This window comes from Planococcus sp. TJ-307 (assembly GCF_058268435.1).
The window spans coordinates 861,936-919,606 of the sequence record NZ_JBZDOJ010000002.1 but is presented as its reverse complement, the minus strand read 5'-3'; the positions used below and the strand labels follow the sequence as shown (position 1 = coordinate 919,606).

Below are 57,671 nucleotides of genomic sequence, written 5' to 3'. Positions count from 1 at the left end.
CGCCGATTTTTGCGGTATCCCGCACATCGGGCTGGCTGGCGCACATCTTGGAGCAATACTCGGACAACCGTTTGATCCGCCCACGTGCTGATTACATCGGACCGGGCATGCAGACATACGTGCCGGTTGAAGAAAGATAAACAGCCTTTCTCAACTTACCATTATAAAAAAATATAACTTATAGGGCTTGCACTCTGTGCAGCCCTATGACTTTGACCACAGGAGGAAATTATACATGACTAACGGCGAAAAAATTTCAGTAGAAAACGGTGTCTTAAACGTTCCTAACAATGCAGTAATTCCATACATTATCGGTGACGGAACAGGACCGGATATCTGGTATGCAGCTTCACGCGTATTAGAAGAAGCGGTAACAAAAGCTTACAATGGCGAAAAATCAATTGTTTGGAAAGAAGTTCTTGCAGGCCAAAAAGCGTTCGACGAAACTGGCGAATGGCTTCCTGAGGAAACTCTTGATGTAATCCGTGAATACTTGATCGCAATCAAAGGTCCTTTGACAACGCCAATCGGCGGCGGTATCCGTTCATTGAACGTAGCACTGCGCCAGGAACTTGATTTGTACACTTGCTTGCGTCCAGTTCGTTATTTTGAAGGCGTGCCTTCACCGGTTAAACGCCCAGAAGATACAGATATGGTTATTTTCCGTGAAAATACTGAAGATATCTATGCTGGTATCGAGTACGCTAAAGGGTCTGACGAAGTGAAAAAATTGATTTCATTCCTTCAGGATGAAATGGGCGTTAAAAACATCCGTTTCCCTGAGTCTTCAGGTATTGGCATCAAACCGATCTCAGAAGAAGGAACAAAACGTTTAGTTCGTGCTGCAATCAACTATGCAATCACTGAAGGCCGCGAATCGTTGACACTAGTTCACAAAGGGAACATCATGAAGTTCACTGAAGGAGCTTTCAAAAATTGGGGCTACGAAGTTGCTGAGCAAGAGTTTGGCGATAAAGTGTTCACATGGAACCAGTACGATGCAATTAAAGACGAGCAAGGAACAGATGCTGCAAACAAAGCACAAGAAGAAGCACTTGCTGCTGGCAAAATCCTTGTTAAAGATTCAATCGCTGATATCTTCCTACAGCAAATTCTTACACGTCCAAGCGAGTTCGATGTTGTTGCAACAATGAACTTGAACGGAGATTACATCTCTGATGCTTTAGCTGCTCAAGTTGGCGGAATTGGTATCGCTCCTGGAGCAAACATTAACTACGATACGGGGCATGCTATCTTTGAAGCAACTCACGGTACTGCACCTAAATATGCTGGTCTTGATAAAGTAAACCCATCATCTCTACTTCTTTCAGGTGTGTTAATGCTTGAGCACTTAGGATGGGTAGAAGCTGCTACAATGATCACAAATTCTATGGAGAAAACAATTGCTTCTAAAGTTGTAACTTATGACTTTGCACGTCTAATGGACGGCGCAACTGAAGTGAAATGCTCTGAGTTTGCTGATGAATTGATCAAAAACCTATAAGAGTAAAAAAGAGGGAGGGAATATTTCCCTCCTTTTTTGTACCCATTATTATTCCCTGCCTGTCTTCGAATGGGAGCTATGCCCAAAGCGATTATAAAATACGAATTCTGCGTTTTAACTCAAATACTGTTAAAGGAGAGAGATTTCATGACATTCAAACGTAAAAAAATTTCAGTGATCGGTTCTGGCTTTACAGGTGCGACGACAGCTTTCTTATTGGCGCAAAAAGAATTGGGTGATGTGGTTTTGGTAGACATTCCACCCATGGAAAATCCGGTAAAAGGCAAAGCGTTGGATATGGCAGAAGCTGGACCGGTGCAAGGATTTGATGCCCGGGTTATAGGCACTTCAAATTATGAAGACACGAAAGACTCGGACTTGGTCATTATCACTGCAGGAATTGCACGCAAGCCGGGCATGAGCCGGGATGACTTGGTTCAAACCAATCAAAAAGTAATGAAGGCTGTTACAGCGGATATTGTCAAATACTCTCCTGATACAACCATAATTGTTTTGACAAATCCAGTTGATGCCATGACCTATACAGTATTTCAGGCATCTGGTTTCCCTAAAGAACGTGTCATTGGACAATCCGGCGTCTTGGACTCTGCCCGTTTCCGTACGTTTGTAGCAGAAGAATTGAATGTATCGGTGAAAGATGTTACTGGATTTGTGTTGGGTGGTCATGGCGATGACATGGTACCACTTGTTCGCTATTCTTATGCAGGTGGCATTCCGTTGGAGACTTTGATTGACAAAGAGCGTTTGGATTCAATTGTGGAACGCACACGCAAAGGTGGAGCTGAGATCGTCAATCTTCTCGGAAATGGTTCTGCTTATTACGCGCCTGCAGCGTCGATTGTGGAAATGGCTGAAGCGATTATTAAAGATCAGCGCCGAATCCTACCATCTATTGCTTATTTAGAAGGCGAGTATGGGTTGGATGGCATTTACCTCGGTGTGCCAACCATTTTGGGAGCAGGCGGTATTGAAAAGATTCTCGAAATTGACTTAAATGAAGAAGAAAAAGCATTATTAAACCAATCAGCAGATTCTGTGAAAGCTGTAATGAAAATATTGGTTTAATCTACACAAAACGGGCAGGGAGAGATCCTTGTCCGTTTTTTAGTGCCAAAAATATGAGCTCTTTTCCTGCTACCTTAGTCGCTTGCACTTTCATGAGCTAAATTGATACTATAGGAGTATCAAGAAAATGGAGGGATGTTATTTGTTGCTTGGGAAAAAGCGAAAATTAGGCCGAAAAGTAGAAGAAATCAAAATCGGCGAAAAACTGAAGCTGACGGAAAAGATTGAAGACAAAGATCTTCTTCTTTATCTGGGGTTGACCAATGATAGCAACCCACTGTATATTCAACACGACTTTGCTGCACAGACTGTATATGAAAAACCTGTCGTGCCAAATATTATGTTGACGGGAATCCTAACCTCGGCTGTATCCAAATATATACCGGGTCCGGGCTCTTATATTAGCGGTCAGCAGTTGAAGTTTTTAAAACCTGTCCATCATTACGCTACGATCGATTTTTTGTTGGAGGTTGTGGAAGTGGATATCAAACGCAACGAAGTAATCGTCCAAGTTGAGGGAATCGATGAACAGGGTGAAATTGCGCTGCAAGGACAAATAACCGCTAACCCACCGCAGATTATAGAATAGCAAGTAGCTCTCGAAATAAATGAGTTTAACATGGTTTGAGATGGGGGTTTCAAACTGAGTGTGGAGGATGTAAAATGCTGAAGAAAATATTGATTATCGAAGATGAACATTCAATTGCAACTTTATTGTCCTACAATCTTGTTCAAGCGGGTTTTGAAACCGTTATCGCCAATGATGGCAAGCAAGGCTACGAACTGGCTTTGAGCGAAAATCCATCACTGATTGTGCTGGATCTTATGCTGCCATCAATGGATGGGGTGGAAGTCTGCAAGTCGCTGCGTCAGCAAAAAGTTAATACACCGATCATTATGCTGACTGCAAAAGGCGACGAATTCGATAAGGTATTGGGGCTGGAACTGGGTGCGGATGATTATATGACCAAACCTTTCAGTCCGCGCGAAGTCGTGGCGCGCATTAAAGCTGTGTTAAGAAGAGCAAATAATGTTCCAACTCCACAACAGGATTCATCAGCACCTATTTCTCTTGGGAAACTGGATGTTTATCCAGATCGATTTGAAGTGTTTCTTAACAAAGAGCAGCTGGAGTTTACACCGAAAGAATTCGAATTATTGGTTTATTTAATGGAAAATAAAAATCGGGTATTGACGAGAGACCAGTTACTAAGTGCTGTATGGAAATATGATTTTGCAGGGGATACCCGGATTGTTGATGTCCATATCAGCCATTTGCGCGATAAAATTGAGGAAAATAGCCGGAAACCAACGTTTATCAAAACCATTCGAGGATTAGGCTATAAATTTGAGGAGCCGAAAAGCTCATGACATCTTTTCGGCATCGTCTGCTGTTCACTTTGTTGGTGTGGATCGGAATGATGCTGACTGGGCTATTCATAATTGTAGTTCAGCTTTTTCCGATTTATGAAAATGCGACAAATAAGGCGGAGGTTTGGCTGGTTTTATTTCTAGCATTTGCTGTTGCTTTAGTTTTTTCAGCCATAGTTGGCAGCCGAATTATCGAAGTGAACATCAAACCGATTGAAAATGCGACGGAGACGGCCATGGAATTGGTTAAAGGAAACTACCGGGCCCGTGCGTCGGAGTCAAATGCCCAGGGCAGCGTCGAATTAAGCCGGACCATTAATGTTTTGGCCAGAAACCTGCAGGAAATCACAGCAGTGCGAATCATGGAACAAGAGCGGCTAAAAACGCTGATTGAAAACATGGGCAGTGCACTGATTATGATTGATAGGCAGGGAGCGGTCTCGCTTGTCAACAAGCCCTTTTTAGATGAATTTGAGTTATCAACTGAAAATACATTGGGCAAATTCTATAAAGAAATCCATGTTCCGTATGAATTGGAGGACTTTATTGAAGATGTGTTTATGACCGAAACCCATTCTCGCGCACAGATAGAATTTATTTCAGGATTGAATTTGAAGAACTTGAATGTTTACGGCGCACCGGTAATCGGGGAACATCAACGCTGGCTGGGAATCGTTATTGTGTTTCACGACATTACAGAATTAAAGAGGCTGGAACAAATTCGAAAAGATTTTGTTGCCAATGTATCTCATGAACTTCGTACACCGGTTACATCGATCAAAGGGTTTTCAGAAACGCTGCTTGATGGTGCATACAAGGATACGGATACATTGTTATCATTTTTAGAAATCGTTCATACAGAGAGCAACCGGCTTGAAATGCTGATAAATGATTTGCTGGATTTGTCAAATGTTGAACAAAGCGGCTTTGAAGTAAAGGCGCAGCCCACCGATATGAAAGCTGTTATTAAGCGGGCGGTAGAAATGATACAACCGAAAATCAACGAAAAATCCATTAGATTAAAGCTTGAAATTAAACCAGTGACGGTTTACGGTGATGCTAATCGCTTAATCCAGGTCATGATGAATCTTTTGATTAATGCAGTTACATATTCAGGGAACAATACGGAAATTAGCATACGGCTCAACGTTAAAAATGATCAAGCCGTTATTCAAGTGGAAGACCAAGGGATTGGAATTGAAAGCACGGAAATCGGCCGGCTTTTTGAACGCTTTTACCGCGTCGATCGAGCCCGCAGCCGGAATTCTGGCGGAACTGGCCTTGGTCTTTCCATTGTCAAACACTTAATCGAGGCACATCATGGCAAAGTGGAAGTTGCCAGCACAGTTGGCGTCGGTACCACATTTACCATTTACTTGCCTTTGGCTAGTTAATTTAGGAGGAAAGCATGGAAACTAAACACCCATTTTTGCCAATTATAATCGGTACAGATATGAATGCCTACAACATGGCCATTTCTTTTCACGAAGCATATGGCATCAAACCCATTTTAATCGGTAAAGAGCATTTATCATTTACTTCACTCAGCACAATCACTGAAACCATTGAGCTGCGCTCTGGTCTTACTGACGATGCGCAATTTGCAGATATTTTAATCGATATCGCACATAAATACAGAGCACCTGGCAAAACCCTGCTGCTAATTGGGACCAATGATCTTTATGTTCGCCTGATTATTGAAAATGCTAAAATTCTGCGCGAGCATTATGTTTTTAATTATATTAATGAAGATTTGATGAATCAGCTGCAGGTTAAATCGAATTTTTATGAGCTTTGCAAAGTGCATGGCATCGAAACGCCAACGACATTTTTCTACGACTGCAATTCATCGGCGCCATTCGAAGAAGAAATGATGTTCCCGGTGATCATTAAGCCAAGCAACGGCATCGAGTACAGCCGAAACAAGTTCGAAGGGCAGCAAAAAGTCTATAAAGTCGAAAGCCCGAAAGAAATGCACAACGTGATTCAGCAAATCAAAGGCGGCGGATACCGCGACGAATTGATCATCCAGGATTATATTCCAGGAGACGATACCTTTATGTGGGATTCCGTCATTTATGCCAATTCAAAAGGCAAAACGCAGCTGGTGACATTTGCACAAGTGGTCCTGCAGGAACATACTGTTACAGCAATCGGCAATTATACTGCATTGATTACCCGTTTTGACAAAGAGATGATGGTCAAACTGCAGAACTTTCTTGAAGCAGTGGGCTATAAAGGATTTGCGAATTTCGATTTAAAATACGATGCGCGCGATAACAAGTTCAAAGTTTTTGAAGTGAATATTCGCCAAGGCCGCTCAAGTTATTATGTTACAGCTCTTGGGCACAACATGGCGGAGTATTTTGTTGACGATCTTATTTATCAAACAGATAAACCGGTAACCTATTTGAATGAAGACTTTTTGTTTACCGTCGTACCAAAGGCAGTGTTGCGCAATTTTGTCAGTAACAAAGCAGTGCTGAAAGACATCAAGCGCTTGATCAAAAAAGGCCAATACGGCAATCCGCTGTTCTACAAGCAAGATAAGCACTTAAAACGCAAAGTTTATCTGCTGGCACGCCAAGTAAACTATTATAAAAAATACAAAAATAATCAATGGTAAATTTACAGAACCTTAACACTGTCTTCATACTCGGGTGTTAAAGTTAAATAGAACCCCCTTCAACCGCATGATTTGAAAAAGAGCCCCTTCCCCGGGCTCTTTTTCTTTTTTTATGAAACTATTTCACTATTATTCCGTATTATGGGTAATAGAAAAAAAGGGGGACGTACCATGACGACAAAAAAATTATTGATGGTGATTGGTTTGTCTATTGCCGGAATTTTACTGCTCATCGCAGTGTTTACTTCTTGGTATACAGTAGATGAATCCGAACAAGCAGTTATTGTCACCTTTGGTGTAGCCAATGAAACCGTCACAGAAGCCGGCTTGCATTTTAAGATGCCGTGGCCGATACAGCAAGCAGAGGTTCTGTCAAAAGAAACCTATAGCCTGCAATTCGGTTATAACCAGAACGAAGAAGGCGAAATTGTTGCCTTTGATAAGGAAACCAAAATGATTACCGGTGATGAAAATATTGTTCTCACTGACTTGGTGGTCCAATGGAAAATTACCGACCCTAAAAAATACCTCTTCAACGCAGAAGTACCACAAGATATTTTACACGATGCCACATCGGCATCTATCCGCTCAATTATCGGCAGTTCGTTAATTGATGATGCACTGACTTCCGGTAAAGCGGAAATTGAGGCTGAAACGCGTGATTTGCTTGCTTCGCTGATCGATAAATACGACATTGGCATTACGGTTCTGGCAGTCAAACTGCAGGATGTTGAACTGCCAAATGAGGAAGTAAGGGCGGCATTCACCAATGTGACCGATGCGCGGGAAACGATGAATACGAAAATTAATGAAGCGAATAAATACGAAAACCAAAAGCGCAATGAAGCATTGGGTGAAAAAGCTGCCATTAATTCGCGTGCTGAAGGAGAGAAAGTATCACGTGTCCAACAGGCGACAGGAGATGTTGCACTTTTTGATAAGCTTTATGTAGAGTATGAAACCAATCCAGAAGTCACCAAACAGCGAATCATCATGGAAACCTTAGAATCGGTCTTGCCGAATGCTAAATTGTACATCATGAATGATGAAGGCGGCACGATGAAATACCTTCCACTTGATGGTTTGCAAACAGCCGTTCCACCAGCGGCAGAAGCTGAAACAGATGAAGGGGGTGGCAACTGATGGAACCGAATAAACCCTCAGAAGAAGTAAAGAAATACAATCCATACGAAAGACCGAAAAAGAAAAAAGAGCCGAAAGATCCCATCAATTATAAAAAATACTGGAAATTGATTGTTGGACTGGTTGTGATTTTTGCAGCGCTGCTGATTGTTTTGACAAGTGTGTATGTAGTAAAGGAAAATGAGTACCGCGTCGTGCGGCAGTTTGGTGAAGTGGTAAAAATCCAGGAAGAGCCAGGCATCAAAATGAAAATTCCATTTATCCAGAGTGTTACAACCTTGCCGAATTACCAAATGACGTATGATGTGTCAGAAGCAGAAATCAACACGAAAGATAAAAAGCGCATCATTATCGACAATTATGCTGTCTGGCATGTTGTGAATCCGCTTGAACTCATTTCCAATGCTGGAACAATCGTTAATGCCGAGTCCCGGATGGAAGAGTTTATTTATTCTGTTGTACGAACAGAGCTTGGACAGCTAAATTATGAAGAAATCATCAACGATGAAAACTCTTCCCGAGGCAGTTTAAACGATAGCGTCACGGCAAAAGTCAATGAGCTGTTGGAAAAAGACCAATATGGCATTCGGGTGCTTGATGTCCGCATCAAGCGAACAGATTTGCCAGAAGAAAACGAGCAATCTGTTTACACCCGAATGATTTCCGAGCGTGATTCCACAGCTCAGGACTATTTGTCTCAAGGAGATGCGAAAAAACGAGAAATTGAAGCGCAGGCTGACCGGGAAGCACAAGAAGTTATTGCGACTGCCCGTAAAGAAGCGGCGTTGATTCAAGCGGAAGGCGAATCAGAAGCGGCAAAAATCTACAACGATTCATTCTCAAAAGATCCGGAGTTCTACGAGCTTTACCGTTCGTTGGAATCCTACAAAAAAACAATTGGGGATGACACGGTTATTATTTTGCCGTCTGATTCTCCATATGCGGATATCCTATCTGGTAATTTCGAATAAGGCTGTGCCGTCATTTCTCTTCTATTTGCCCGCGTGGTAAAATAAAGGGAATGACGGCTTTTTTATGGAGAGGGGTAATTTTGTGGCAAAGAAAATACTTTTATTAGATGGAAACAGTTTGGCGTACCGGGCGTTTTTTGCCTTGCCGCTGCTGACCAATGAAAACGGCATTCACACGAATGCGGTATACGGATTTACCATGATGCTTCAACGAATATTGGAAGAAGAAAAGCCTACACATATGATCGTGGCTTTCGATGCGGGTAAAACCACGTTCCGGCATAAAACATTCAGCGAATATAAAGGCGGACGACAGAAAACGCCGCCTGAACTGTCGGAGCAATTTCCTTATTTGAAAAAACTGATTGATGCGTACCGGATCAAACGCTACGAATTGGAAAATTACGAAGCAGATGACATTATCGGTACCTTGAGTTTGGAAGCAGAGCGGGAAGGCGACGAAGTCGTGGTCATTTCAGGAGATAAAGATTTGACGCAATTGGCTTCGCCTTCAACGACGGTATACATTACGCGAAAAGGCATTACCGATATTGAAAAATACACAGTCGAGCACATCAAAGAAAAATATGGCCTGACACCCGACCAGATTATTGACATGAAAGGGTTGATGGGAGACGCCTCTGATAATATCCCAGGAGTTCCTGGAGTAGGTGAAAAAACGGCACTGAAGCTATTGGCAGCCCATGGTTCTGTTGAAGGAGTCTACGAGGCTATTGATCAGCAAAAAGGCAAGATGAAAGAAAAGCTGGTGGCCAATGAAGACCTTGCTTACATCTCCAAACAGCTGGCGACAATTGAACGCAATGCGCCAATCGAAATCAACATCGAAGAATTGAGCTATGACGGACCGGATCAGGACGAATTGGTCAAAGTTTGGAACGAACTGGCGTTTAAATCGTTATTGGAAAAAATGGAGTACACGGCTGAAGAAACTGTCAAAGAAGAATTGACGTTCGAAGTTGTGACAAACATTGATTCAGCCATATTAAAAGACGAGATGGCTGTCCACTTGGAACTGTACGATGAACATTATCACAGCTGTGATTTGCTTGGGGTGTCATTGGCAACCGAAACGGAAACGTATGTAATACCGATGGACGTTGTTGAGCATTCAGTAGAATTCCGCAATTGGTTCAAGGATCCTTCCAAGAAAAAATTCATGGCAGATTCCAAAGCAGCAACTGCAGCCTTTTTGCGTGTTGGAATTGAATTGAAGGGCGTCGACTTTGACTTGATGCTGGGCGCGTATATCGTTAATCCATCGCTTACATACACAGATATGGCGAGCATTGTGCAGGAGTATGGCTATGCAGATGTGTCCACAAACGAGCAAGTATACGGCAAAGGCGCGAAAAAGAAAGTGCCGGAGGATGCCATTCTCCACGAGCATATTGCCAGAAAAGCACGCACCATTTGGAAAGTGCGCCCACTGGTCATGGAAAAACTCGAAGACAATGAGCAATTCGATTTATACGATAAATTAGAACTTCCTTTAGCGACTGTACTCGGCCAAATGGAATCGCTCGGTGTCATGGTCGACCGCAACCAATTATCTGAAATGGGCAAAGAGCTGTCCCATAAGCTGGAGAAAATCGAGTCGGATATTCACAGTTTGGCTGGGCAGGAATTCAATATCAATTCACCTAAGCAATTGGGTGTCGTGTTATTTGAAAACTTGGGATTGCCAGCTTTAAAGAAAACCAAAACCGGCTACTCAACAGCAGCCGACGTTTTAGAAAAGTTGGAAGGGCAGCACGAAATCATTTCGCATATCTTGCTGTACCGCCAACTGGGCAAACTATTGTCTACTTATATAGAAGGTTTATTGAAAGAAATCCACAAGGATGGCAAAGTTCATACCCGTTTCCAACAGGCTCTAACAACGACTGGCCGGCTTAGTTCGACGAACCCGAACTTGCAGAACATTCCGGTGCGCCTCGAAGAAGGACGCAAAATCCGTAAAGCTTTTGTTCCCTCAGAACCTGGCTGGGTGATGGTCGCAGCCGATTATTCCCAGATCGAGTTGCGCGTTTTGGCAGATATGTCGGAAGATGAGCGCCTTGTGCAAGCTTTTAAAGACGATCGTGATATCCATACGACAACAGCGAGCGATGTGTTCCACGTGCCTGCAGAACAAGTGACAGGAGATATGCGCAGAGCGGCAAAAGCAGTTAACTTTGGAATTGTCTACGGCATCAGCGATTACGGACTGTCTCAAAATTTGAACATTACGCGAAAAGAAGCCGCGGCATTTATCGACCGTTATTTTGCCAGCTTCCCAGGCGTCAAAACCTATATGACGACCATCGTGGCCGATGCCAAACGCGACGGCTTTGTCACGACCTTAATGAACCGCCGGCGCTATTTGCCGGACATTACCAGCTCCAATTTTAATTTACGCAGCTTTGCTGAACGAACAGCAATGAATACGCCGATTCAGGGCAGCGCCGCAGACATCATCAAAAAAGCGATGATTGACATGGACGCAGCGTTGGAACGCGAAGACATGCAAACGCGCATGCTGCTGCAAGTGCACGATGAATTGATTTTTGAAGCGCCGCCAGAAGAATTGGATAAACTGATGAAATTGGTGCCAGAAGTGATGGAGAATGCAGTGAAATTGAGCGTTCCATTAAAAGTGGACATCGCACATGGTGACACTTGGTACGATACTAAATGACAGGAGGGCTTAGATATGCCTGAACTTCCAGAAGTGGAAGGCGTTGTTCGGCAAATCCGCCCTGTGTCCATTGGGAAAAAAATTGAGGCAGTAGCGGTTTCAGATACGATTCGCCTGTCGAAAACAAATGGCAAGGAAGCGATCATCAAACGGATGGAAGCTGACGGGTTTATCGAAAGCCTGGTCGGTGCACAAATCATCCGTGTCGAGCGGCGCAGCAAATATATTTATTTTACATTGAGAAACGACAATGAGTTTTTATTAGTGAACCATTTAGGAATGTCCGGAGCCTGGTTTTATGTTGACCAGCTCCAGTCGATTCCAGAGGATAAATTCCGGCGCCACGTTCATGTTGTCCTCACCTTAAGTGACGGGAACCTGCTGGCATTTTCTGATATTCGCCGTTTTGGGGAGATGCGGGTATTGCGCGAGGAAGCGGACTTTCCACCTTTACTGCTAATGGCGCCTGAACCTTTTGAAACGGTTGCGCTTGATCATTTTCTGGTGATGGCAGAAAGCTCGAAGTACAAAAACAAAGCGATTAAAGAAGTGATCATGGACGGACAAGTCATTTCTGGCTGCGGCAACATTTACGCAACAGAAGCCCTGTTTAAAATGAAAATTCATCCGAAGCGGTCAGCTGGACGTATCAGCAAAAAACGCAAAGTAGAATTGTTTGATACAGTTGTCGCCATTTTGCTGGAAAGCATCGAAGCAGGAGGCAGCACCATATCGGATTACCGTAACATTAACGGCGAATCGGGCAGCATGCAAAATCGCTTTGGCATGTACGGAAAAAAACAATGTGCGGTTTGCGGCACCGCAACAAAAACAGTGAAAATCGGCGGTCGGGCTTCTGTTTATTGCCCAACCTGCCAGAAATGAGGAAGGCTGATGATCATTGGTTTAACAGGAAGTATTGCCAGCGGAAAAAGTACGGTATCCGAAATGCTGAAAACACTAGGCTACCCAATTGTTGATGCGGATCTAGTAGCTCGTTTAGTTGTAGAACCCGGATCCGAAACCCTGTCGCAAATTGCGCAGGCGTTCGGGCCTGAGGTAATCAAAGAAGACGGAACAATGGACCGGGCGAAGGTAGGACAAATTATCTTTAACGATCCGGCAAGCCGGAAAATCCTAAATGATATTATACATCCGGCCATTCGCCAGGAAATGCTGCGGCAGCGAGAAGAGTTTATAATGCAAGGGTTTAAGACCATTATTATGGACATTCCGCTATTATTCGAAAGCCGGCTCCAGCATTTTGTCGATAAAATTCTAGTCGTTAGCGTCACAGAAGAAAATCAGTTTGACCGCTTAGTGAAACGGAATGGCTTTACTGAGCAGGAAGCACGGGCGCGCATCAGTTCACAGTTGCCTATGTCGGTAAAAGAGGACGGCGCAGATGCCGTTATCTACAACAATGGCACGCTTGAAGAAACCAAAGCACAACTGACTCGGATTTTGGAAAATTGGCAGGCAAGTTCTGAAAAAGAATAAAAGATATCCTGGCTTTAAGGTTCTCTAAATAGTTAATTGTGTTATACTATATAAGAAATTAAAAATATGAGTATAACTTAATTATAAACGGAGGACTCCTACATGACAGTTTCGATTGCAATTAACGGATTTGGCCGTATTGGCCGTATGGTTTTCAGACAGGCGATAATGATGGATGACGTTACAATTGCGGCAGTCAATGCCACTTATCCGACTGAAACCCTTGCGCATTTGATTAAGTATGACACAAATCACGGAACCTTTGCGGGTGACGTATCTTCAGAAGAAGATGCATTAATTGTGAACGGGAAACGAGTTCAGTTAGTAAGCGAACGAGATCCATTAAATTTGCCATGGAGAGAAATGGGCATTGATATTGTCATCGAAGCAACAGGGAAGTTCAATTCTCGCGACAAAGCGGCTTTGCATTTAGAAGCAGGTGCAAAAAAAGTCATATTGACAGCACCTGGAAAAAAAGAAGACATCACTATTGTGATGGGTGTAAATGAAGACCAGTTGGATATTGACAAGCATGACATCATTTCCAATGCCAGCTGCACAACAAATTGCTTGGCGCCAGTCGTGAAAGTGCTGCATGACAAATTTGGCATTGAAAACGGCTTGATGACGACTATACATTCGTATACAAATGATCAGCAAAATTTGGACAATCCGCACAAAGACCTTCGTCGTGCACGCTCATGTGCCCAATCCATCATTCCGACATCGACGGGTGCTGCGAAAGCGCTATCATTAGTAATTCCTGAATTGCAGGGCAAACTGCACGGCATGGCTTTGCGTGTGCCAACGCCGAATGTCTCGCTAGTTGACTTGGTTGTTGATTTGGAATCAGATGTAACAATTGCAGAAGTCAATCAGGCATTCGAGGAAGCTTCAAGAGATGGGCTGGAAGGAATCTTAAGCTTGACGATGGAGCCGCTTGTGTCTGTGGATTTTAACAGCAATCCGCAATCTGCTATAGTTGATGGATTATCGACCATGGTAATTGGCAAACGCAAAGTAAAAGTTCTGGCTTGGTACGATAACGAATGGGGATATTCGGCCCGCGTAATTGATTTAACGAAAAAGGTTGCAAATGCTTTAATACTGGTGTCCAAATAAGGCTACACACCCCGTTTCTCTACTTTTTATTGGAGAAACGGGTTTTTTTATGGAAAATTTATTGAAAAAATTTCAAGATTAATAAGATATTATTATTGCATTTACAATAAATACGTTTTATACTATGAATCGTAGTTGAAAAACAGCTACCACTTCTGAATTTCCATCATGTATTTCGGAATTAGGAGCGTAAGATTTTTTATTCACATGACTGCTTAAAGGGTTAGGACCTCTTTGGACTAACTTTCCCCCGTGGTAGTCAACTTTGAATATTTTGCGCAAAAAACAAAATGATATCAAAGGGGGAAAACGAACCATGGAAACAATGGGACGTCACGTAATTGCAGAACTTTGGCAGTGTGATTTTGACAAATTAAACGATATGGATTTTATCGAACAAACTTTTGTTGATGCAGCACTCAAATCTGGAGCTGAAGTAAGAGAGGTCGCTTTTCATAAATTCGCACCACAAGGTGTCAGCGGAGTTGTGATTATTTCAGAATCTCACTTAACGATTCACAGTTTCCCAGAACACGGCTACGCCAGTGTAGATGTTTACACTTGCGGCGACTTAGATCCAACAGTAGCAGCGAAGTATATCGCAGAAGCGCTCGGGTCAACCTCAAGCGAACTTGTCGAAATTCCGCGCGGTATGGGTCCAGTCAGTGTTGGAAAATCCAAAGTTTCAGTAACAGCATAATCCATTTAACAAAAAACACGAAAGCAGGGGATAAAATCCTCTGCTTTTTCTATTTTCCCAATGAATTTTTGTTATACTAGATACACTAGATAGAGAAGTTAGGGAGATGTCGAAATGAAATGTCCAGCTTGCCAACATAACGGCACACGTGTTGTCGATTCGCGGCCTATAGATGAAATGAAATCAATCAGAAGGCGCAGAGAATGTGAATCGTGTGGATATCGCTTTACCACTTTTGAGAAAGTGGAAGAGATGCCGCTGATTGTCGTCAAAAAAGACGGCTCACGTGAAGAGTTCAGCCGTGAAAAAGTTTTGCGTGGCTTGATTCGTGCATGCGAAAAGCGGCCGGTTTCTCTTGAAGCATTGGAAGAAGTGGTTTTTACCATCGAGAAAGACCTTCGCCGGGCAGGCAATCCAGAAGTGAAATCTGAAGAAGTCGGAGAGCTGGTGATGAACCGGTTGGCAGCAATTGATGAAGTGGCTTATGTCCGTTTTGCTTCTGTTTATCGCCAGTTTAAAGACATCACGGTGTTTATCGACGAGCTGAAGGATTTGCTGAACAAAAGTCCGGAAGACAAGAAAATCGACTAAGGCGGTGACTTATGACTGCATATTACAAAGAATTGCAGCCTGCCGATTCCTATCGAATCCGTCTGCCTTATCCATTTTCGAATTATGACCGTCAGCTGCTGACGCTGCTCTATCAGCCGATGATTGGAGCGGAAGCCACCGCGCTTTATTTAACGCTATGGGCTGAAGGAGAAGCATCTGGTGATGAGTCGACCCATTACACATTAATGAACACGTTGGGAAATCCCATTTCGAAAATTTTTGAAGCGAGAATTCAATTGGAAGCGATTGGGCTGCTAAAGACTTACCGAAAAAACAAGGACAACCGCTGTTTTATCTATGAACTTTGTCCGCCTTTGGATCCGAAAACTTTTTTTATGGATCCATTGCTGTCAATGTTCCTGTTCAGCAAAATTGGAGAACCGTCGTATCGCCGAGTTCGAGATCGCTTTCTGATCCAGTCAGAAATTCCGTCTGATTTTGAAGAAGTATCACGCACGTTCACCGATATTTTTCAGCCGGTTCATGCGAAAGCCGGATATCCATCCGGCAAGCAGGATTTACAGGAACGGAAAAGGGGAGCTTATGAAGCAGATGCGGAATTCGATTTTGCTTTGCTTCGCCAGGGGCTTTCAGAACAGCTGGTGCCGAAGCGCGTACTGACAGCTACCATTAAAGATTTTATTTCCAAACTGGCTTACCTTTACAGTTGGGGACCTTTGGAAATGCAAAAAGTAATCTTGTTGGCCATTGAAGACGATTATAATTTGACAGTAGAAGGCTTGAAAAAATCAGCTTCTGAATACTATAAGCTAACAGTTTCTACTACAGCGCCTCAGCTTGTCCAAGTGCACAAGGAAGCTCCCAAGCTAACCGAAGAAGCACCGAAAACCAAGCAAGATGAACTATTGGTCTATTTGGAGACGGCACCACCGATTCAAGTACTGCGTGACATTGCGGATGGCAATGAACCGCTGCCTGCCGATGTCCAGCTCGCCAACCAATTGGTCGTTACCCATGGCATGAAGCCAGCTGTTGTGAATGTTTTGTTGCAATATGTCCTGTTGCGCACTGACATGAAGCTGACAAAAGCGTATGTCGAAAAAATTGCGTCTCACTGGCTACGTAAAAATGTCACGACTGCCAAAGAAGCAATGGAGCTGGCGCGTGTCGAACATACCCAATACATGAAGTGGAAGTCAGAAGGTTCGCCTACAACTGTGGCCAAACCATTTACCGGCAACGGAAACCGCAAACCGGTGCGTGAAGAAAAACTGCCGGAATGGTTCCATAAAAAAGATGAAGTACCAGCTGCTAAAGCAGAACCGAGAAACGAAAGCCTGGAAGTGGAAAAGCAAAAACTTCTCGCAAAACTTGCGCTGAAGAAAGGAAAAGGTGGTTAAATGGAACCGATTCGCGAAACACTGAAACGTGTGGTCAATGCGCCTGCTTTTTCTGAGCGGTACAGCGAGATGCGCAAAGAAGTGATGGAACACCCTGGGGTTCAAAAATTTCTGGAAAACCATGCCGATGAAATCAATGCGCCGACAATAGATAGAGGACTCCACAAGTTGTATGAGTATATCGATCAATCCCACGACTGCAATAAATGCCCAAACTTGGGCGCTTGCATCAACCACTTGAAAGGCTTTGAACCCAATTTGGTCTTAGAGCGGGGAACTATCGGTATTTCCTATACGAAATGCCGCCTAAAAGAAACAAGTGACAACAAACGCCACGCCTCTTCATTGATCCACAGCATGTACATGCCAAAAGAAGTCATGCAAGCAACACTTGACGGGTTTGATTTGGATGACAGCCGTATGGAAGCATTCCGCGCTGTCGGTAACTTTTTAGATCAGGCAACCGGTCCCGACAACTTGCCTGAAAAAGGCTTATACCTTTACGGGCAATTTGGTATTGGCAAATCATATTTGCTGAGCGCTGTCGCTAATGAGCTTGCTGAGATCAATGTTAAATCGGTGCTGGTATTCGTTCCGGAATTTATGCGAGAAATGAAGCAGGCAATCGGTGACCAGACACTGCAGGAAAAAGTTGACTATGTCAAGAAGGCTGATGTCCTGATGCTTGATGATATTGGAGCTGAAGCGATGTCGAGTTGGACTCGTGACGAGGTGCTGGGCACGATTCTCCATTACCGGATGTCTGAAAAGTTACCGACCTTCATGTCGTCGAATTTCAGCTATTCCGAGCTGGAATATCACCTAACCTATTCACAGCGCGGCGAGAAAGAAGATTTGAAAGCTGCACGCATCATGGAACGGATCCGGGCGTTGACCAATCCGGTTAAGCTTGACGGCCGCAACCGACGAAATTAACCGCAAGGCTATTGCATTATCCAGTATTTCGGTTTATAGTAAAAACAATCGAACCAAGATTTTACATGCCTTGACAAGGACATGAGCGGATTTGTACGACTTTTAGAGAGAGAAGCCTTGGCTGCAAGCTTCTTAAGTACCGGCAATCCCGCTTACCCCCTTCGAGCAGCAGCTGTGAACAGTCTCCTCAGTAACAGCTGACGGAACCGGCCCGTTAGCCGATGCAGAGCTTCGTTTAAAACGGAATGTCCGTTTTGAATAGAAGAAGGGTGGAACCGCGAGCTAAAGCTTCGTCCCTTTGGGATGGGGCTTTTTTGTGTGGGAAAAAAGAAAAGCGGAAGCGGCCATATAGAGGAACGTAAGCTAAAGGCGCGACTTCCTGTCGCAACGCTTACATGATCCGCATCCTGCGGACCTCCGACAGGCGTAAGACAGACCGGCAATGTGGCGTTCTTTGCCACATAGTCGGGTTGGCTTATGACCCGAGAACCTGGCCGCTTCAGCTGGACAATGAAAAGCGGAAGCGGCCGCAAAAAAAAGGAAATGCCAAGCCAGACCCTGTGGCATAAGTATTTTCACCAGATTTAACTAAAAGGAGAGATTGGCATGGCAGACATGATTCAACTAAAATTCCCTGATGGAGCGGTAAAAGAGTTCGAACAGGGTACAACTACTGAAGAGATCGCACAATCCATCAGCCCGGGGCTACGCAAAAAAGCGTTGGCCGGCAAAGTGAGCGGCCAGTTGGTCGATTTGCGCGCACCGTTAAAAGAAGATGGGGAAATTGCCATCATCACGCCAGATTCCGATGAAGCATTGGAAGTATTGCGTCACAGTACTGCGCACTTATTGGCGCAGGCAATCAAACGGATGTATCCAGACGCCAAATTGGGTGTTGGTCCGGTTATCGAAAACGGCTTTTACTACGATATCGACACAGAGTCTTCGATTACTTCAGAAGATTTGCCGCTGATTGAAAAAGAAATGAAGAAAATCATCAATGAAAACGTCGAGATCATTCGCTTAGACGTAACACGTGCAGAAGCACAAGAGCGTTTTGCGGCAATCGAAGATCCGTATAAATTAGAGTTGCTTGAAGCGATTCCGGAAGATGACCAGGTGTCGATTTATGAGCAGGGCGACTTTTTTGACCTATGCCGAGGCATCCATGTCCCATCGACTGGAAAATTAAAAGAATTTAAATTACTAAGTGTGGCCGGTGCCTATTGGAGAGGAAACAGCGACAACAAAATGCTTCAGCGCATTTATGGAACTGCCTTTTTCAATAAAGAAGATTTGAAAGCTCATCTGGCTATGCTGGAAGAAGCGAAAGAACGCGACCACCGCAAAATCGGCAAAGAACTGGATTTATTCATGAATTCCCAGAAAGTTGGACAAGGCTTGCCGATGTGGCTGCCTAAAGGCGCAACAATTCGCCGCATCATTGAACGCTACATCGTCGACAAAGAAGAACGTTTGGGCTACGACCACGTCTACACTCCAGTAATGGGCAGTGTTGAATTGTATAAAACAAGCGGACATTGGGATCATTACCAAGAAGACATGTTCCCGGTTATGAAAATGGACAACGAAGAATTGGTTTTGCGTCCGATGAACTGCCCGCACCATATGATGATTTTCAAACAAGGTATTCATTCGTATCGCCAGCTGCCGATTCGCATTGCGGAGCTTGGATTGATGCACCGCTACGAAATGTCAGGTGCTTTATCCGGACTGCAGCGTGTCCGCGGGATGACGTTGAATGACGCCCACATTTTTGTCCGTCCCGACCAGATCAAAGAAGAGTTCAAACGTGTTGTGAATTTGGTAGTTGAAGTATACAAGGATTTCGACATCAAAGATTATTCATTCCGTTTGTCTTACCGCGACCCAGCGGATAAAGAAAAATACTTTGACGATGACGCCATGTGGAACCGTGCACAGGCGATGTTGAAAGAAGCGATGGATGAATTGGAAATCGATTACGTGGAAGTAGAAGGCGAAGCTGCATTTTACGGACCGAAAGTCGATGTTCAAGTGAAAACAGCTCTAGGCAAAGAAGAAACTTTGTCGACTGTCCAACTTGATTTCCTTTTGCCGGAGCGTTTTGACCTGTCGTATATCGGCGAAGACGGCAAACAGCACCGCCCGGTTGTTATTCACCGCGGAGTGGTTTCGACAATGGAACGTTTTGTGGCCTTCCTGATCGAAGAATACAAAGGAGCGTTCCCGACTTGGCTTGCGCCAGTTCAAGTGGAACTGATTCCGGTCTCGCTTGATGCGCACAGCGATTACACTAAAGAGCTGCAAGAAAAACTGCAATCACATAAGATCCGTGTGGATATTGACGAACGCGATGAAAAGCTCGGTTACAAGATTCGTGAAGCACAGATGCAAAAAGTGCCATACATGCTCGTCATCGGCGATAAGGAATTGGAAGATGGTTCTGTCAACGTCCGGAAGTACGGCGAACAAAAATCGGAAAGCATGCCTTTTGATGACTTCGTGAAACTGGTTCACAGCGAACTTCGCTAGAACGGTTGACAGCCTTTAGGGCACGTGATACTATGAATAAGGTTATAGAATACTTATATGTGCAAGCAGGAGCACCCGCTTCTCACCTGATCGACCGATTGTTGGCAGGTATACACGATTGACTTTTACACGCAGAAAGAAGCGTGTTGTCATATTTGCGGGTGGACCTCTGTGGTCCATCCGCTTTTGTTTTGATCGGAACCCTGTAAACCGGTTCGGCCGGTTCACACATCTAAGCTATTCGCGACACTATCCGGAGGTGGATTACTATTAGCAAAGACATTAATGTAAATGAAGGTATTCGTGCACGTGAGTTGCGAGTTATTGATCAAAACGGTGAACAACTTGGCATCAAAACACGGAACGAAGCACTTGAAATTGCAGCGCGTGTCAACCTGGATCTTGTTCTTGTGGCTCCTCAAGCTAAGCCGCCGGTCGCTCGTATCATGGACCACGGTAAATTCAAGTTTGAGCAACAGAAGAAAGATCGTGAAATCCGTAAAAATCAGAAAGTGATTATCGTCAAAGAAGTACGCTTAAGCCCTTCCATTGACGATCACGATTTCAACACGAAACTTCGCAATGCAATCAAGTTCCTTGAAAAAGGCGACAAAGTGAAAGCTTCTATTCGTTTTAAAGGCCGTGCGATTACGCACAAAGAAATCGGACAACGAGTTCTTGAACGTTTCGCAGAAGCGTGCAAAGAAGTTGCTACGGTTGAACAGCGCCCTAAAATGGATGGTCGCAGCATGTTCTTGATGCTTGCACCAGTCAACGAAAAAGAATAAGAGATCATTGTTTAGGAGGAATTCGAAATGCCGAAAATGAAAAGCCACAGCGGTGCGTCAAAACGTTTCAAAAAAACGGGTACTGGTAAAGTAAGACGCAACAGCTCACACACTAGCCACTTATTTGCAAACAAATCAACTAAGCAAAAGCGTAAACTTCGCAAAGGGAAACTTGTTTCTTCAGGCGACTTGAAGCGCATCAAATCATTAATTTATAACATGAAGTAAGAAAGTTATAAGCGTCCGCAGCGATTCGATCGACATAGCCGTTTTGGCTAGTGTTTCCAAGAATCTGGGCGTTAGCGTTTGAACAAGAACAAAAATCGAATTTTATATATTCAGCAGGAGGTAATGTGATATGCCACGCGTAAAAGGTGGAACAGTGACGCGCCAGCGTCGTAAAAAGGTCATTAAATTAGCAAAAGGTTATTATGGTGCAAAGCACATCCTTTTCAAAGTAGCAAACCAGCAGGTAATGAAGTCAGGTAACTATGCTTACCGTGACCGTCGCAACAAAAAACGTGATTTCCGCAGACTGTGGATCACACGTATCAACGCAGCAGCTCGCATGAACGACATTTCATACAGCCGTCTTATGCACGGATTGAAAGTTGCAGGCATCGACATCAACCGCAAAATGCTAGCTGAAATCGCTGTATCTGATGCAGCAGCATTCACAGCATTGGTTGACCAGGCTAAAAACGCAGCAACTAAGTAATAAAAGCGCAAGCGCCTGTTTAGGCCCGATAGGCTTAAGGCGGACCATCGAAGCGGCGCTTTTGCCGCACAGATGGGCTGACTTAAGACCCGACGGACTAGGCGCTGAAGCTGGATAGTAATAAAAGCGTAAATGACCGCTTTGCTCCGACAGGCATAAGATGAACTTCCGAAGTGGCGCTTTTTGCCGCACAGGAAGGGCAGCTTATGACCCGAGGAGCAGGTCATTGAAGGCTGGATAATAAAAGCGTAAGCGCCTGTCCAATGCAGTCCATAGACCTCACACAACTAGAAAGCTGCAATGCTCAGGCGTTTAGCGAAAAAATAAAAAGACTGACGAATTTTCGTCAGTCTTTTTTTATGGAGGAAAAACCTATGTTTTTGATTATTTTCGGCTATTTTACAGTGTTGACCGTCATGGCCTTTGTTATGATGAAAGTCGACAAACATCAAGCCCAGCACCGCGGCCAGCGAATTCCGGAAAAAAACTTGTGGACGGTAGCGATAGTTGGCGGCGGCATTGGTGCATATCTCGGCATGATGGCATTCCGCCACAAAACAAAACACACCAATTTTCGCATCGGTTTTCTGGTGTTGGCGATGCTTGATATTGCGATACTCATTTGGAGCTATCAAAAATTCTTTGGTGTTTAAGTTCTAAGTTTTTTCTTCTTGTTTCATTAAGCGTTCTATTGGATTTTTCCAGTTAATGCGGGCGTCCGGATAGTTCATCAAAATTTCTTTTTCGAGAAAGAGAAAATCTTCTTTTGTGAATCCCTGCAACTGGTCGGGGTTTTCCACCCAGACGAAAATGGAAACGACTTCGAACGAATTTTTAGTGGTGCCCAAGTATTTTTCTCCTTCAAACAACACACCGCGGAGCGCAATAAAAAAGTTTTTCTGCACATTTTTTACATCATCAAGAAAATAATAAGTTCCTGATTCAAGAGCGGCATCCAATTTTCGTTTCGGATCTACGATATAGCGGATCAATCGATAAAACAAGTAAATGATCAATGCCAGTACAATGAGGCGTATAAGAAAAGCCATTTGAATTACCTCCTAATTTACATAGTCCTACTGATAACTATACGAGTGAAAAGTAGTTTGGTTTCAAGATTTATTCTAATAAAAGGAGAGATTTTTATGAAGTTGCAGGAACTGTTTGAAATGCAGGCTGAACTGGATCGTTTTATCCAATCAAACCAAGAAATCAAGGAGGATGTTTTTCGCAGGAAAGGCCTGGCTTTATTAGTTGAATTGGCAGAACTTGCGAATGAAACCCGCTGTTTCAAATTTTGGAGCACAAAAGGCCCCTCCGAGCGTTCGGTTATTCTGGAGGAGTATGTCGATTCGATCCATTTCCTGTTGTCGCTTGGGATTGAAAAGAATTTGAATACATTGGAAATATGGCCGGAGCCTGTCGGTGAAAAAGACTTAACAGAGTTGTTCCTGCAGACTCAAAAAGCCATCCAGGAATTTCTGGAGGATTATTCAATGTCGAACTTTATGAATATCTGGAGTTGCTATGGAGGACTGGCAAAAGCATTGGACTTTAGCTACGATGAAGTACTTACAGCCTACATTCAAAAAAACAAAACCAATTATGATCGCCAAAATAACGGTTATTGATAAACGAATGTTTTGATAATTATCCGAGCTTCTATTATACTAAGTGAGCAGTTAAATTATTTAGGAGGTCGAAATAATGACAAACTTGGATGAAACTCAATTAATGTTAAAAGAATTGACAGATGCGAACGGCATTCCAGGAAACGAGCGCCAATCACGCGAAGTCATGAAAAAATACATAGCACCATTTGCCGATTCAGTTGAAACGGATAACTTAGGGAGCTTGATTGCGAAAAAAGAAGGTTTGGCTGACGGACCGAAGATTATGGTAGCCGGCCACTTGGACGAAGTCGGATTCATGATTTCCCAAATCGATGACAAAGGCTTCTTGAAGTTCCAAACAGTGGGCGGCTGGTGGTCGCAAGTTATGCTTGCTCAGCGAGTAACAATTACGACACGCAGCGGCAAGGAAATTACCGGGGTGATCGGTTCAAAACCGCCGCATATCCTGTCACCAGAAGCACGCAAAAAACCCGTTGAAATCAAAGACATGTTTATCGATATCGGTGCCTCATCACGCGATGAAGCAAAAGAATGGGGCGTTACGCCAGGGGATATGGTTACGCCGTATTTTGAATTCACGGTAATGAACAACGAAAAGCTCTTAATGGCAAAAGCCTGGGACAACCGTATTGGCTGTGCGATTGCGATTGATGTCCTAAAAGGATTAAAAGGCGTTGACCATCCGAACGTTGTTTACGGAGTCGGAACCGTACAGGAAGAAGTTGGGCTGCGTGGTGCCAAAACGGCAACTTCTCAAATTCAACCGGACATTGGTTTTGCGGTAGACGTGGGCATTGCCGGCGATACACCAGGAGTTACCAGCAAAGAGTCGAACAGTAAAATGGGCGACGGACCGCAATTGCTGCTGTTTGATGCATCCATGATTTCGCATCGCGGCTTGCGCGAGTTGGTTGTGGATACGGCTGAAGAAGCGGGCATCCCATACCAATTCGAAACAATTGCAGGCGGTGGAACGGACGCGGGGTCTATCCATTTGACGGCAAACGGCGTACCTGCCCTTGCTATCGGAGTGGCGACACGCTACATCCATTCACATGCAGGCATTCTGCATCGCGACGATTACGAGAACGCGGTCAAGCTGATCATTGAAGTGATTAAGAAGCTGGACAGAGATACAGTTACGCGCATTACATTCGAATAAATTTTGGAACCCTTTCGCTTTTTGCGAAAGGGTTTTTTAGTGGTCGCATCCGGTTCTGCAAACAAACCGGTGTATTATGCAAATAAAGTCGGGTATTCTGCAAACAAAATGAGATATCCCGCAAATAAAATAGGATATCACGCAATCAAATTGTCGGATGGCGCAAAAAAGCCTTTGAACTTTCGCTTTTCGCTGGCGAAAAGCATCCGTTCTAGGTTTTTTGGTTCTCAAAGAACTTGAAAAGCGATAAAAATCCAATAAATGTATTACAGAAAAGAGAAGTCTTTATTGCTATACTCTAAGCATTCGATAAGGAGGTGCTTAATGAACAAAAAAGAGATCGTTTTGCTGTCAGAAATAGAATCGTTGGAAAGGTTATTGTACCGGTTGCCCGAAAATCATCCGAAACGACCATTTCTTCAAGTCGAGCTTTACAGAAAGGCTGCTGGGATACGCGGAGAAAATCGTCTTGCCCGGAAGTTGGTCGAATTTCATCCAGAAGAAAACTACCGGTATCTGCGCAATATTTGCTTGTCGTTTGGCGAGTGGAAAGTGCAAATGGATGGACTGTTGCTGACCCAACGCGGTGCCATTATCATTGAATCCAAAAACATCAGCGGCCAGCTCCATTTCGATAATCCAACAGGCGAATTCTGGAGAACCGATTCCGAAGGTGTACGAACGGTGATGGAAGATCCGACGAGCCAATTGAACAAACACATTCGTTTCCTGACAAAATTTTTCAAACAACATAAAATTGAATTGCCTATTGAAGGCATCGTTGTTTTTACGTCCAAGCAATGTGAGTTTATGAGCAAACCCGCAACCCATCATGTATGCAAAACATATCAACTGATTGATCATCTTGTTGCGCTACTCCAGAGCTTTCCTCCAAAAATCGCCAACCACAATTTAACAAAAATTGAGAAACTCCTTCAGAAGTTTCATACTCCGTATAAACGACAACCTTTATGTCAGCTGTACTTAATCAATCCCGATGAATTGCAACCAGGAATTCTTTGTATAAACTGTAAAATGCTTAGTATGATACGCAAACCTAAAATAGGTTGGAAGTGTGAAAAATGTGAAACGGTGGATTCGTTTGCTTTTCAACAAACCGTCCAAGAATACTTTTCGTTGATTCATCCTCAACTCAATAATCGGCAGCTTCGGCAATTGTGCAAGCTGGACTCTCCTTATGCCGCTTCCCGTTTACTAGCGACCCTCGATCTGGAAAGTACGGGTTCATTGCGTAACCGGACGTACCACCTTAAAAAATACTAGCTTTTCGCCTTCGGGTGAAAAGCTTTTTTATGTGTTCTGCAAACAAACTGGCGTATTGCGCAAATAAAGTCGCGGATGCTGCAAACAACTCCTCTAATACTGCAAATAAACACTTATATTCTGCAAAAAAAACAAATTCATGTACACTATACTTGACCTAATGTTAATTATAGTGTACATTATGTTATATAAACCGAACATCACAAAACGAAAGGGTGAAGCGGATGCTCAGGAATCGTGTAAAAGAACTGCGAGCTCGCTATGGCTTGACGCAAAGTGATCTGGGAAAGCAAGTTGACGTCACACGCCAGACAATCGCATTTATCGAAAAAGGGGAATTTTCCCCTTCGATTACCTTGTCGCTGAAGTTGGCAAAGGCGCTGCAGACAAACGTCAATGAACTATTTTGGCTGGAGGAGGATGGCAATGAAAAATGATTTCCGCACACAGTATCCGTTGTGGATGATGGGATTTATAGTCGTTTTGGGGATGTTTGCCTACGGCATTAGTTCACCGGCAACTGAAATAATCAACACAGATACCGAACAAAGCATTATGATTGAACTTGAACCAGTCGCCGGATTTTTTGTGATTGGTTCGGTTATCCTTTATATTGTGATGATGGTAACGTTTGTATCCCAATTGCTGCGCCACAACAAAAAAAATCCATCTCAAAAAGTTTCGCCTTTCTCCATCCGTCCGCTTGAATATTTGGAGCAGGATGAAGGGATGACCTATATCACCCGAAAAGCGTCTCAAAAAGTTTATACGTTTATGTCTTGGAGTTTGCCGCTGCTTGCAGTGCTTGCGATGATAACGCCTTTGCCGCGCTTGTTTATCGTGTGGGGAATATTGCTGGTCGCCTTAATCCAATACGTGATTTATTACTTGGAAATCCGAAAACACCTCAAGGAGGAAATTGAATGATTTATGAATATTTTTTAATCTTTTTAGGAGCTGCCATCCCGTGGTTCGAAATCGCATTGGTAATTCCACTGGGCATAATTTGGGGACTGTCGCCGGTATGGGTGATGGTGGTCGCTTTTGTCGGCAACATGCTCACGGTGCTGGCCTTGATTGTCGGTTTTGACCGCTTCCAACTTTGGTACAACAAACGCCAGGAGGCAAAAGGCAAAACGGTTTCGAAAAAAAGCGAACGTGCCAAGCAGATCTGGAACAAATACGGTTTGCCGGGACTGGCGATGCTGGGCCCGATTTTGATCGGAACACATATCGCTGCATTTATTGGCATGACTTTGGGTGCCACAAAAAAGAACACGACCGTTTGGCTGACAATCAGTATTGCGGTTTGGTCAGTGGCATTTGGCGTCTTGACTGCACTTGGTTTTGATTTCTTCACGAAGGAAATCTAAGCTGTGTCCAGACTCCAGCGCCCAGCCCTTCGAGTCGCTTCAGCCTTTCCAGCGCTTGTCGGGGCTAGATGGGCGCTTCCGCTTTTCTGTATGCTATACTGGAACTATTCTGAAATAAAGGCGTGATCCTGCAATGAAAAGAATTGAATCAAACCAAAACTCACTCGTCAAGCATTGGAAAAAGCTTGGAACGACCCGGAAAGAGCGCGACAAATTTGCGGAATTTCTGGTGGAAGGCTTTCATTTGACGGAAGAGGCTTTAAAGAAAAAAGAACTTATTAAATCGTTGATCATCCGTGAAGGGGTAGAGATTCCAGCAGACTGGGACGTTGACGGAGTTCCTCAATATTCCGTAACAGCTGGAGTTGCCAAGGAGATTTCGGAAACCGAGCACACGCAAGGAATTTTCGCGCATTGTGCACAACCTGAGTTCACGGATGACGAACAACAGACCTGGACCAAGCTGCTGATGATCGATGCAGTACAAGATCCGGGCAACATCGGTACGATGATCCGCACAGCATCAGCGAGCGGCATTGATGCCGTAATCTTGGGCAAAGGCTGCGCCGATCCGTTCAACCCGAAAACCGTCCGTTCGGCGCAAGGGTCGCATTTTCAGATTCCGGTTGTCAAAGGGGAACTGATCGATTGGACCGCACAAGCGAAAGCAAGCGGTATCCAAATCTTCGGAACGGCGCTGCAAAACTCGACGCCAGTTCACGAAGCCGAGACACACGAACAGTTTGCGCTGATTGTCGGCAACGAAGGCAGCGGCGTCGATCCGGTATTGCTGCAGCAAACAGACCAGAATTTGATGGTGCCGCTATACGGCAGCGCAGAATCGCTGAATGTGGCAGTGGCTACAGGCATTTTGCTATACAGCCTGGTGCCAAAAAACTAAGTTTGATAAAACCTTTGAACTTTCGTATAATAAGGAAGTAAATAAGTAAAAGCGAAGATCGGGAAAAGTACGTTGCGCCCTTACATCACAGAGATTCTGCACCTTGACTGGAAGTGTGGATATGTAAACGCCTCAGAAGTTCACCCCGCGAGCTGCCTGACGGGACCAGCAGAAATGCTGTAAAGACAGGCCGGTGAAGAGCCGTTATGTAAATGAGTGATTGCTGTAAGGCGATAACTAGGGTGGTACCGCGAATAATGCCTCGTCCCTTTTCTGGGACGGGGCTTTTTACTGTCTAAGGAGGAGAAAAAATGGAAGCACAATTGCAGGAATTGAAAACACAGGCACTGGATAAGATCTCCGCAGCATCAACAGTTAAAGAGTTGAATGACGTGCGAGTGGCTTATTTGGGCAAAAAAGGACCGATTACGGATTTATTGAAAGGCATGGGCAAACTGCCGGCTGAAGAACGTCCAAAAATGGGCGCTTTGGTCAATGTGGTGCGCGAAGAAGTAACAACTGAGCTTGAAGGCCGCATGGTCATTCTGGAAGAAGAAGCAATCAACCTGAAGCTGCAAAGCGAAACAATCGACATCACGTTGCCGGGCCGTCCCGTTAAAACGGGCAACCCGCATCCGTTAACGCGTGTAGTGGAAGAAATCGAAGACTTGTTTATCTCGATGGGCTACCAAGTTGCGGAAGGTCCGGAAGTGGAAAAAGATTATTATAACTTTGAAGCATTGAACTTGCCGAAAGGCCATCCAGCTCGTGATATGCAGGATTCCTTCTATATAACAGAAGATATTTTGTTGCGTACGCATACATCACCGGTTCAAGCACGGACGATGGAAGCAAAAGGCGGAGAACCAATCAAAATCATCTGCCCGGGCAAAGTGTATCGCCGCGACAGCGATGATGCGACGCATTCGCATCAGTTCACGCAAATTGAAGGATTGGTCATCGGAGAAGATATCCGCATGAGCGACTTGAAAGGGACGCTGTCCGTATTCGCCAAGAAAATGTTCGGCGACGACCGCGAAATTCGTCTTCGCCCAAGCTTTTTCCCATTCACGGAGCCTTCTGTCGAAATGGATATTTCTTGCTTTAAATGTGGCGGCAGCGGCTGCAACGTTTGCAAGAAAACAGGCTGGATTGAAATTTTGGGTGCTGGAATGGTGCATCCGAATGTTCTTGAAATGGCCGGCTACGATTCGAAACGCCTGACTGGATTCGCTTTCGGCATGGGGCCGGAACGAATCGCTATGCTTAAATACGGCGTCGAAGATATCCGTCATTTCTATACGAACGATGTCCGCTTTTTATCCCAATTTCAACGTACAGAACTTTAAGGAGGAACTAACACATGCTCGTATCCATTAACTGGTTAAAAGACTATGTAAATACACAACAATTGCCACCCGCTGAACTGGGTGAAAAAATAACGCGTTCCGGCATCGAAGTGGACGCAGTCATTGACCGCTCACACGGCATGACAAATATCGTCGTCGGTTATGTTGAATCTTGCGTTAAACATCCGGAAGCGGATAAGTTGTCCATCTGCCAAGTCAACGTTGGCGAAGAAACTACGCAAATCATTTGCGGCGCTCCAAACATTGCAGCCGGCCAAAAAGTCATTGTGGCACGTCCCGGAGCAACGCTTCCTGGTGACATCAAAATCAAAAAAGCCAAGCTTCGCGGAGAAGAATCAAACGGCATGATCTGCTCGCTACAGGAATTGGGCATTGAAAGCAAACTTGTGCCAAAAGCTTATGCGGAAGGCATATATGTATTGCCGGAAGATGCGGAAACCGGTTCTGACGTTCTGACAAACTTTGATTTGGACGATACCGTTCTGGAACTGGGCCTAACGCCAAACCGTGCAGATGCGATGAGCATGATCGGAGTCGCTTATGAAGTCGGTGCGATTCTTTCTGAAGACGTCAAATTGCCTGAAATCAGCTACACAGAAGCAACTGATACAGCAGCATCGATGCTGACATTGAATATTGATGCACCTGAAGCCAACCCGTTGTATGTAGCAAAAGTTGTCCGCAACATCAAAGTGCAGGAGTCGCCAATGTGGCTGCAGCAGCGTTTGATGGCAGCAGGCGTCCGTCCACACAATAACGTGGTCGATGTAACCAACTACATTTTGATGGAATACGGCCAGCCGCTTCACGCCTTTGATTACGATTTGCTGGGAACGGGCAATATTACCGTTCGCCACGCCAAGGAAGGCGAAATGATTACGACTTTGGACGATGTTGAACGCAAACTGTCCGGCCGCCAGTTGGTCATTACCAACGGCGATAAACCAGTGGCGATTGCCGGCGTGATGGGCGGTGCCAATTCGGAAGTCAGTGAAGCGACAACGACTGTTGTGATTGAATCTGCTTATTTCGAATCCGGTTCTGTCCGCCAAACTTCGAAAGACCACGGGCTTCGCAGTGATGCAAGTTCACGCTATGAAAAAGGTGTGGATCCAAACCGGGTCATCCCGGCTGCAGAACGTGCAGCGCAATTGCTATCTGAGCTTGCTGGCGGGGAAGTATTGGCTGGATCTGTAATGTTCGACGAATTGAATAAAGAAGAAAAAATCGTCAAAGTTTCTCCAGACTTCATTAATAGCCGCTTAGGGATGAAAATTTCTTTTGAAGACATGTGGGATATTCTGAACCGCTTGAAATTCACTACCGAAGCAGCAAACGGGCAACTGGTCATTTCTGTGCCGACACGCCGACAGGACATCCAGATTCCTGAAGACGTCATTGAAGAGATCGCTCGTCTGTATGGCTATGATGAAATCCCTGCAACTTTGCCGGAAGCAGAAACGACTCCCGGCGGTTTGACGCCTTACCAGGCAAAACGCCGCATTGTCCGCTCGCTTTTGGAAGGTGCTGGATTGCTTCAAGCAACGACGTATTCCCTGACTTCCGAGAAATCGGCGAAACAGTTTGCTTTGGAAGAAACAGAAACAACGCGTTTGCTGATGCCAATGAGCGAAGAGCGCAGCATCTTGCGCCAAAGCCTATTGCCCCATCTTTTGGAATCGGTCACCTACAACACAGCGAGAAGAATGGATTCGGTGGCTTTGTATGAAACCGGTTCGGTTTTCTTAAAAGGTGACGACGAGCTATTGAACGAGCAGGAACATTTGGCGGTGGCAATGACCGGCTTATGGCTCGACAACAGCTGGCAAGGCGAGAAAAAGCCAGTCGACTTTTTCGTGCTGAAAGGCATTGTGGAAACACTTGGCACGAAACTTGGCGTCCAGTTGACGTTCGAGCGCGGCCAAATGGACGATTTGCATCCAGGCAGAACAGCCTTCATTATGCATGATGGCCAACGCATCGGCGTAATTGGCCAGTTGCATCCATCGGAGCAAAAAGCACGCGACTTGAAAACGACAGTCGTTATGGAATTAAACCTGGCGGCGCTGTTAGATCTGGAGACAGAAGCTCTCGTCTACAAGCCAGTACCGCGCTACCCATCGATGTCACGTGACGTAGCATTAGTGCTTTCCAAAAATGTTGAAGCAGGAACGATTGAAACGGTTATCCGCAACGCTGGCGGCAAACTGTTGAAAGATGTCCGCGTATTCGACTTGTACGAAGGCGATAAAATGGAAGAAGGCAAAAAATCAGTCGCCTTCTCCTTGACTTACTTTGATCCTGAAAAAACATTGACGGATGAAGAAGTCATCAATGTGCATGAAAAAGTATTGGCAGCTTTGACGGAAGTCGGCGCTGAGTTGAGAAGCTAAAACACGATATAGAAAACCCATGAGAATTTTTTCTCATGGGTTTTGTTTTTTATCGACGCCGCTTTTCTGCCAGCGCCTGCACTTTTTTTGTATTGGCAAAATGAACTTTTGTCATTCCTTTTAAGTATTCTTCCCCATATTTCAGCAAAATCTTTGCAGCCGCTTCATCGACGATCTTTCCAGCGCCTTTTGGCAATACAACCCCAGCTTCCGTACTCATACGGTCCATTTCATCCAGGAAAGCGACGCGAGCGATGATCGACGCACAGGCGACAGATACGTGGAGCCCTTCTGCTTTGGTCGAGAACAAGACATTCTCCCGGATGATTTCGGGTTCTTCTTTGATATGCTTGTAGTAGATGGCGCGTTCGGCAAACTGATCGATCAGGATGGCATCTGGTTTTTCGGGAGCAATATCATTTAGAACATATTTAAGTGCCTGGTTATGCAGAAATGCTTTGATTTTACCTTGCGACCAGCCTTGTCCTTGAACGCGATTGTATTTTTCGTTTTTTAAGGTCAGCACTTTGTGGGCAAATGCTCTTTTCAAGTCAGGTGCCACTTGGCGCATCCAGGTGTCGGTCAGCTGTTTCGAATCTTTGACGCCAAGTTCACGTGCGAGTTCGACTTTGTCCGCAGGTACGAAGCAGGCAGCCACAGTGATGGGGCCAAAAAAATCTCCTGTACCGGTTTCATCGGACCCCAGAACTGAAAGTTGGGCAAATCCAGGCGGCAATGTGTCGCCTTTTGTGGAGACGATCTTGTCAGCTGCTGAATCTGCAACTCCCCATTTTGCGGCTTCCCGAAGGGCTCCATTTCCTTGGAACATGACTTTTCCGGAAGTGTATACAGTGACCACAGTATCGGTCAATTTAGCAGTAAAGCGGGCATACGGGTTTTTGGACGAGGTCTTATTTTTATCGTAATGGGAAATCAACTGGAGCAAGCTTTCCTCCGGCAGTTTCAGAACAGTATTCGACATATGGGCGAGTCACCTTTCTTGATTCACAATGGGCTTGTGTTCATGGTATGATGGTTTATAGAATTCTAAAGGGGGATATTGCATTGTCAGAGCAACATAAAATTCACACGGTCGTTGACATCTATGGCAACACCTATAAAATGGTCGGTACCGAAACTTCCGGCCACATGAGATTGGTTGCATCGATTGTCGACAGCAAGATGCGCGAGATCAATGCGTTGAATCCGTCATTGGATCAGGCAAAGCTTGCCGTTTTGACTGCATCAAATGCGGTACATGACTATCTTAAACTGAAAGAGCAAGTTGAACAATTAGAAAATGAATTGAAAAAACTGAAGGGTTGACGTGAATGCTTGATATACTTTTAATCATCTTACTGATCGGTGGCATCATTGTGGGCGCCAAAAGAGGCTTTATTGTCCAGTTGATCCATATGGTCGGGTTTGTTATTGCTCTGGTCGTGGCCTATAAATACTATAAACCTTTATCCGAATACTTTGTGCTGTGGATTCCTTACCCAGCTATCAATGAAAATTCCCAATTTACGCTCGTGGTGGACCAACTGGACTTGGATCAGACTTTCTATCAATTGTTGGCATTTGCCCTTATTTTCTTTGTGGTGAAGTTTGCTTTGCAATTGATTGCATCGATGTTCGATTTCTTGAAGTTTTTGCCGGTGCTTGGCTTTTTCAGCAAAATTCTTGGTGCGATTTTAGGATTTGTTGAAGTTTACATACTGCTGTTTATTTTCATCTATGTGTTTGCATTGCTTCCTGTGGACGCTGTGCAGAACCAGTTGGAGAATTCCGGAATTGCTCAGTCTATGCTTGAGCATACGCCTTATTTCTCTGAGAAAGTAAAAGAATGGTGGTATATTTATATGTAGTAGGAACTTCTCTCTTACGAGGGAAGTTTTTTTAGTCGAAACGAGGAGGGCTTTTGGTGAATAAGAAGATTATCATCAGAACACTTGAAAAAATTGCATTGTATATGGAACTCAAAGGGGAAAACCCGTTTAAAGTATCGGCGTTCCGCAAAGCAGCTCAGGCATTGGAATTAGACCAGCGCAGCTTGGATGAAATTGAGGACGTCACCAAACTGAAAGGCATCGGCAAAGGCACAGGGGAAGTCATTCTTGAGCTGATCAATGATGGAAAGTCGACCGTTCTGGAAGAGCTGCAGGAAGAAGTGCCGAAAGGACTTGTTCCGATGATGAAGCTTCAGGGAATGGGCGGCAAAAAAATTGCCAAGTTGTATAAAGAACTGGGCATCGATTCGATGGAAGCGTTAAAAACAGCATGTCTGAATCAGGAAATTCAAAAGCTTCCAGGATTTGGACCGAAATCTGAAGAAAAGATCTTGAAAGAGCTGAATGATTTTGAGAGCAAGCCGGACCGTCAGCCAATCTGGAAAACAGAAGAAACAGTGGCGTTTATTGAAGATGTGTTAATTACGATTGCAGAAGTTACCGAGTTTTCAGTTGCGGGAAGCTTCCGGCGCACCAAAGAAACCAGCAAAGATTTGGACTTTATTATTGCAACTGCCCAGCCGGCACGCGTGAAAGAGCAGCTTCTTGCCGCATTGCCGGTGCAGGAAACCATTGCATCAGGAGACACCAAAGTGTCTGTCACCGTAGATGTGCTGGAGCCGATTGATGTTGATTTCCGTCTGGTGGCACCTGAAGAGTTCGTAACAGCGCTGCACCATTTTACCGGCTCCAAGGATCATAACGTCAAAATGCGCCAGCTCGCCAAATCCCAGAAAAAGAAAATAAGCGAGTATGGCGTTGAGCAAGAAGACGGCACTGTGACGACTTTCAAATCCGAAACCGAGTTTTTTGCGCATTTCGGCTTGCCTTTTATTCCGCCATCGGTGCGTGAAGACGGCCGTGAACTTGACCGGTTGGAAGAATTGCCTGAGCTGGTGACGCTTGAAGACATCAAAGGTGATTTGCATATGCATACGACCTGGTCGGATGGGGCCAATTCATTAAAGGAAATGATCGAAGCGTGCAGAGCGAAATCTTATGAATACATGATCATTACCGACCATTCGCAATACTTGAAGGTGGCAAACGGCTTAACGCCTGAGCGCTTAAGGGAACAGCATGCCTTGATTCGAGAAACGAATGAACAGTATCCGGAAATTAGCGTGCTTTCCGGAACCGAAATGGATATTTTGCCTGACGCATCGCTTGATTTTGATGACGAATTGTTGAAACAGCTGGACTTTGTTATTGCCAGCATCCATTCGAGCTTCCAGCAGCCGCAGGAGCAAATTATGGACCGGATTTTAACAGCAATGAAAAATCCATATGTCCACATGATTGCCCATCCGACCGGACGGATCGTCGGACAGCGCGACGGCTATGATCCGGATGTTGAGCAGATTTTGGACTGGGCAAAAGAATACGGCAAAATTGTCGAATTGAATGCCAGTCCGTACCGTTTGGATCTTGCTGTACCATACTTGGTAATGGCACAAGAAAAAGGAGTACCGGTCGCAATCAATACAGATGCCCACGCCATTGAAGGCCTGGAAGTCATGGAAACCGGCATTAAGCATGCCCAAAAAGCATGGCTGAAAAAAGATACAGTGGTCAACACATGGTCGTTTGAAAAATTGACCGCATATTTGAATAGAACAGAATAAAATATATGAGTTGAACTATTAATTTATCTGAAACGTTAGGAGGGTCTTGAATGATCGCAGAACGAGCATTAAGGACACTTGAATTTTATAAAATCCGCGATGAAGTTGCACGGTATTGTACATCGTCACTCGGAAAAGCCCATGTGGATAACTTGTTGCCATCTACGGATATCAATGAAGTCAATCGGCTCCTCGAGCAGATGGACGAAGGGGCGCAAGTTTTGCGTGTCAAAAACAATGTGCCAATGGGCGGCATTTTTGACATTCGCCTGCATGCACGACGCGCGCAAATTGGCGGCAGCTTGAGCCCGATGGAGTTAATGGAAGTGTCTTCCACGATTCGTGCGAGCCGCATCCTGCGCCAGTTTTTTGAAACCATTCAAGAAGAAGCGGTTATTCAAATTCCGCATTTTCTGGAGAAAAAACAATCTATGCCCATCTTGACGGCTCTTGAACACGCCATCAACATTTGCATCGATGACAATGGCGGCGTCTTGGACAGTGCAAGCTCGGAACTTCGTTCAATCCGCCAGCAGTTGCGTACGCAGGAAAGCCGTGTCCGTGAGCGTCTGGAAAGTTTAGTGCGCGGCAAAAATGCTTCGAAAATGCTGTCGGATTCGATTGTGACGATTCGCAATGACCGGTTTGTCATTCCCGTTAAACAAGAATACCGCAACCATTACGGTGGCATTGTCCATGATCAGTCTTCATCGGGGCAAACACTGTTCATCGAACCGGATGCGGTTGTCCAGGCAAACAACGAAGTTCGCCGTTTGAAAATGAAGGAAAAAGAAGAAATCGATCGGATTTTGCTGATGTTATCAGCGCAAGTGCAAGAAGTTGCCCATGAACTGTTTCTATTGGTTGAAGTGCTTGGGGAAATCGACTTGATCTTGGCTAAAGCAAAATACGGCGCTACCCATAGAGGCACAAAGCCTACTATGAATACAGAAGGCTACATCAACTTACGGAAAGCTCGCCATCCGTTGATTCCAAAAGACGAAGTAGTGCCGAACGATATTGAGTTTGGCGGCGATATTACCGCTATTGTCATCACGGGGCCCAATACCGGCGGGAAAACCGTCACGTTAAAAACCGTCGGATTAACGACTTTGATGGCTCAAGCAGGTTTGCCGGTTCCTGCACTCGATGGCTCGGAATTGTCCGTGTTCGATCAAATTTTTGCTGATATCGGCGACGAGCAGTCAATCGAACAAAGCTTGAGTACGTTTTCATCCCATATGGTCAATATTGTCGACATTCTCACCAAATTTGATGAGAACTCCCTTGTGATTTTCGATGAATTGGGCGCAGGGACCGATCCGCAGGAAGGCGCAGCTCTGGCTATTTCGTTATTGGATGAAGTTCATGGCAGAGGAGCGCGTGTCATTGCAACAACGCATTATCCTGAACTAAAAGCATACGGCTATAACCGTCCGGGCGTGGCGAATGCCAGCGTGGAGTTTGATGTAGAAACATTAAGTCCGACTTACCGCTTGCTGATTGGCGTTCCTGGCCGAAGCAACGCATTTGAAATTTCGAAGCGACTTGGCTTGCCGGACCACATCATCAATCATGCCAAGAGCTTTACGGGGACCGACAGTAAAGCCGTGGATTCGATGATTGCATCGCTCGAAAAAAGCCGGCGCGAAGCAGAACAAGATGCGGAACACACCAAAGAGGTTCTTTCCGAGTCAGAACAGTTGAAAAAAGAACTGGCAAAACAGTTGGAAGAATACGAGCAGCAAAAAGAACGCTTGGAAGAAAAAGCAAAAGAAAAAGCTCGGAAAATCGTCGACCAGGCGCGTACAGAAGCAGAGGCCGTCATTTCGGATCTTCGCAAAATGCAATTTAACCAAAGTTCGTCGGTAAAAGAGCATGAATTGATCGATGCGAAAAAGCGGTTGGAAGATGCCATGCCTCAAAATCGCATCCTGAAAAAAGCCGCCAAAGACAACGCCGCCAAACCGTTAAAAGCGAACGACGAAGTGAAAGTGATTTCCTTTGGCCAAAAAGGGACCTTGGTTGAAAAAGTTTCCAAGAACGAATGGATCGTCCAAATCGGTATTTTGAAGATGAAGCTGCCAGAAACCGATTTGTCTTACACAAAGCCCGAAAAGGAAAAACAAACGCGAACCATGGCAACATTGAAAGACCGTGACGGCCATGTGAAGATGGAGCTTGATTTGCGCGGAGAACGTTATGAAGATGCATTGGCACGTGTTGAAAAGTACTTGGACGATGCGTTATTATCAAATTACCACCAAGTATCCATTATTCATGGAAAAGGGACCGGTGCTTTGCGCCAAGGCGTCCAGCAATATTTGAAAAAGCATCCGCGAGTGAAAAACTACCGGTTTGGCGAAGCGGGCGAAGGCGGATCTGGCGTTACCGTCGCCGAACTCAAGTAAGTTTCCGTAAAGGGGTATAAGAAATGACTGAAACAGGATTTTGGACGCACCCGCTGGTCGAGTCAGCTGGCTATTTCAGTGTGGTGGTATTGTGTTTAATCGTCTCGATGGTAATTTTCGAAATGGTGACAAAATATAACAACTGGGAACAAATCAAAAAAGGGAATTTATCAGTAGCCATGGCAACAGGCGGAAAAATTTTCGGTGTCACCAATATTTTCCGCTTTTCCATCGAACAGCATAATACCTTGTTCGAAATGATTGGTTGGGGATTGTTCGGTTTTACTTTGCTGATTTTCGCTTATATTCTGTTTGAGTTCCTGACGCCCAAATTTAAAGTGGATGACGAAATCGAACAAGACAACCGTTCGGTCGGCCTGATTTCGATGGTCATTTCTGTTGGTTTGTCGTTTGTCATTGGAGCCAGTATTCAATAGGAGTTGGATAGAGTGGAAAATCTAATTAAAATTTTGTTTGTCTTTTGTGCGATCTTTTTGATTATAGGAGTTATCTTCTTGTTTATGTTTTAGAAAATCGGCCGGCCATTGTGCTGGCCTTTTTACTTGTTTAAATGCGGCCATTCTAACAATCTTTTAAACTTATACAAATAAAGTTTGAAAGCGGTATCATTATTCTTTATAATTAAAATAGGAATATTCGCACGATTCTAATAAAAAATAGGAGGTCAAAAGAATGACTGAAAAGCCGTGGCTCGCACATTATCCACCGGAGATTCCACATACGCTCACCTACCCGAGTATGCCGGTACAGGAATACTTAACGAAAGCTTATGAAAAGTATCCACAAAAAGTAGCCATTCATTTTATGGGGAAAGAGCTTTCGTACGAGGAACTGTATCAATCTTCTATGAAGTTTGCGAATTATCTTCAAAAATTGGGGATTAAAAAAGGCGACCGAGTGTCCATCATGTTGCCCAATTGTCCGCAGGCAGTTATTAGTTTTTATGGCATCCTTTACGCTGGCGGCGTTGTCGTCATGACCAATCCTCTTTATACAGAACGGGAAATTGCTTACCAAATGAAGGATTCAGGAGCACGGGCCATTATCAGTTTGGATATTCTGTTCCCGAGAATATCCAAAGTAATGAAGGAAACGGAATTGGAAAATGTCATCATTACCGGCATTAAAGATTACTTGGCTTTCCCGAAAAATCTGGTATATCCATTTATCCAGAAAAAACAGTACGGCATGACCGTCAAAGTGGAGCACAGGGGAGTTAACCATCTATTTACTGAAATCATGAAAACGTCACAGCCGTTTGTCGTGGAAACCCCTTTCGATTTCGAGGAAGATTTAGCGCTGCTGCAATATACAGGAGGCACTACCGGTTCTCCGAAAGGGGTCATGCTAACGCACAAGAACATTATTTCCAATGCGACCATGTGCGACAGCTGGCTATATAAATGCAAAAAAGGCGAAGAGACAATCATGGGCATTATTCCGTTATTCCATGTATACGGCTTAACAACAGTACTTATTCTGTCCGTCATGCTCGGCAATAAAATGGTGCTGCTGCCAAAATTCGATCCGGAAACGGCATTAAAAACCATCAACAAACAAAAACCAACGCTTTTCCCGGGAGCACCTACTTTGTATATCGGATTGATGAATCATCCGGACATCGCTAAATACGATTTGTCTTCAATTGAAGCATGCCTGAGCGGTTCTGCTCCGTTGCCTGCAGAAGTCCAGGAAAAGTTCGAAAAACTGACGGGCGGCAAGTTAGTCGAAGGTTATGGATTAACAGAAACGTCTCCGGTTACTCATTCGAATCTGGTTTGGGAAAAACGGACAAAAGGTTCAATCGGTTTTCCATATCCGGACACTGACTGCAAGATCTTCCAAACCGGCACTACTGATCCGGTTCCAAATGGAGAGATTGGTGAAATCGCCATTCAAGGTCCTCAAGTTATGAAAGGCTATTGGAACAAGCCTGAAGAAACAGCGGCGACAATCGTTGATGGCTGGTTGTTGACCGGAGATCTTGGATATATGGATGAAGAAGGCAACTTCTTTATTGTTGATCGCAAAAAAGACATGATTATTGCAGGCGGCTTTAATATTTATCCACGTGAAATTGAAGAAGTGCTGTATGAACACGAAGCCATTCAGGAATGCGTAGTAGCAGGCATACCGGATCCGTACCGCGGCGAAACGGTAAAAGCATACATTGTGCTGAAAGAAGGCTATACTGTTACAGAAGAGGCACTGAATGCGCATTGCCGAGAACACTTGGCTTCATTTAAAGTTCCACGCATCTATGAGTTCCGCAAAGAATTGCCGAAAACAGCAGTTGGGAAAATTTTGCGCCGTTCACTCGTGGACGAAGAGGTTTCCAAACAAAGCGAAGCCGTTCCATCATAATGTGATAAACACTTGACACCCCATACAATAAACGATAATATGAAAATATGAATGAATCGCCATTCATATTTTCATATTTTTTTGGGTGGTGACAGAATGGTTAAAAAAGATAAACCGAAATACAAGCAAATCATCGACGCGGCAGTAATTGTTATCGCTGAAAATGGCTATCACCAAGCGCAAGTTTCGAAAATAGCCAAACAGGCAGGTGTAGCCGACGGAACGATTTACTTGTATTTCAAAAATAAAGAAGACATTTTGATTTCTGTGTTTCAAGAAAAAATGGGTGTGTTTGTCAGCAAACTGGAACAAATCATTTCCCGTGATTTGGATGCTTCAACCAAATTAGGGTTAATGATTGAAAGCCATTTCGAACTGTTGGCCGGAGATATCCATTTGGCGATTGTTACGCAACTGGAATTGCGGCAGTCAAATCACGAAATTCGCTTAAAGATCAACAACGTACTTCGGGAATATTTAAAACTCATGGACAAAATCTTGGTCAAAGGCATGGAAGACGGAGAGTTTGATGCGGCAATGGATATTCGTTTAGCCCGTCAAATGGTTTTTGGCACAATGGACGAGACCATAACTACATGGGTCATGAATGACCATAAGTATGATTTAGTCGAACTGGCACCAAAAGTTCAGCGTCTGCTGCTGAAAGGCATGCAGGCTTAAAGGGAGGAACTGATTGGATGGAATTTATTAGCTGGAAAAAAGAAGACGGGGTAGCGGTCGCGACGATCAATCGTCCACCGGCAAATGCGTTGTCCCGTTCACTTATTTTAGAAGTCGACGAATTGTTGAACCAGGTAGAAAACGATGAAGAGGTTCGCGTCATTGTGTTGCACGGAGAAGGCAGGTTCTTTTCTGCTGGTGCAGACATCAAGGAATTTACGCAAGTTTCTTCTGGTGAAGAATTTTCAAAACTGTCAGCAAGGGGCCAGGAAGTTTTTGAACGTGTCGAAACATTCCATAAGCCTGTCATTGCGGCAATCCACGGGGCGGCTTTAGGGGGCGGATTGGAATTGGCAATGAGTTGCCATATGCGATTTGTCACTGAAAATGCTAAACTGGGATTACCGGAGCTTCAATTGGGGTTGATCCCTGGATTTGCCGGAACGCAACGGCTGCCACGATACGTAGGCACAGCGAAAGCAGCAGAGATGCTGCTGACAAGTGATCCGATCTCCGGGACAGAAGCAGCGCAATACGGCTTGGCGAATCGTGCGTATGCAGAAGAAGACTTACTTTCGGAAACGCTTACAATCGCACGCAAAATAGCGAAGAAAAGTCCCGTTTCTGTTAAGGCGGCCATCGAAATGCTGCAATACACCAAGCCTGCCTCGTATCAAGAAGGCGTAAATGCAGAGGCACAATCTTTTGGAACTGTTTTTGTTTCAGAAGATGCAAAAGAAGGAATCCAGGCATTTCTGGAGAAACGTGAAGCACATTTTAAAGGGAAATAATACTTGGGAGGTTTACGTTCATGAACATTTTTGTATTGGTAAAACGTACGTTTGACACAGAAGAGAAAATCGTTGTTTCAGGTGGGCAAATCCAGGAAGACGGTGCGGAATTCATCATCAATCCATACGATGAATACGCAATTGAAGAAGCAATTACAGTCCGCGACGCACATGGCGGCGAAGTGACAGTGGTCACAATCGGCAATGAAGAAGCAGAGAAACAGCTGCGCACAGCACTTGCAATGGGCGCTGACAAAGCTGTATTGATCAATACAGAAGACGATGTGGAAGAAATGGATCAATTTACATCAGCTTACATATTGGCTGAGTACTTGAAAGACAAAGAAGCTGATTTGATTTTAGCAGGTAACGTTGCAATCGACGGCGGATCTGGACAAGTTGGACCGCGTGTTGCCGATTTGCTTGGCATTAACTATGTCACTACTATCACCAGCTTAAGCATTGAAGGCGAAACAGTGACCATCGTTCGCGATATCGAAGGGGATGCGGAAGAGTTGGAAACGTCGTTGCCGCTTCTTGTTACTGCTCAACAAGGCTTGAACGAGCCGCGCTACCCATCACTTCCAGGAATCATGAAAGCGAAGAAAAAACCGCTTGAAGAATTGGAATTGGATGATTTGGACATCGAAGAAGACGATGTAGAAGCGAAAACTGAAACCATCGAAATCTACTTGCCACCGAAAAAAGCGGCTGGCCGTATTCTTGAAGGCGATATCTCAAACCAGGTAACAGAATTAGTAGGTTTGCTGCGCAACGAAGCGAAAGTCATATGATTCAAGAATAAGTTATAGTTAACTTAACTTTGAATGTTTTTTTGAAAGAATTGTTGGAAGAACTCGCTCCAGGCGGACGCTTTCCGGGGGCACGGCTTCAGCCGCTTCCCTCGCTGCGCTCAGTCCAGGGTCTTCAGCTCGTGCTGTTCCCCCAGGAGTCGCCGCCTTCCGCTCTTTCTTCTATGATGAATCGAGTGATAGAGAAAAAAGCTTTCGTTTTAAACTATGAGTTGTTGTAAACAACAGTTCCTTATAAATTTGCGCAAGTTTCTGTAATTTTTTTGAAGTTAGACAACCCGTTAAGGCGGGAACATTTTTTCACATCTACTTAGGGGGTAAACAGACCATGGCGAAAAAAGTATTAGTTTTAGGCGAAACGCGTGAAGGCGCTTTGCGCAATGTCTCATTTGAAGCAATTGCGGCTGCCAAGAAAATTTCCGATGGCGGAGAAGTAGTAGGAGTGTTGATCGGTGACTCGGTTGCTGATTTCGGAGCTGAATTGGTAGCATACGGTGCAGACCGTGTGATTACGGTTGAACATCCACATTTGAAGTCCTACACGTCTGACGGATACGGCCAGGCATTTATGGCGGTAGTTGAACAAGAAAACCCTGAAGGCCTGGTCTTTGGCCATACAGCAGTCGGTAAAGACTTAGCACCTAAAATCGCTTCTAAACTGCAGTCCGGATTGATTTCGGATGTAACGGATATTGAAGGCGAAGGCGATGATGCTGTATTCATCCGCCCAATTTTCTCTGGTAAAGCGTTTGAAAAAGTGAAGTTAAAAGATGGCATTGATTTTATAACGGTGCGTTCAAACAACATTGCGCCGCTTGAAAGACAAGAACGTTCGGGCGAAGTCAGCTCGTTGTCGGTCGATATCACAAACCTTCGGACCATCATTAAAAATGTTGTCCGCAAATCAAGTGAAGGCGTCGACCTTTCGGAAGCGAAAGTGATCGTAGCTGGAGGACGCGGCGTCAAGAGTGCTGAAGGATTTGATTCGCTGCAGGAACTGGCAAGCCTTTTAGGTGGAGCCGTTGGTGCATCGCGCGGAGCTTGCGACGCAGATTATTGCGACTACTCGCTGCAGATTGGCCAGACAGGCAAAGTAGTTACGCCTGACCTGTACATCGCAGCCGGTATTTCTGGAGCAATCCAGCACATGGCTGGCATGTCCAACTCGAAAGTAATTGTTGCGATCAACAAAGATCCAGAAGCCAATATCTTTAAAGTAGCAGATTACGGAATCGTTGGGGACTTGTTCGAAGTGATTCCGATGTTGACAGAAGAATTCAAGAAAGTGATGTAATCTGCGATTTGGCAGATTGCTGAAGTTTACAATTGGAACAGGTGAAGAAAAATGTTGCATTTTTCTTCACCTGTTTTTGATTTGTGGTTTTACGCATGCTTGCCTAATCCTGTATTTGCTTGTATTTTGTCATGGCCTGCGTCCTGTATAGGTCCCCAAACGAGCAGAATAAATCTCGTTTAAACCTGCTAGTTGACGGGTATTGGAAGAGTAGGCAAAAAAATAGCTAGTGTTTTTCACGCGTGCTATACTCTGTATATAGTTTGGTTTAACCACAAGGAGGAATTATTCATGACAATCGTACACGGAACAGATCAGAATTTTTCACAAGAAGTATCAGAAGGACTCGTATTAGTAGATTTTTGGGCAACTTGGTGCGGACCATGTAAAATGATCGCTCCTGTCCTTGAAGAATTGGATGCTGAAATGAGCGACAAAGTTAAAATCGTAAAAGTTGATGTGGACCAAAACCAGGAAACAGCTGGAAATTACGGCATCATGTCCATCCCGACTTTGTTACTATTAAAAGACGGAGAGACTGTCGATAAAGTAGTAGGATTCAGACCAAAAGAAGCATTAGCTGAAATGGTTGAAAAACACGCATAATTAATTCTTAACCGGGTCCAGTGATGGCGCCCGGTTTTTTAATAGGGTGAGATAAAATGGCTAACGAATTGATTCAGCATAAATTGGCAATACTGCCTGATCAACCAGGTTGTTATTTGATGAAAGACCGCCAAAATACCGTCATTTACGTCGGGAAGGCAAAAGTTCTCAAAAACCGCGTACGCTCGTATTTTACCGGCAGCCACGATACCAAAACACAGCGCTTGGTTAATGAAATCGAGGATTTTGAGTACATCGTTACATCTTCTGACAAAGAAGCGTTAATACTCGAATTGAATTTGATCAAAAAATACGATCCCAAATACAATATCATGCTGAAAGATGATAAAAGCTACCCGTACCTCAAAATCACAGGGGAGCGTCATCCAAAGCTGATCACAACCCGTCAGGTTAAAAAGGACAAAGGGAAGTATTTTGGTCCTTATCCAAATGCCTATGCGGCAGCTGAAACAAAAAAACTGCTGGACCGTCTGTATCCCCTGCGGAAATGCCACACCATGCCGGACCGGGTTTGCCTGTATTACCATTTAGGCCAATGTCTGGCACCGTGTGTCAAGCCGATTGAGAAAGAGACTTACCAGGAATTGATCGATGGCATCAGCAAGTTTTTAAATGGCGGATTCCGTGAAGTCAAACACGAATTGGTGACAAAAATGTCGGAAGCTGCAGAAAATCTGGAATTTGAGCGGGCAAAAGAATACCGCGACCAAATCTCCATGATCGAAACCGTTATGGAAAAGCAGAAAATGGCAATGAACGATTTTACCAATCGCGATGTTTTTGGCTACGCTGTCGACAAAGGGTGGATGTGCGTTCAAGTCTTTTTTGTGCGCCAAGGCAAGTTGATTGAGCGCGACGTCTCGCTATTTCCGTTATACCGGGATCCTGAAGAAGAGTTTTTGACGTATCTCGGACAGTTTTATGAAAAGCCCAATCACGTCAAACCCAACGAAATCCTGCTTCCGGAAGCAGACGATCCAGAGATGCTGAAAGAATGGCTCGGAGTTCGGGTTCTCGTGCCTCAGCGTGGGAAGAAAAAAGATTTGGTGGCGCTGGCGAAGAAAAATGCTGAAATTGCCATCAAAGAAAAGTTCCAGCTGCTGGAGCGCCAAGAAGAACGAACAATTGGCGCCTGCCAGGAACTTGGCGATGCGATGAACATCCAGACGCCGCTGCGCATTGAGGCATTTGATAATTCACATATTCAGGGAGCAGATGCCGTGTCTGCGATGATTACGTTTATTGACGGCAAGCCTTCCAAAAAAGATTACCGCAAGTATAAAACGCGTTCTGGGTCAAAACCCGATGATTATGCGGCCATGCGAGAAGTTATTCGCCGCCGCTATTCGCGTGTATTGAAAGATGGATTGCCGCTGCCGGACCTTATCGTTATTGACGGAGGAAAAGGACAGATGTCATCGGCGCGGGAGATTTTAGAAGATGAACTTGGGCTATCCATTCCAATTGCCGGCCTTGCGAAAGATGACAAGCACCAAACTTCGCAATTATTGTATGGCAATCCGGTTGAAGTCGTGCCGCTCAAGCGGACAAGTGAAGCATTTTATCTGATGCAGCGCATTCAGGATGAAGTTCACCGATTTGTCATCACGTTCCACCGTCAATTGCGCGGCAAAAATTCGATTCAGTCGGCACTTGATGGACTTGAAGGGGTCGGGCCGAAGCGCAAACAGCAGCTGCTGAAGCATTTCGGCTCGGTTAAAAAGATCAAAGAAGCTTCTGTAGAAGAAATCAAACAGGCGGGCATGCCGGAAGCATTGGCGTTGTCCATCGAACAGCATTTTGCAGAGGATACGTTGCCAAGTGAGTCATAACGTGCTATCGTAAGAGAATATTTAGATCACTTGGAAAAGTGATGATAGAGGCGCGAACGTCAATAGTAAGCATTCGGAGATTTGCAGAATCTGAGATGGATGCTGAAAGGGGCGGTCGCCGAAGTGTGCGTGTTGCTGCTAAAACGCATGCTGGTTCTGCACTTAAGAGGTGCAGAGCTGTCAGAGTCAATCTCTGGAGGGCTATCTCACATGGACGTTTTTCGTGCATGATAAAAGAGGTAGTTTGCCGCGGTTGCGGTAAGCTGCCTCTTTTTGTGTCTGGTGGTGCTGCTTTAATGGCCTTACTGCCAGCCATTTTGAGGGCCACATATTAAATGTGGGAGTGAATAGAATGGAAACGATCGTTATGAAATTTGGAGGGACGTCCGTTGCGACTCCAGAAAAAATCATTGGAGTGGCTGAACGGGCCATCCGCGAAAAAGAAAAAGGCAAGCGTGTCGTGATTGTCGTTTCAGCAATGGGCAAAACAACTGATACTTTGCTTGGTCTGGCCGGAGAAATTTCTTCTGAGCCGCCTAAACGTGAAATGGATATGCTGCTCGCTACCGGTGAGCAAGTAACCATTTCCTTGTTGGCAATGGCTTTTAAAAAGTTAGGCCATGAAGCGCTGTCCTTTACCGGCTGGCAGGCAGGGATCGAAACCGAATCTGTGCCGCGCAATGCCCGAATTGAACATATTCATACAGAACGGCTTGAGCGCGTGTTGGAGAGCGGCTATTTTTGTGTGGTCGCCGGTTTTCAAGGAGTCGATAAAATTGGCAACATCACGACACTTGGTCGCGGAGGATCGGACACAACGGCAGTAGCACTGGCAGCAGCATTAAAGGCAGAGAAATGCGAAATTTATACCGACGTCGATGGAGTCTATACATCGGATCCGCGTTTTGTAACAGGCGCGCGCAAATTGGAACAAATTTCGTATGATGAAATGCTGGAGCTTGCCAATCTTGGAGCGGGTGTCCTGCACCCAAGGGCAGTTGAGTTTGCAAAAAACAATCACGTACCATTATCCGTCAGAGCAAGTTATTCCGATGAGCCTGGCACAATTATACAAGAGGTGATTACAGTGGAGAAAAACTTAATCGTCAGAGGCGTTGCATTTGAACCAGGTATTGCGCGTGTAACTGTGACTTATAAAAAACCGTTTAACGGATCGCTGGCTAATATTTTCACGAAACTGGCAGAAAATCAAATTGATGTGGATATCATCGTTCAAAGCATCAGCGATGAATTTCCACCATCTGTTTCTTTCTCCATTAGCCAGGAAAGCTTGGATGAAACACAGCGCGTCCTGACTGAAGCCCAAGAAGAAATTGGCTTTTTATCCGTAACCATTGAAGTGGGCTTGTCGAAAGTATCGATTGTCGGCTCTGGAATGGTTTCAAATCCAGGGGTTGCTGCACGGATGTTTGATATCTTGAGAAGAAAAGAAATCCCTGTAAAAATGGTCAGTACGTCCGAAATCAAAATTTCAGTGGTTGTGCCGGAAGTGGATATGAAAAAATCTGCGAATGCGTTGCACGAGGCATATGAATTGTCTGAGGTAGAAGTGAAATAAGTCAGAGGCGATTGCTCTTGAAATAACTGTTCGTGAAAATATTCACAAAACGTTCAAATTCTCAATGGCAATATTGCAATAATACCGACAGCAGTAGAATTGGCCAGAATAGAGTGAAAAAGCGATTCTCAATTAGAGAATCGCTTTTTTGTGCAATTCGATTAAAACGGTTACATTTCTCCGTGTTTTGTTGCGAAGAGACCATCTAATAGGCTTAAAATGCTTGGTAACTATCTGTTTGAATGAGTTTCGTTGCCTTGACGCTCCCAAAGGGGGGGAGTACAATAAATATGTCATATTATTGTATCATGATGGTGTGCGGCTTCAGGTGCTTTCGTAATATACTGTCTGCTCTGGACGCTGCCAATCAATGTTTTGAGGGGGGTAAAATTTTGAATAACAATCGTGAATTTTTAATGCGCAGGCTGCACTCATTGTTGGGGATCATTCCTATCGGTTTATTCTTAACGCAGCACTTAATCATCAACCATTTTGCTACGCAAGGGGTAGAGTCATTCAATACAGCCTCTCACTTTATGGCTAATCTTCCATTCGTTATTTTCTTGGAGATCTTTGTCATCTACTTGCCGCTTATGTATCACGCGTTTTACGGGCTATACATAGCGTTTACTTCGAAGAACAATCCTGGACACTACAGCTATTTGCGCAACATGCTATTTGTTGCACAGCGCTATACAGGGGTCTTCCTGGTAGTCTTCATCGCTTGGCACGTATTTGAAACAAGATTCCAGGTTGCAATCGGTGCAGATGAAGCCGATTTCAACATGATGGCAAACATTTTAGACAATCCATTTATGCTGGCATTCTACATCGTGGGTGTATTGGCCGCAGTTTTCCACTTTGCGAACGGAATTTGGTCATTCCTTGTAACATGGGGAATCACACAATCCCAAGCAGCACAGCGTAATGCAACTTATTTCACGCTTCTAGTATTTGTTGTACTATCGATTATTGGTATGAGAGCATTGTTTGCATTCGTTTAAGAATGATTCAATCATTGGTGAACTAAAAGAGGAGTGAATACTAACATGGCGAAGGGCAAAATTTCTATCGTCGGTGGTGGCCTTGCTGGCTTGATGGCCGCAATTAAAGTTGCAGAGGCAGGTTCTCCCGTCGATTTATTTTCAATCGTGCCCGTTAAACGATCCCACTCAGTTTGTGCACAAGGCGGGATTAACGGAGCAGTAAATACAAAAGGTGAAGGGGATTCCCCGGATATTCACTTTGACGATACTGTCTACGGAGGCGATTTCCTGGCAAACCAGCGTCCCGTAAAAGCAATGGCGGATGCAGCACCGGGAATTATCCGCATGTTCGATCGCATGGGTGTTATGTTTAACCGTACGCCGGAAGGCCTATTGGATTTCCGTCGCTTTGGCGGAACCATGTACCACAGAACAGCGTTTGCGGGTGCCACAACTGGCCAGCAATTGCTTTACGCTTTGGATGAGCAGGTTCGCCGCTATGAAGTAAGCGGACTGGTCACGAAATATGAAGGTTGGGAATTCCTTGGTCTTGTTCTTGATGAACAAGGTGTCGGCAAAGGAATCACAGCACAAAACATGACGACAATGGAAATCAAATCGTTCCGCGCTGATGCTGTTATCATGGCAACTGGCGGACCGGGGATTATTTTCGGGAAATCAACAAACTCTGTGATCAACACAGGTTCAGCGGCTTCTATCGTTTATCAGCAAGGGGCATACTACGCGAACGGCGAATTCATTCAAATTCACCCGACAGCAATTCCAGGAGACGACAAACTGCGCTTAATGTCAGAATCGGCTCGTGGAGAAGGCGGACGTATTTGGACTTACAAAGACGGCAAGCCTTGGTATTTCCTTGAAGAAAAATATCCGGCATACGGAAACTTGGTTCCTCGTGATATCGCAACACGCGAAATCTTTGATGTCTGCGTTAACCAGAAGCTCGGCATTAACGGCGAAAACATGGTTTACTTGGATCTTTCTCACAAAGATCCAAAAGAGCTGGACATTAAACTTGGCGGGATTATTGAGATTTACGAGAAATTCACAGGGGACGATCCTCGTAAAGTTCCGATGAAAATCTTCCCGGCTGTCCATTATTCAATGGGTGGATTGTGGGTCGATGACAACCAAATGACAAGCATCCCTGGTGTCTTGGCAGCAGGCGAATGTGATTATTCTCAGCATGGTGGTAACCGCCTCGGCGCGAACTCATTGCTGTCAGCAATTTACGGCGGGATGGTTGCAGGACCAAACGCACTTGACTACGTAAACGGCTTGGATGTATTTGCAGAAGATCTTCCTTCAGCAATTTACGAAGCGCATGAAGCGAAAGAACAACGCATCTGGGAAGAAATTTTGGCATTGGACGGAACAGAAAACGCTTATGTTCTTCACAAAGAATTGGGCGAATGGATGACGGACAATGTAACAGTTGTACGCTATAACGATCGTTTGCAGAAGACGGATGAAAAAATCCAAGAATTGCTCGAGCGTTTCAACCATATCAGCATCACGGATACACAGCTTTGGAGCAATCAAGGCGCAATGTTCACACGTCAATTGCGAAATATGCTACATTTAGCACGAGTGATCACAATCGGGGCACTCAACCGAAACGAAAGCCGCGGCGCTCATTACAAACCGGATTTCCCGGAACGTAACGATGAGGAGTACCTAAAAACAACGATGGCGAAATTCAATGGCTTTGATGCACCAATCTTCCATTACGAAGAAGTCGATACCTCGTTGATTCCGCCGCGTAAACGTGATTATTCTGCAAAAGCATGATATAGAAGGGAGCTAATTTACCATGGGTGAAGCAGCAAAAACGGTTATATTTGAAATCGAACGCAGAAACTCTACGGATGAAGATTCGTATTGGGAAAAGTTCGAATTGCCATATGTGATGAACATGAATGTCATTTCGGCATTGATGGAAATTCGTCGTAACCCTGTCAATATTGAAGGGAAAAAAACCACTCCTGTAACGTGGGACATGAACTGTCTGGAAGAGGTTTGTGGAGCATGTTCGATGATCATCAACGGCAAAGCGCGTCAATCGTGTACTGCTTTGGTGGATCAATTGGAACAGCCGATCCGTCTTCAGCCGATGAAGACATTCCCTGTTGTCCGTGACCTTGTCATTGACCGCAGCCGGATGTTCGATTCGTTGAAGAAAGTTAAAGCTTGGGTGCCAATCGATGGCACGCATGACCTTGGGGATGGACCGCGTATGCCTGAGCGCAAGCGCCAGTGGGCTTACGAGCTATCTAAATGTATGACGTGCGGCGTATGCCTTGAAGCATGCCCGAATGTTAACGATAAATCCGATTTCATCGGAGCTGCCCCACTTTCACAAGTTCGTTTGATGAACGCTCATCCAACGGGTGCCATGAACCGCGATGCTCGTTTGAACGCGATCATGGGTGAAGGCGGACTAGCAAGCTGCGGGAACTCACAAAACTGTGTTGAAGCTTGTCCAAAAGGAATTCCTTTGACAACGTCGATCGCAGCGTTGAACCGCGACACGACTGTTCAAATGTTCCGCAACTTCTTCGGAAGCGACAGAATGGTTGACTAGTATCTACACAAAACCCCGCTGCGGCGGGGTTTTTTATTTTGGCCAAGTATAAAAATGCCTGCTTATAGACAAAAATTTTGATATACTAAGAAAATGAAATAGATAACTTGAGTTTTCCATACCCAGTCAATAACTTAGGAGGCTACCTATGAAAGCAAATTACATTGAGGATTTTGAAGAGTGGAAACAGGATTTTTTCTTTTCGGCTCCGGTTCAAGTTCGTTTTTCCGAAACGGATATGTTTGGCCATGTGAACAATACTGTGCCGATAACTTACTTTGAATTTGCCCGGATCGAATTTTTAAAAGAGCTGGGATTAATGCAGCGCTGGTTGGAAGCTGGCAACGAGCTGTTTCCGGTCGTAGCCGATATGCAAGTGGATTTTGTCCAACAAGTTTTTTTCGATGAAAAACTAGCTGTTCAAGTCAAAATTGCGCGCATCGGCACATCCTCTGTTGATATTCATTACTGGACGGTCAATGAAAAAGGGGAAACCTGCTTTACCGGCAGAGGGGCGATGGTCCAAATTTCAAAGAAGACTGGAAAAGGGCATCCTTGGACAGAGCGGGACATTGAGCTGCTCGGATCAAACCAATTGGCAACTGCAAAAAATTAAGGGTTTTCTTGCTATATCAATAAAAAACCTTCACTATAGGAATAAGATAGGCTTTCAAGGAGTGATATCCAGTAATGAATGATGACAAACAAGGCATCAGCCATGATTTAGAACGAATCGCCTTTATGGAAAAGGAATTGCGCTATATTTCCGGGATCATTAAGCAAAAAGGCCGGGAAATTTTAAATTCCTATACGATTACGCCGCCTCAATTCATTGCGCTGCAATGGCTGTTTGAGCACGGAGACATGACCATCGGCGATTTGTCGAACAAAATGTTTTTGGCGTTCAGCACCACAACCGATTTGGTTGATCGCATGGAGAAAAATGAGCTGGTCGTACGCATCCGTGAAGAACAGGATCGGCGAGTTGTGCGAATTAAATTATTAAAAGAAGGCGAACGTGTTATTGAAGAAGTGATCCAAAAGCGCCAGGAATACTTAGAAACGGTATTAGCAGATTTTACCTTAGACGAGGCAGAACAATTTGCTGCTTTGCTTGAGAAATTGCACAAAAACATGAAATAGGATAGAGGCGATGACGTTGAATGCGCCAATCGGAGTAATTGATTCAGGAGTCGGTGGACTTACCGTCGCAAAAGAAATAATGAAACTATTGCCGAACGAGCAAATTTACTATATCGGTGATAATGCCAGATGCCCTTATGGCCCGCGCCCGCTTTCAGAAGTTCGGACCTACACATGGCAAATGGCCAATGCATTGATGAAAAAAAATATTAAAATGCTGGTCATCGCCTGCAATACCGCAACCGCCGCCGCACTGTACTCGCTGCAAAAAAACCTGCCAATCCCTGTGATTGGCGTTATTTTCCCAGGAGCGCGTGCTGCAATTAAATCTTCAACAACGAAAAAGATCGCTGTTTTAGGTACGTTAGGAACGGTAGAAAGCGGAGCATACGAAAAAGCAATCCTGTCACTGGTGTCATCGGCCAATGTGGTGCAGCTGGCATGCCCTCGATTTGTCCCTTTAGTAGAAAGTGATGAGTACGAAGGAGAGTTTGCCCATCGCATTGTTCAGGATACCTTGGCATCAATTGCTTACGAAGAGTTCGATACCGCAATTTTAGGCTGCACACATTATCCTCTGCTCCAAGACTTTATTGAAGAAGTGCTTGGGGATACGGTACATGTGCTGTCATCGGCAGAAGAAACGGCAAAAGATGTCGAGCGTTACTTAAGCTATAAAAAACAGTTTGCTAACTGGAAACAGCCACCGGTGCATCACTTCTATACAACGGGGTCTACGCAAATATTCGGCTCAATTATCCACAAGTGGCTCGGAATCAATGAGCCCATTATCCACTCGATACGTTTCCATAAAACCTGACGGCTGCCAGCCATCAGGTTTTTGTCGTTATCTGCGAAATATGGTAAGCTATTTGAGCATATACGAGGAGGATTTTTATGACACGCATAGATAATAGACAAACGAATGAACTGCGTCCGGTAACAGTGGACGTTGATTACTTGATTCATCCAGAAGGCTCGGTATTGATTACTGTGGGACAAACCAAAGTCATCTGCACCGCGACCATTGAAGACAAAGTTCCGGGATTCTTGCGCGGCCAGGGCAAAGGCTGGATTACGGCAGAATATTCCATGCTTCCGCGTGCTACCAACAGCCGAAACCGCCGCGAAGCGTCAGCCGGCAAAATCGGCGGGCGCACAATGGAAATCCAACGTCTGATTGGCCGTGCTTTGCGTGCTGTGGTGGACCTTGAGAAGCTTGGAGAACGTACGCTTTGGATCGATTGCGACGTTATTCAGGCAGATGGCGGCACTCGTACGGCATCGATCACAGGTGCCTTTATCGCCATGACAATGGCAATCGGCAAATTGGATCTTCCGGCATTTCCAGTAACAGATTTCCTGGCAGCAACAAGTGTTGGGGTTACCGCAGAAAACGGTTCGATTCTTGACTTGAACTACGTGGAAGATTCAAGTGCGGAAGTGGACATGAATCTCGTTATGACAGGCGCTGGCCATTTTGTCGAGCTGCAGGGAACGGGAGAAGAATCAACGTTCACTCGAGTTCAGCTTAACGAATTACTGGACCTTGGAGAAGCAGGCATCAGCCAATTAATCTCCATGCAGCGCGACGCACTGGGCGAACTGGCGGAACGCATTGGCGAAAAGGCGCCCGCAGAATTATGAGAAAGATTGTAATCGCGACTCAAAACAAAGGCAAAGCCAAAGATTTCGAAACCATGCTGTCTCCGCTTGGCTACCAAGTGTTGACTCTGCGTGATGTGGCACAGGACATGGACGTGGAAGAAACAGGTGTGACGTTTGAAGAGAACGCCATCCTGAAAGCCGAAGCAGTTTCACAAGCACTCGGCATCCCAGTTATCTCAGATGATAGCGGATTGGAAATTGATGCTTTGAACGGCGAACCCGGCGTCTACTCAGCACGCTATGCGGGGGGCGCTAAGAGCGATCAGGCGAATATCGACAAAGTGCTTGAGAAATTAGCCGGTGTACCGGAAAACGAACGCACAGCCCGTTTTAGATGCGTCTTGGCTGTCGCTGCTCCAGGGCAGCAGACCGAAACCTTCTCAGGCTCATGTGAAGGCATCATTTTGTCAGAACAGCGGGGCGATAATGGTTTCGGCTACGATCCAGTGTTCTTTGTGCCTGGTTTGGACAAAGCAATGGCTGAATTGCAGCCGCATGAAAAAGCCGAAATCTCTCACCGGGGCAACGCCTTGCGCAAGCTCAATGAGAATATGCCAACGTGGCTGAACGAAGAAAAATAAACGCCATTAATTAATTCTAATGTTTTTTTAAAATAGCATTGACTTTTCTTCAAATCATTTCTATAATTAAAATTGTCTTTCGTAAGAAAAGCGAAGTTGCCCGCAACAGCAGGTGCCACCGTCTGGACTCTAAGAAAGCTTTGGTCTCAGTAGCTCAGCTGGATAGAGCAACGCCCTTCTAAGGCGTCGGTCGGGGGTTCGAATCCCTCCTGGGACATTATAGGAATGTACATAATTTGCAAAGAAACCTCCTCTTCGTTCCTTGAACGGCAGGGAGGTTTCTTTGTGTTAATCACTAAACCCTGAAACCATTCCTCCCGCAGCACGTACTATATAACTAAGGAGGCGTTTTTTTTGCCGACATGCAAAACGTGTGGAGCCGAATGGACCTGGAAAGAATCAATCAAGGCATCTTGGAAGTTCAGTGGAGCGATGAACTGCCCGCATTGCCATAGTCATCAGTACGCAACCCCCAGATCACGGAAGCGTATGACGCTCATCAACTGGCTGGTATTATTGCCGTTGCCGTTTGCCGCAATCTTTGATTTATCTTTGGTTTATTCGATTAGCATGATACTAATGCTCTTTGCTGTAGCCTTGTCCCTAATACCTAAGATGATGGAGCTGAGCAACGACCAGAAACCTTTGTGGTAAATGCCGGTCATGCACTTCGCGATAAGGTTTTTATTTTTTGGCAAAAGGGAATATACTATGATTACGAGACACAAAATGAGGTGGTAGGATGCGGAAGAAATACCGGGAGTTAAAGCGTATGGGGAATGTGATCGTCTTTCCGACGACCGTGAACCGTCTGCTCTCCGAAGGCATGACTTTTTTAAAAGAAGAAAAGTACGAAGATGCCCGGGACAACCTGTACCAAGTACTGACATATGAACCTGAACATGCAGCCGCTTTAGGAGGCTATACCTATTGCCTTTACGAGCTCGGTGAATTTGAAGAGGCTCTGGAAGTGTGCAGAGAGTTGTTGAAGATTGGCCCGATTCATTACTTGGAGACGATGGAGTTATACATAAGCATTTTAATGCAAGTTCGTGAATTTGAAGAAGCGGAAAAAATGATTGAACTGTTGATAGAAGAAAAAGTTTTGCCGGAAGAGCGGCTTGAGCAGTTTCAACAATTGCGTGACCTCAACGAACGAATTGCCGCCAACGCTTCGGAGAAAGTAGATGCCTCGCTTTATGCCATCGATGTGTTTTTGGCGTTACATCCTTCAGAGCAAGAGCAGCTGATTTTGGATTTGCCGACAACTTCGTATCAAGCGCTCAAAAAAAAGTTGCTGGCGATTATCGAACATCCAGAAGCTGATCTACTAACAAAAACATACATACTGTTTATGCTCTATCAAGAAAAAATTGAAGCAGAAGTGTCTCTGCAAAAGTTTCACTACAAGGGTACATTCACCATCAATAACCTCCCAGATCCTATAAACAACAGCCGGATACGGAAGGTTACAGCCATAATGGAAGAAGAACTGGCAAAAGACCCAACCCGCCTGGAGCTGGTGAAAGAACTGTTTGAACGCCATATCTATCTATTGTATCCGTTCGCATGGGACGAGTACGAAGAAGTGGAAGTCGCGCAGGCCTACATGGATTACACAGAAGGCTTGTTCAGCGGAATGACGTCATTTGATGAAGATGAAAAGCTGCTGGAGCTGATTCAGCAGGCAGAACTGTGGTTTGAAATGCGGAATGGGTAGAAATAGTTGAACCTGACACTATCTGTGCTATAATATTGAAGTTGTCAAAATTCGTATAAAACGTAAAATGACTTTTTAGAAAATGTTTGGAGGGCTTATATAATGTCAGCAAAATGGGAAAAACAAGAAGGTAACACAGGAATTCTTACAATTGAAGTTCCTGCAGAAGAAGTAAACGCCGGTCTTGATAAAGCGTTTAAGAAAGTTGTTAAAGAAATCAACGTACCAGGATTCCGTAAAGGGAAAATGCCGCGTCAAATGTTCGAAAAACGTTTTGGTGTAGAATCACTTTACCAGGATGCTTTGGACTTTATCTTGCCAGACGCTTACGCGAATGCAGTTGAAGAAGCAGGAATCAACCCGGTTGACCGTCCTGAAATCGACATCGAAACAATCGAAAAAAACCAGCCGCTTGTGTTTACAGCGAAAGTGATTGTAAAGCCTGAAGTTGAGCTTGGCGAATACAAAGGCCTTGAAGCTGCAAAACCAGATACAGAAGTATCTGATGAAGACATCGAAAACCAGTTGAAAGAAAACCAAGAGCGTTTGGCTGAGTTGACTGTTAAAGAAGACGAAGCAATCGTTGAAGGCGATACAGCTGTTATCGATTTCGAAGGATTTGTAGATGGAGAAGCGTTTGAAGGCGGACAAGGAAATGATTATTCCCTTGAAATCGGTTCAAACTCGTTCATTCCAGGATTCGAAGAGCAATTGGTAGGCGTAAAATCTGGAGAAGAAAAAGACGTTGAAGTCACTTTCCCAGAAGAATACCACGCTGCTGAACTTGCAGGCAAAGCTGCAACATTCAAAGTGAAAGTAAGCGAAGTGAAAGGCAAAGAACTTCCAGAACTAAACGACGAGTTGGCGAAAGAAATCGACCCTGAAGTTGAAAGCTTGGATGCTCTTCGCACAAAAATGAAAGACAGCCTGATTGCTGAAAAGAAATCTGCTGCTGATGCAACACTGCGTGACGAGTTAGTTCAAAAAGCTGCTGAAAACGCAACAATCGACATTCCTCATGCCATGATCCATACAGAAATGGACCGTATGATGAGCGATTTCGAACAACGTTTGACTCAGCAAGGCATGAACCTTGAATTGTACTTCCAATTCTCTGGCCAGGACGAAGCT

At 44.7% G+C, this 57,671-nt stretch carries 58 protein-coding genes, 1 tRNA gene, 1 riboswitch and 2 other annotated features (2 of these 62 cut by a window edge); of the genes, 57 read left to right on the top strand and 2 right to left on the bottom strand.

Features of this window, described 5'->3' with window-relative positions:
- The 22 genes from citZ to AC4EHK_RS10830 all read left to right on the top strand — a co-directional run.
- Positions 1 to 140: the 3' end of a citrate synthase gene (gene citZ / locus AC4EHK_RS10935; protein ID WP_490978811.1), read on the top strand. The gene continues 976 nt to the left of window position 1, outside the view; the window shows 140 of its 1,116 coding nt (coding positions 977-1,116); its start codon lies off the left edge, out of view; it ends in the stop codon at positions 138 to 140.
- A 95-nt stretch (positions 141 to 235) separates the two neighbouring features.
- Positions 236 to 1,504 carry an NADP-dependent isocitrate dehydrogenase gene (icd, locus tag AC4EHK_RS10930; RefSeq protein WP_490978810.1) on the top strand — a complete coding sequence of 423 codons (1,269 nt, stop codon included), beginning with the start codon at positions 236 to 238 and terminating at the stop codon, positions 1,502 to 1,504.
- Between the two features lie 147 nt (positions 1,505 to 1,651).
- Positions 1,652 to 2,590, top strand: a complete 939-nt coding sequence (gene mdh, locus AC4EHK_RS10925) for a malate dehydrogenase (RefSeq protein WP_490978809.1) — start codon at positions 1,652 to 1,654, stop codon at positions 2,588 to 2,590.
- Between the two features lie 142 nt (positions 2,591 to 2,732).
- Positions 2,733 to 3,179 carry a MaoC family dehydratase gene (locus AC4EHK_RS10920; RefSeq protein WP_490978960.1) on the top strand — a complete coding sequence of 149 codons (447 nt, stop codon included), beginning with the start codon at positions 2,733 to 2,735 and terminating at the stop codon, positions 3,177 to 3,179.
- Between the two features lie 74 nt (positions 3,180 to 3,253).
- Positions 3,254 to 3,961, top strand: a complete 708-nt coding sequence (locus tag AC4EHK_RS10915) for a response regulator transcription factor (RefSeq protein ID WP_490978808.1) — start codon at positions 3,254 to 3,256, stop codon at positions 3,959 to 3,961.
- The gene (gene pnpS / locus AC4EHK_RS10910) at positions 3,958 to 5,355 is read left to right on the top strand and encodes a two-component system histidine kinase PnpS (protein WP_490978807.1); all 1,398 of its coding nucleotides are present in this window, start codon (positions 3,958 to 3,960) and stop codon (positions 5,353 to 5,355) included. Before AC4EHK_RS10915 ends, pnpS begins: the two co-directional genes overlap by 4 nt.
- A gap of 14 nt (positions 5,356 to 5,369) precedes the next feature.
- Positions 5,370 to 6,587: a carboxylate--amine ligase gene (locus AC4EHK_RS10905; RefSeq protein ID WP_490978806.1), complete on the top strand. Its 1,218-nt coding sequence runs from the start codon at positions 5,370 to 5,372 to the stop codon at positions 6,585 to 6,587.
- 171 nt (positions 6,588 to 6,758) lie between these two features.
- Positions 6,759 to 7,730 carry an FtsH protease activity modulator HflK gene (gene hflK, locus AC4EHK_RS10900; protein WP_490978805.1) on the top strand — a complete coding sequence of 324 codons (972 nt, stop codon included), beginning with the start codon at positions 6,759 to 6,761 and terminating at the stop codon, positions 7,728 to 7,730.
- Entirely contained in the window at positions 7,730 to 8,701 is a 972-nt protein-coding gene (gene hflC / locus AC4EHK_RS10895; protein ID WP_490978804.1) for a protease modulator HflC, read from the top strand. Before hflK ends, hflC begins: the two co-directional genes overlap by 1 nt.
- Positions 8,702 to 8,765: 64 nt before the next feature.
- Positions 8,766 to 11,402, top strand: coding sequence for a DNA polymerase I (gene polA / locus AC4EHK_RS10890; protein WP_490978803.1), 2,637 nt, complete (start codon positions 8,766 to 8,768; stop codon positions 11,400 to 11,402).
- Positions 11,403 to 11,417: 15 nt separating this feature from the next.
- Positions 11,418 to 12,287, top strand: coding sequence for a bifunctional DNA-formamidopyrimidine glycosylase/DNA-(apurinic or apyrimidinic site) lyase (gene mutM, locus AC4EHK_RS10885; protein ID WP_490978802.1), 870 nt, complete (start codon positions 11,418 to 11,420; stop codon positions 12,285 to 12,287).
- 9 nt (positions 12,288 to 12,296) lie between these two features.
- Positions 12,297 to 12,902, top strand: a complete 606-nt coding sequence (gene coaE, locus AC4EHK_RS10880) for a dephospho-CoA kinase (RefSeq protein WP_490978801.1) — start codon at positions 12,297 to 12,299, stop codon at positions 12,900 to 12,902.
- A gap of 102 nt (positions 12,903 to 13,004) precedes the next feature.
- On the top strand, positions 13,005 to 14,024 hold the full coding sequence (locus tag AC4EHK_RS10875; RefSeq protein WP_490978800.1) for a glyceraldehyde-3-phosphate dehydrogenase: 1,020 nt from the start codon (positions 13,005 to 13,007) through the stop codon (positions 14,022 to 14,024).
- A gap of 316 nt (positions 14,025 to 14,340) precedes the next feature.
- Entirely contained in the window at positions 14,341 to 14,724 is a 384-nt protein-coding gene (speD, locus tag AC4EHK_RS10870) for an adenosylmethionine decarboxylase (RefSeq protein WP_308788453.1), read from the top strand.
- 114 nt (positions 14,725 to 14,838) lie between these two features.
- Positions 14,839 to 15,315: a transcriptional regulator NrdR gene (gene nrdR / locus AC4EHK_RS10865; protein ID WP_006831136.1), complete on the top strand. Its 477-nt coding sequence runs from the start codon at positions 14,839 to 14,841 to the stop codon at positions 15,313 to 15,315.
- 11 nt (positions 15,316 to 15,326) lie between these two features.
- Complete coding sequence (locus AC4EHK_RS10860; RefSeq protein WP_490978799.1) at positions 15,327 to 16,697, top strand: replication initiation and membrane attachment family protein; 1,371 nt, start codon at positions 15,327 to 15,329, stop codon at positions 16,695 to 16,697.
- Positions 16,698 to 17,633: a primosomal protein DnaI gene (gene dnaI / locus AC4EHK_RS10855; protein ID WP_490978798.1), complete on the top strand. Its 936-nt coding sequence runs from the start codon at positions 16,698 to 16,700 to the stop codon at positions 17,631 to 17,633.
- 606 nt (positions 17,634 to 18,239) lie between these two features.
- Positions 18,240 to 20,168 (top strand): threonine--tRNA ligase, encoded by a 1,929-nt coding sequence (thrS, locus tag AC4EHK_RS10850; protein WP_490978797.1) that lies wholly within the window; start codon positions 18,240 to 18,242, stop codon positions 20,166 to 20,168.
- A 57-nt stretch (positions 20,169 to 20,225) separates the two neighbouring features.
- Positions 20,226 to 20,366: a sequence feature (ribosomal protein L20 leader region), on the top strand.
- An 83-nt stretch (positions 20,367 to 20,449) separates the two neighbouring features.
- Complete coding sequence (gene infC, locus AC4EHK_RS10845) at positions 20,450 to 20,956, top strand: translation initiation factor IF-3 (protein WP_215098906.1); 507 nt, start codon at positions 20,450 to 20,452, stop codon at positions 20,954 to 20,956.
- Between the two features lie 27 nt (positions 20,957 to 20,983).
- Entirely contained in the window at positions 20,984 to 21,184 is a 201-nt protein-coding gene (gene rpmI, locus AC4EHK_RS10840; protein ID WP_006831131.1) for a 50S ribosomal protein L35, read from the top strand.
- Between the two features lie 130 nt (positions 21,185 to 21,314).
- Positions 21,315 to 21,674, top strand: a complete 360-nt coding sequence (gene rplT / locus AC4EHK_RS10835; RefSeq protein WP_490978796.1) for a 50S ribosomal protein L20 — start codon at positions 21,315 to 21,317, stop codon at positions 21,672 to 21,674.
- 374 nt (positions 21,675 to 22,048) lie between these two features.
- Positions 22,049 to 22,327, top strand: coding sequence for a DUF1294 domain-containing protein (locus tag AC4EHK_RS10830; protein WP_490978795.1), 279 nt, complete (start codon positions 22,049 to 22,051; stop codon positions 22,325 to 22,327).
- A 3-nt stretch (positions 22,328 to 22,330) separates the two neighbouring features.
- Here AC4EHK_RS10830 and AC4EHK_RS10825 read toward each other — a convergent pair whose 3' ends face one another.
- Positions 22,331 to 22,723, bottom strand: a complete 393-nt coding sequence (locus AC4EHK_RS10825; RefSeq protein WP_490978794.1) for a sigma-w pathway protein ysdB — start codon at positions 22,721 to 22,723, stop codon at positions 22,331 to 22,333.
- A gap of 96 nt (positions 22,724 to 22,819) precedes the next feature.
- On the opposite strand from AC4EHK_RS10825, the gene AC4EHK_RS10820 reads away from it, so the two are divergent.
- The 9 genes from AC4EHK_RS10820 to pheT all read left to right on the top strand — a co-directional run bounded on the left by AC4EHK_RS10820 (position 22,820) and on the right by pheT (position 31,791).
- A complete protein-coding gene (locus tag AC4EHK_RS10820; protein ID WP_490978793.1) occupies positions 22,820 to 23,305 on the top strand; it encodes a dUTP diphosphatase in 486 nt (161 codons plus the stop codon).
- Positions 23,306 to 23,381: 76 nt separating this feature from the next.
- On the top strand, positions 23,382 to 24,470 hold the full coding sequence (locus AC4EHK_RS10815) for a M42 family metallopeptidase (protein ID WP_490978792.1): 1,089 nt from the start codon (positions 23,382 to 23,384) through the stop codon (positions 24,468 to 24,470).
- A gap of 324 nt (positions 24,471 to 24,794) precedes the next feature.
- Complete coding sequence (locus AC4EHK_RS10810) at positions 24,795 to 25,754, top strand: nuclease-related domain-containing protein (RefSeq protein WP_490978791.1); 960 nt, start codon at positions 24,795 to 24,797, stop codon at positions 25,752 to 25,754.
- 224 nt (positions 25,755 to 25,978) lie between these two features.
- Positions 25,979 to 26,191, top strand: a complete 213-nt coding sequence (locus AC4EHK_RS10805) for a helix-turn-helix transcriptional regulator (RefSeq protein WP_490978790.1) — start codon at positions 25,979 to 25,981, stop codon at positions 26,189 to 26,191.
- Positions 26,181 to 26,681: a hypothetical protein gene (locus tag AC4EHK_RS10800; RefSeq protein ID WP_490978789.1), complete on the top strand. Its 501-nt coding sequence runs from the start codon at positions 26,181 to 26,183 to the stop codon at positions 26,679 to 26,681. The genes AC4EHK_RS10805 and AC4EHK_RS10800 overlap by 11 nt, the downstream gene beginning before the upstream one ends.
- Entirely contained in the window at positions 26,678 to 27,127 is a 450-nt protein-coding gene (locus AC4EHK_RS10795) for a small multi-drug export protein (RefSeq protein WP_490978788.1), read from the top strand. Before AC4EHK_RS10800 ends, AC4EHK_RS10795 begins: the two co-directional genes overlap by 4 nt.
- A gap of 133 nt (positions 27,128 to 27,260) precedes the next feature.
- On the top strand, positions 27,261 to 28,028 hold the full coding sequence (locus tag AC4EHK_RS10790; RefSeq protein WP_490978787.1) for a TrmH family RNA methyltransferase: 768 nt from the start codon (positions 27,261 to 27,263) through the stop codon (positions 28,026 to 28,028).
- Between the two features lie 45 nt (positions 28,029 to 28,073).
- Positions 28,074 to 28,301: a binding site (T-box leader), on the top strand.
- 38 nt (positions 28,302 to 28,339) lie between these two features.
- Entirely contained in the window at positions 28,340 to 29,377 is a 1,038-nt protein-coding gene (gene pheS, locus AC4EHK_RS10785; protein WP_490978786.1) for a phenylalanine--tRNA ligase subunit alpha, read from the top strand.
- A 14-nt stretch (positions 29,378 to 29,391) separates the two neighbouring features.
- On the top strand, positions 29,392 to 31,791 hold the full coding sequence (gene pheT / locus AC4EHK_RS10780; RefSeq protein ID WP_490978785.1) for a phenylalanine--tRNA ligase subunit beta: 2,400 nt from the start codon (positions 29,392 to 29,394) through the stop codon (positions 31,789 to 31,791).
- A gap of 49 nt (positions 31,792 to 31,840) precedes the next feature.
- Here the strand turns inward: pheT and rnhC are convergent, their stop codons facing one another.
- Positions 31,841 to 32,773, bottom strand: a complete 933-nt coding sequence (rnhC, locus tag AC4EHK_RS10775; RefSeq protein WP_490978784.1) for a ribonuclease HIII — start codon at positions 32,771 to 32,773, stop codon at positions 31,841 to 31,843.
- Positions 32,774 to 32,856: 83 nt separating this feature from the next.
- Here rnhC and zapA point away from each other — a divergent pair, with 83 nt between their 5' ends.
- The 26 genes from zapA to tig all read left to right on the top strand — a co-directional run.
- Entirely contained in the window at positions 32,857 to 33,117 is a 261-nt protein-coding gene (gene zapA / locus AC4EHK_RS10770) for a cell division protein ZapA (protein WP_065537053.1), read from the top strand.
- Between the two features lie 5 nt (positions 33,118 to 33,122).
- Positions 33,123 to 33,659, top strand: a complete 537-nt coding sequence (locus AC4EHK_RS10765) for a CvpA family protein (RefSeq protein WP_490978783.1) — start codon at positions 33,123 to 33,125, stop codon at positions 33,657 to 33,659.
- A gap of 56 nt (positions 33,660 to 33,715) precedes the next feature.
- Positions 33,716 to 35,425 carry a DNA polymerase/3'-5' exonuclease PolX gene (gene polX / locus AC4EHK_RS10760; protein ID WP_490978782.1) on the top strand — a complete coding sequence of 570 codons (1,710 nt, stop codon included), beginning with the start codon at positions 33,716 to 33,718 and terminating at the stop codon, positions 35,423 to 35,425.
- A 50-nt stretch (positions 35,426 to 35,475) separates the two neighbouring features.
- Positions 35,476 to 37,836, top strand: a complete 2,361-nt coding sequence (locus tag AC4EHK_RS10755; protein ID WP_490978781.1) for an endonuclease MutS2 — start codon at positions 35,476 to 35,478, stop codon at positions 37,834 to 37,836.
- A gap of 23 nt (positions 37,837 to 37,859) precedes the next feature.
- Positions 37,860 to 38,273 (top strand): DUF350 domain-containing protein, encoded by a 414-nt coding sequence (locus AC4EHK_RS10750; RefSeq protein WP_490978780.1) that lies wholly within the window; start codon positions 37,860 to 37,862, stop codon positions 38,271 to 38,273.
- Positions 38,274 to 38,529: 256 nt separating this feature from the next.
- Positions 38,530 to 40,221: an AMP-binding protein gene (locus tag AC4EHK_RS10745; protein WP_490978779.1), complete on the top strand. Its 1,692-nt coding sequence runs from the start codon at positions 38,530 to 38,532 to the stop codon at positions 40,219 to 40,221.
- Positions 40,222 to 40,317: 96 nt separating this feature from the next.
- Positions 40,318 to 40,902, top strand: coding sequence for a fatty acid metabolism transcriptional regulator FadR (gene fadR / locus AC4EHK_RS10740; RefSeq protein ID WP_490978778.1), 585 nt, complete (start codon positions 40,318 to 40,320; stop codon positions 40,900 to 40,902).
- A 17-nt stretch (positions 40,903 to 40,919) separates the two neighbouring features.
- Positions 40,920 to 41,693 (top strand): enoyl-CoA hydratase, encoded by a 774-nt coding sequence (locus AC4EHK_RS10735; protein WP_490978777.1) that lies wholly within the window; start codon positions 40,920 to 40,922, stop codon positions 41,691 to 41,693.
- A 20-nt stretch (positions 41,694 to 41,713) separates the two neighbouring features.
- Complete coding sequence (locus tag AC4EHK_RS10730) at positions 41,714 to 42,487, top strand: electron transfer flavoprotein subunit beta/FixA family protein (RefSeq protein WP_490978776.1); 774 nt, start codon at positions 41,714 to 41,716, stop codon at positions 42,485 to 42,487.
- Positions 42,488 to 42,528: 41 nt separating this feature from the next.
- Positions 42,529 to 42,726, top strand: a complete 198-nt coding sequence (locus AC4EHK_RS10725) for a hypothetical protein (protein WP_490978775.1) — start codon at positions 42,529 to 42,531, stop codon at positions 42,724 to 42,726.
- A gap of 107 nt (positions 42,727 to 42,833) precedes the next feature.
- Positions 42,834 to 43,799 carry an electron transfer flavoprotein subunit alpha/FixB family protein gene (locus AC4EHK_RS10720; RefSeq protein WP_490978774.1) on the top strand — a complete coding sequence of 322 codons (966 nt, stop codon included), beginning with the start codon at positions 42,834 to 42,836 and terminating at the stop codon, positions 43,797 to 43,799.
- Positions 43,800 to 44,090: 291 nt separating this feature from the next.
- Positions 44,091 to 44,405, top strand: coding sequence for a thioredoxin (trxA, locus tag AC4EHK_RS10715; protein WP_490978773.1), 315 nt, complete (start codon positions 44,091 to 44,093; stop codon positions 44,403 to 44,405).
- Between the two features lie 56 nt (positions 44,406 to 44,461).
- Positions 44,462 to 46,258, top strand: coding sequence for an excinuclease ABC subunit UvrC (gene uvrC, locus AC4EHK_RS10710; protein WP_490978772.1), 1,797 nt, complete (start codon positions 44,462 to 44,464; stop codon positions 46,256 to 46,258).
- A gap of 37 nt (positions 46,259 to 46,295) precedes the next feature.
- A riboswitch (Lysine riboswitch) is annotated at positions 46,296 to 46,470 on the top strand.
- Between the two features lie 140 nt (positions 46,471 to 46,610).
- Entirely contained in the window at positions 46,611 to 47,837 is a 1,227-nt protein-coding gene (locus tag AC4EHK_RS10705) for an aspartate kinase (protein ID WP_490978771.1), read from the top strand.
- 392 nt (positions 47,838 to 48,229) lie between these two features.
- A complete protein-coding gene (locus AC4EHK_RS10700; protein ID WP_490978770.1) occupies positions 48,230 to 48,841 on the top strand; it encodes a succinate dehydrogenase cytochrome b558 subunit in 612 nt (203 codons plus the stop codon).
- A gap of 45 nt (positions 48,842 to 48,886) precedes the next feature.
- On the top strand, positions 48,887 to 50,635 hold the full coding sequence (sdhA, locus tag AC4EHK_RS10695; RefSeq protein WP_490978769.1) for a succinate dehydrogenase flavoprotein subunit: 1,749 nt from the start codon (positions 48,887 to 48,889) through the stop codon (positions 50,633 to 50,635).
- 22 nt (positions 50,636 to 50,657) lie between these two features.
- Complete coding sequence (gene sdhB, locus AC4EHK_RS10690; RefSeq protein WP_490978768.1) at positions 50,658 to 51,428, top strand: succinate dehydrogenase iron-sulfur subunit; 771 nt, start codon at positions 50,658 to 50,660, stop codon at positions 51,426 to 51,428.
- A gap of 148 nt (positions 51,429 to 51,576) precedes the next feature.
- Positions 51,577 to 52,044, top strand: a complete 468-nt coding sequence (locus tag AC4EHK_RS10685; RefSeq protein ID WP_490978767.1) for an acyl-CoA thioesterase — start codon at positions 51,577 to 51,579, stop codon at positions 52,042 to 52,044.
- A gap of 74 nt (positions 52,045 to 52,118) precedes the next feature.
- Positions 52,119 to 52,571 (top strand): MarR family winged helix-turn-helix transcriptional regulator, encoded by a 453-nt coding sequence (locus AC4EHK_RS10680; RefSeq protein ID WP_490978766.1) that lies wholly within the window; start codon positions 52,119 to 52,121, stop codon positions 52,569 to 52,571.
- Between the two features lie 16 nt (positions 52,572 to 52,587).
- Entirely contained in the window at positions 52,588 to 53,391 is an 804-nt protein-coding gene (gene racE / locus AC4EHK_RS10675) for a glutamate racemase (protein ID WP_490978959.1), read from the top strand.
- Between the two features lie 77 nt (positions 53,392 to 53,468).
- Positions 53,469 to 54,218, top strand: a complete 750-nt coding sequence (gene rph / locus AC4EHK_RS10670) for a ribonuclease PH (RefSeq protein WP_490978765.1) — start codon at positions 53,469 to 53,471, stop codon at positions 54,216 to 54,218.
- Positions 54,215 to 54,820, top strand: coding sequence for an XTP/dITP diphosphatase (locus tag AC4EHK_RS10665; protein WP_490978764.1), 606 nt, complete (start codon positions 54,215 to 54,217; stop codon positions 54,818 to 54,820). Before rph ends, AC4EHK_RS10665 begins: the two co-directional genes overlap by 4 nt.
- Positions 54,821 to 54,963: 143 nt before the next feature.
- Positions 54,964 to 55,037 (top strand) — tRNA-Arg (locus AC4EHK_RS10660).
- Between the two features lie 137 nt (positions 55,038 to 55,174).
- Positions 55,175 to 55,474, top strand: coding sequence for a TIGR04104 family putative zinc finger protein (locus AC4EHK_RS10655; protein WP_490978763.1), 300 nt, complete (start codon positions 55,175 to 55,177; stop codon positions 55,472 to 55,474).
- 88 nt (positions 55,475 to 55,562) lie between these two features.
- On the top strand, positions 55,563 to 56,540 hold the full coding sequence (locus AC4EHK_RS10650) for a tetratricopeptide repeat protein (protein ID WP_490978762.1): 978 nt from the start codon (positions 55,563 to 55,565) through the stop codon (positions 56,538 to 56,540).
- Positions 56,541 to 56,642: 102 nt separating this feature from the next.
- Positions 56,643 to 57,671: the 5' portion of a trigger factor gene (tig, locus tag AC4EHK_RS10645; RefSeq protein WP_490978761.1), read on the top strand. 258 nt of this gene lie beyond the right edge of the window; only the first 1,029 of its 1,287 coding nucleotides appear in the window; its start codon is at positions 56,643 to 56,645; its stop codon lies beyond the right edge, outside the window.

Excerpts from the sequence above, each read along its gene's own strand:
- AC4EHK_RS10795 (WP_490978788.1), top strand. The coding sequence starts at position 26,678 with ATGATTTATGAATATTTTTTAATCTTTTTAGGAGCTGCCATCCCGTGG.
- AC4EHK_RS10730 (WP_490978776.1), top strand. The coding sequence starts at position 41,714 with ATGAACATTTTTGTATTGGTAAAACGTACGTTTGACACAGAAGAGAAA.
- rnhC (WP_490978784.1), bottom strand. The coding sequence starts at position 32,773 with ATGTCGAATACTGTTCTGAAACTGCCGGAGGAAAGCTTGCTCCAGTTG.
- AC4EHK_RS10875 (WP_490978800.1), top strand. The coding sequence starts at position 13,005 with ATGACAGTTTCGATTGCAATTAACGGATTTGGCCGTATTGGCCGTATG.
- pnpS (WP_490978807.1), top strand. The coding sequence starts at position 3,958 with ATGACATCTTTTCGGCATCGTCTGCTGTTCACTTTGTTGGTGTGGATC.
- thrS (WP_490978797.1), top strand. The coding sequence starts at position 18,240 with ATGGCAGACATGATTCAACTAAAATTCCCTGATGGAGCGGTAAAAGAG.
- AC4EHK_RS10650 (WP_490978762.1), top strand. The coding sequence starts at position 55,563 with ATGCGGAAGAAATACCGGGAGTTAAAGCGTATGGGGAATGTGATCGTC.
- AC4EHK_RS10680 (WP_490978766.1), top strand. The coding sequence starts at position 52,119 with ATGAATGATGACAAACAAGGCATCAGCCATGATTTAGAACGAATCGCC.
- AC4EHK_RS10905 (WP_490978806.1), top strand. The coding sequence starts at position 5,370 with ATGGAAACTAAACACCCATTTTTGCCAATTATAATCGGTACAGATATG.
- fadR (WP_490978778.1), top strand. The coding sequence starts at position 40,318 with ATGGTTAAAAAAGATAAACCGAAATACAAGCAAATCATCGACGCGGCA.
- rph (WP_490978765.1), top strand. The coding sequence starts at position 53,469 with ATGACACGCATAGATAATAGACAAACGAATGAACTGCGTCCGGTAACA.
- dnaI (WP_490978798.1), top strand. The coding sequence starts at position 16,698 with ATGGAACCGATTCGCGAAACACTGAAACGTGTGGTCAATGCGCCTGCT.
- AC4EHK_RS10790 (WP_490978787.1), top strand. The coding sequence starts at position 27,261 with ATGAAAAGAATTGAATCAAACCAAAACTCACTCGTCAAGCATTGGAAA.
- AC4EHK_RS10860 (WP_490978799.1), top strand. The coding sequence starts at position 15,327 with ATGACTGCATATTACAAAGAATTGCAGCCTGCCGATTCCTATCGAATC.
- rplT (WP_490978796.1), top strand. The coding sequence starts at position 21,315 with ATGCCACGCGTAAAAGGTGGAACAGTGACGCGCCAGCGTCGTAAAAAG.
- hflC (WP_490978804.1), top strand. The coding sequence starts at position 7,730 with ATGGAACCGAATAAACCCTCAGAAGAAGTAAAGAAATACAATCCATAC.
- trxA (WP_490978773.1), top strand. The coding sequence starts at position 44,091 with ATGACAATCGTACACGGAACAGATCAGAATTTTTCACAAGAAGTATCA.
- AC4EHK_RS10765 (WP_490978783.1), top strand. The coding sequence starts at position 33,123 with ATGCTTGATATACTTTTAATCATCTTACTGATCGGTGGCATCATTGTG.
- icd (WP_490978810.1), top strand. The coding sequence starts at position 236 with ATGACTAACGGCGAAAAAATTTCAGTAGAAAACGGTGTCTTAAACGTT.
- mdh (WP_490978809.1), top strand. The coding sequence starts at position 1,652 with ATGACATTCAAACGTAAAAAAATTTCAGTGATCGGTTCTGGCTTTACA.
- uvrC (WP_490978772.1), top strand. The coding sequence starts at position 44,462 with ATGGCTAACGAATTGATTCAGCATAAATTGGCAATACTGCCTGATCAA.
- nrdR (WP_006831136.1), top strand. The coding sequence starts at position 14,839 with ATGAAATGTCCAGCTTGCCAACATAACGGCACACGTGTTGTCGATTCG.
- AC4EHK_RS10915 (WP_490978808.1), top strand. The coding sequence starts at position 3,254 with ATGCTGAAGAAAATATTGATTATCGAAGATGAACATTCAATTGCAACT.
- AC4EHK_RS10830 (WP_490978795.1), top strand. The coding sequence starts at position 22,049 with ATGTTTTTGATTATTTTCGGCTATTTTACAGTGTTGACCGTCATGGCC.
- rpmI (WP_006831131.1), top strand. The coding sequence starts at position 20,984 with ATGCCGAAAATGAAAAGCCACAGCGGTGCGTCAAAACGTTTCAAAAAA.
- AC4EHK_RS10820 (WP_490978793.1), top strand. The coding sequence starts at position 22,820 with ATGAAGTTGCAGGAACTGTTTGAAATGCAGGCTGAACTGGATCGTTTT.
- AC4EHK_RS10750 (WP_490978780.1), top strand. The coding sequence starts at position 37,860 with ATGACTGAAACAGGATTTTGGACGCACCCGCTGGTCGAGTCAGCTGGC.
- AC4EHK_RS10800 (WP_490978789.1), top strand. The coding sequence starts at position 26,181 with ATGAAAAATGATTTCCGCACACAGTATCCGTTGTGGATGATGGGATTT.
- AC4EHK_RS10735 (WP_490978777.1), top strand. The coding sequence starts at position 40,920 with ATGGAATTTATTAGCTGGAAAAAAGAAGACGGGGTAGCGGTCGCGACG.
- speD (WP_308788453.1), top strand. The coding sequence starts at position 14,341 with ATGGAAACAATGGGACGTCACGTAATTGCAGAACTTTGGCAGTGTGAT.
- AC4EHK_RS10665 (WP_490978764.1), top strand. The coding sequence starts at position 54,215 with ATGAGAAAGATTGTAATCGCGACTCAAAACAAAGGCAAAGCCAAAGAT.
- mutM (WP_490978802.1), top strand. The coding sequence starts at position 11,418 with ATGCCTGAACTTCCAGAAGTGGAAGGCGTTGTTCGGCAAATCCGCCCT.
- AC4EHK_RS10745 (WP_490978779.1), top strand. The coding sequence starts at position 38,530 with ATGACTGAAAAGCCGTGGCTCGCACATTATCCACCGGAGATTCCACAT.
- AC4EHK_RS10805 (WP_490978790.1), top strand. The coding sequence starts at position 25,979 with ATGCTCAGGAATCGTGTAAAAGAACTGCGAGCTCGCTATGGCTTGACG.
- AC4EHK_RS10815 (WP_490978792.1), top strand. The coding sequence starts at position 23,382 with ATGACAAACTTGGATGAAACTCAATTAATGTTAAAAGAATTGACAGAT.
- AC4EHK_RS10685 (WP_490978767.1), top strand. The coding sequence starts at position 51,577 with ATGAAAGCAAATTACATTGAGGATTTTGAAGAGTGGAAACAGGATTTT.
- pheS (WP_490978786.1), top strand. The coding sequence starts at position 28,340 with ATGGAAGCACAATTGCAGGAATTGAAAACACAGGCACTGGATAAGATC.
- polA (WP_490978803.1), top strand. The coding sequence starts at position 8,766 with ATGGAGAGGGGTAATTTTGTGGCAAAGAAAATACTTTTATTAGATGGA.
- hflK (WP_490978805.1), top strand. The coding sequence starts at position 6,759 with ATGACGACAAAAAAATTATTGATGGTGATTGGTTTGTCTATTGCCGGA.
- AC4EHK_RS10705 (WP_490978771.1), top strand. The coding sequence starts at position 46,611 with ATGGAAACGATCGTTATGAAATTTGGAGGGACGTCCGTTGCGACTCCA.
- sdhB (WP_490978768.1), top strand. The coding sequence starts at position 50,658 with ATGGGTGAAGCAGCAAAAACGGTTATATTTGAAATCGAACGCAGAAAC.
- AC4EHK_RS10755 (WP_490978781.1), top strand. The coding sequence starts at position 35,476 with ATGATCGCAGAACGAGCATTAAGGACACTTGAATTTTATAAAATCCGC.
- AC4EHK_RS10810 (WP_490978791.1), top strand. The coding sequence starts at position 24,795 with ATGAACAAAAAAGAGATCGTTTTGCTGTCAGAAATAGAATCGTTGGAA.
- AC4EHK_RS10720 (WP_490978774.1), top strand. The coding sequence starts at position 42,834 with ATGGCGAAAAAAGTATTAGTTTTAGGCGAAACGCGTGAAGGCGCTTTG.
- coaE (WP_490978801.1), top strand. The coding sequence starts at position 12,297 with ATGATCATTGGTTTAACAGGAAGTATTGCCAGCGGAAAAAGTACGGTA.
- pheT (WP_490978785.1), top strand. The coding sequence starts at position 29,392 with ATGCTCGTATCCATTAACTGGTTAAAAGACTATGTAAATACACAACAA.
- AC4EHK_RS10825 (WP_490978794.1), bottom strand. The coding sequence starts at position 22,723 with ATGGCTTTTCTTATACGCCTCATTGTACTGGCATTGATCATTTACTTG.
- sdhA (WP_490978769.1), top strand. The coding sequence starts at position 48,887 with ATGGCGAAGGGCAAAATTTCTATCGTCGGTGGTGGCCTTGCTGGCTTG.